This window comes from Kitasatospora sp. NPDC040550, from assembly GCF_055594965.1.
Genome location: NZ_JBVIWC010000032.1, coordinates 13,480 through 70,495 on the forward strand (window position 1 = coordinate 13,480; position 57,016 = coordinate 70,495).

At 72.8% G+C, this 57,016-nt stretch carries 51 protein-coding genes and 1 CRISPR repeat array (1 of these 52 cut by a window edge); of the genes, 31 read left to right on the forward strand and 20 right to left on the reverse strand.

The genetic code is table 11. The features are described from left to right. Positions 1 to 93: 93 nt before the first annotated feature. From ACZ58X_RS34375 to ACZ58X_RS34395, 5 genes are all read right to left on the reverse strand, one after another. Positions 94 to 1,209 (reverse strand): BTAD domain-containing putative transcriptional regulator, encoded by a 1,116-nt coding sequence (locus ACZ58X_RS34375; protein ID WP_470337493.1) that lies wholly within the window; start codon positions 1,207 to 1,209, stop codon positions 94 to 96. Positions 1,210 to 1,338: 129 nt separating this feature from the next. Beyond that, positions 1,339 to 2,742, reverse strand: a complete 1,404-nt coding sequence (locus ACZ58X_RS34380) for a serine/threonine-protein kinase (RefSeq protein ID WP_470337494.1) — start codon at positions 2,740 to 2,742, stop codon at positions 1,339 to 1,341. A gap of 15 nt (positions 2,743 to 2,757) precedes the next feature. After that, positions 2,758 to 3,531 carry a serine/threonine protein kinase gene (locus ACZ58X_RS34385; protein WP_470337495.1) on the reverse strand — a complete coding sequence of 258 codons (774 nt, stop codon included), beginning with the start codon at positions 3,529 to 3,531 and terminating at the stop codon, positions 2,758 to 2,760. Positions 3,532 to 3,738: 207 nt separating this feature from the next. Further along, a complete protein-coding gene (locus ACZ58X_RS34390; protein ID WP_470337496.1) occupies positions 3,739 to 5,208 on the reverse strand; it encodes a DUF8189 domain-containing protein in 1,470 nt (489 codons plus the stop codon). Between the two features lie 11 nt (positions 5,209 to 5,219). Further along, positions 5,220 to 6,725: a DUF8189 domain-containing protein gene (locus tag ACZ58X_RS34395; RefSeq protein ID WP_470337497.1), complete on the reverse strand. Its 1,506-nt coding sequence runs from the start codon at positions 6,723 to 6,725 to the stop codon at positions 5,220 to 5,222. 587 nt (positions 6,726 to 7,312) lie between these two features. Here ACZ58X_RS34395 and ACZ58X_RS34400 point away from each other — a divergent pair. Next, entirely contained in the window at positions 7,313 to 7,669 is a 357-nt protein-coding gene (locus tag ACZ58X_RS34400) for a beta/gamma crystallin domain-containing protein (protein ID WP_470337498.1), read from the forward strand. 307 nt (positions 7,670 to 7,976) lie between these two features. Here the strand turns inward: ACZ58X_RS34400 and ACZ58X_RS34405 are convergent, their stop codons facing one another. Further along, positions 7,977 to 8,594, reverse strand: coding sequence for a MarR family winged helix-turn-helix transcriptional regulator (locus tag ACZ58X_RS34405; protein WP_470337499.1), 618 nt, complete (start codon positions 8,592 to 8,594; stop codon positions 7,977 to 7,979). 63 nt (positions 8,595 to 8,657) lie between these two features. Between ACZ58X_RS34405 and ACZ58X_RS34410 the strand changes: the two genes are divergently transcribed. Then, positions 8,658 to 10,781, forward strand: coding sequence for an MMPL family transporter (locus tag ACZ58X_RS34410; RefSeq protein ID WP_470337500.1), 2,124 nt, complete (start codon positions 8,658 to 8,660; stop codon positions 10,779 to 10,781). A gap of 87 nt (positions 10,782 to 10,868) precedes the next feature. Here the strand turns inward: ACZ58X_RS34410 and ACZ58X_RS34415 are convergent, their stop codons facing one another. The 6 genes from ACZ58X_RS34415 to ACZ58X_RS34440 form a co-directional block, all read right to left on the reverse strand. Then, entirely contained in the window at positions 10,869 to 11,606 is a 738-nt protein-coding gene (locus ACZ58X_RS34415; protein WP_470337549.1) for an SDR family NAD(P)-dependent oxidoreductase, read from the reverse strand. A gap of 83 nt (positions 11,607 to 11,689) precedes the next feature. Beyond that, positions 11,690 to 12,121 carry an SRPBCC family protein gene (locus ACZ58X_RS34420; RefSeq protein WP_470337501.1) on the reverse strand — a complete coding sequence of 144 codons (432 nt, stop codon included), beginning with the start codon at positions 12,119 to 12,121 and terminating at the stop codon, positions 11,690 to 11,692. Between the two features lie 245 nt (positions 12,122 to 12,366). Continuing rightward, positions 12,367 to 12,648, reverse strand: coding sequence for a hypothetical protein (locus tag ACZ58X_RS34425; protein ID WP_470337502.1), 282 nt, complete (start codon positions 12,646 to 12,648; stop codon positions 12,367 to 12,369). Positions 12,649 to 12,813: 165 nt separating this feature from the next. Then, positions 12,814 to 13,116 (reverse strand): DUF3040 domain-containing protein, encoded by a 303-nt coding sequence (locus ACZ58X_RS34430; RefSeq protein WP_470337503.1) that lies wholly within the window; start codon positions 13,114 to 13,116, stop codon positions 12,814 to 12,816. 111 nt (positions 13,117 to 13,227) lie between these two features. After that, a complete protein-coding gene (locus ACZ58X_RS34435; protein WP_470337504.1) occupies positions 13,228 to 14,742 on the reverse strand; it encodes a cryptochrome/photolyase family protein in 1,515 nt (504 codons plus the stop codon). Then, a complete protein-coding gene (locus tag ACZ58X_RS34440; protein ID WP_470337505.1) occupies positions 14,739 to 15,272 on the reverse strand; it encodes a DUF4383 domain-containing protein in 534 nt (177 codons plus the stop codon). The genes ACZ58X_RS34435 and ACZ58X_RS34440 overlap by 4 nt, the downstream gene beginning before the upstream one ends. A 282-nt stretch (positions 15,273 to 15,554) precedes the next feature. Here ACZ58X_RS34440 and ACZ58X_RS34445 point away from each other — a divergent pair, with 282 nt between their 5' ends. From ACZ58X_RS34445 to ACZ58X_RS34480, 8 genes are all read left to right on the forward strand, one after another. Next, positions 15,555 to 15,773 carry a DUF6480 family protein gene (locus tag ACZ58X_RS34445; protein ID WP_470337506.1) on the forward strand — a complete coding sequence of 73 codons (219 nt, stop codon included), beginning with the start codon at positions 15,555 to 15,557 and terminating at the stop codon, positions 15,771 to 15,773. 74 nt (positions 15,774 to 15,847) lie between these two features. Beyond that, positions 15,848 to 16,828, forward strand: a complete 981-nt coding sequence (locus ACZ58X_RS34450) for a MerR family transcriptional regulator (RefSeq protein ID WP_470337507.1) — start codon at positions 15,848 to 15,850, stop codon at positions 16,826 to 16,828. Between the two features lie 512 nt (positions 16,829 to 17,340). Continuing rightward, complete coding sequence (locus ACZ58X_RS34455) at positions 17,341 to 18,402, forward strand: LacI family DNA-binding transcriptional regulator (RefSeq protein WP_470337508.1); 1,062 nt, start codon at positions 17,341 to 17,343, stop codon at positions 18,400 to 18,402. Beyond that, positions 18,399 to 19,919, forward strand: coding sequence for a sugar ABC transporter ATP-binding protein (locus tag ACZ58X_RS34460; RefSeq protein ID WP_470337509.1), 1,521 nt, complete (start codon positions 18,399 to 18,401; stop codon positions 19,917 to 19,919). Before ACZ58X_RS34455 ends, ACZ58X_RS34460 begins: the two co-directional genes overlap by 4 nt. Next, positions 19,909 to 21,855 carry an ABC transporter permease/substrate-binding protein gene (locus tag ACZ58X_RS34465; protein WP_470337510.1) on the forward strand — a complete coding sequence of 649 codons (1,947 nt, stop codon included), beginning with the start codon at positions 19,909 to 19,911 and terminating at the stop codon, positions 21,853 to 21,855. Before ACZ58X_RS34460 ends, ACZ58X_RS34465 begins: the two co-directional genes overlap by 11 nt. Before the next feature lie 96 nt (positions 21,856 to 21,951). Continuing rightward, a complete protein-coding gene (locus ACZ58X_RS34470; RefSeq protein ID WP_470337511.1) occupies positions 21,952 to 22,881 on the forward strand; it encodes a ribokinase in 930 nt (309 codons plus the stop codon). Beyond that, entirely contained in the window at positions 22,878 to 23,267 is a 390-nt protein-coding gene (gene rbsD, locus ACZ58X_RS34475; RefSeq protein WP_470337512.1) for a D-ribose pyranase, read from the forward strand. The genes ACZ58X_RS34470 and rbsD overlap by 4 nt, the downstream gene beginning before the upstream one ends. 133 nt (positions 23,268 to 23,400) lie before the next feature. Further along, positions 23,401 to 24,099 carry a hypothetical protein gene (locus ACZ58X_RS34480; RefSeq protein WP_470337513.1) on the forward strand — a complete coding sequence of 233 codons (699 nt, stop codon included), beginning with the start codon at positions 23,401 to 23,403 and terminating at the stop codon, positions 24,097 to 24,099. A gap of 241 nt (positions 24,100 to 24,340) precedes the next feature. On the opposite strand, the gene ACZ58X_RS34485 is transcribed toward ACZ58X_RS34480, so the two are convergent. Next, positions 24,341 to 24,922 (reverse strand): TetR/AcrR family transcriptional regulator, encoded by a 582-nt coding sequence (locus ACZ58X_RS34485; protein WP_470337550.1) that lies wholly within the window; start codon positions 24,920 to 24,922, stop codon positions 24,341 to 24,343. A 136-nt stretch (positions 24,923 to 25,058) separates the two neighbouring features. Between ACZ58X_RS34485 and ACZ58X_RS34490 the strand changes: the two genes are divergently transcribed. The 9 genes from ACZ58X_RS34490 (at position 25,059) to cas2e (ending at position 36,282) form a co-directional block, all read left to right on the forward strand. After that, on the forward strand, positions 25,059 to 26,165 hold the full coding sequence (locus ACZ58X_RS34490; RefSeq protein WP_470337514.1) for an FAD-dependent oxidoreductase: 1,107 nt from the start codon (positions 25,059 to 25,061) through the stop codon (positions 26,163 to 26,165). Positions 26,166 to 26,700: 535 nt separating this feature from the next. Continuing rightward, positions 26,701 to 29,592 carry a CRISPR-associated helicase Cas3' gene (cas3, locus tag ACZ58X_RS34495; RefSeq protein ID WP_470337515.1) on the forward strand — a complete coding sequence of 964 codons (2,892 nt, stop codon included), beginning with the start codon at positions 26,701 to 26,703 and terminating at the stop codon, positions 29,590 to 29,592. A gap of 235 nt (positions 29,593 to 29,827) precedes the next feature. Continuing rightward, positions 29,828 to 31,564, forward strand: a complete 1,737-nt coding sequence (gene casA, locus ACZ58X_RS34500) for a type I-E CRISPR-associated protein Cse1/CasA (RefSeq protein WP_470337516.1) — start codon at positions 29,828 to 29,830, stop codon at positions 31,562 to 31,564. Continuing rightward, positions 31,554 to 32,156, forward strand: a complete 603-nt coding sequence (gene casB / locus ACZ58X_RS34505) for a type I-E CRISPR-associated protein Cse2/CasB (RefSeq protein ID WP_470337517.1) — start codon at positions 31,554 to 31,556, stop codon at positions 32,154 to 32,156. The genes casA and casB overlap by 11 nt, the downstream gene beginning before the upstream one ends. Positions 32,157 to 32,212: 56 nt before the next feature. Continuing rightward, positions 32,213 to 33,358: a type I-E CRISPR-associated protein Cas7/Cse4/CasC gene (cas7e, locus tag ACZ58X_RS34510; protein WP_470337518.1), complete on the forward strand. Its 1,146-nt coding sequence runs from the start codon at positions 32,213 to 32,215 to the stop codon at positions 33,356 to 33,358. Continuing rightward, positions 33,358 to 34,203 carry a type I-E CRISPR-associated protein Cas5/CasD gene (gene cas5e / locus ACZ58X_RS34515; protein ID WP_465656053.1) on the forward strand — a complete coding sequence of 282 codons (846 nt, stop codon included), beginning with the start codon at positions 33,358 to 33,360 and terminating at the stop codon, positions 34,201 to 34,203. Before cas7e ends, cas5e begins: the two co-directional genes overlap by 1 nt. 4 nt (positions 34,204 to 34,207) lie before the next feature. Then, entirely contained in the window at positions 34,208 to 34,981 is a 774-nt protein-coding gene (gene cas6e / locus ACZ58X_RS34520; RefSeq protein WP_465656054.1) for a type I-E CRISPR-associated protein Cas6/Cse3/CasE, read from the forward strand. Positions 34,982 to 34,984: 3 nt separating this feature from the next. Beyond that, on the forward strand, positions 34,985 to 36,007 hold the full coding sequence (gene cas1e, locus ACZ58X_RS34525; protein WP_470337519.1) for a type I-E CRISPR-associated endonuclease Cas1e: 1,023 nt from the start codon (positions 34,985 to 34,987) through the stop codon (positions 36,005 to 36,007). After that, positions 36,004 to 36,282, forward strand: a complete 279-nt coding sequence (gene cas2e / locus ACZ58X_RS34530; protein WP_465656057.1) for a type I-E CRISPR-associated endoribonuclease Cas2e — start codon at positions 36,004 to 36,006, stop codon at positions 36,280 to 36,282. The genes cas1e and cas2e overlap by 4 nt, the downstream gene beginning before the upstream one ends. Positions 36,283 to 36,754: 472 nt before the next feature. Continuing rightward, a CRISPR array of direct repeats spans positions 36,755 to 37,700; the repeat unit is 30 nt; unit sequence GGAGCAACCCCCGCGAGCGCGGGGTCGATC. A 464-nt stretch (positions 37,701 to 38,164) separates the two neighbouring features. Here cas2e and ACZ58X_RS34535 read toward each other — a convergent pair. After that, positions 38,165 to 38,959: an exodeoxyribonuclease III gene (locus ACZ58X_RS34535; protein ID WP_470337551.1), complete on the reverse strand. Its 795-nt coding sequence runs from the start codon at positions 38,957 to 38,959 to the stop codon at positions 38,165 to 38,167. A 363-nt stretch (positions 38,960 to 39,322) separates the two neighbouring features. Between ACZ58X_RS34535 and ACZ58X_RS34540 the strand changes: the two genes are divergently transcribed. Further along, positions 39,323 to 40,096: a GntR family transcriptional regulator gene (locus tag ACZ58X_RS34540; protein ID WP_470337520.1), complete on the forward strand. Its 774-nt coding sequence runs from the start codon at positions 39,323 to 39,325 to the stop codon at positions 40,094 to 40,096. A gap of 108 nt (positions 40,097 to 40,204) precedes the next feature. Here ACZ58X_RS34540 and ACZ58X_RS34545 read toward each other — a convergent pair whose 3' ends face one another. The 3 genes from ACZ58X_RS34545 to ACZ58X_RS34555 all read right to left on the reverse strand — a co-directional run bounded on the left by ACZ58X_RS34545 (position 40,205) and on the right by ACZ58X_RS34555 (position 43,759). Next, positions 40,205 to 41,368, reverse strand: coding sequence for an ROK family protein (locus tag ACZ58X_RS34545; protein WP_470337521.1), 1,164 nt, complete (start codon positions 41,366 to 41,368; stop codon positions 40,205 to 40,207). Positions 41,369 to 41,730: 362 nt separating this feature from the next. After that, the gene (locus tag ACZ58X_RS34550; RefSeq protein WP_470337522.1) at positions 41,731 to 42,039 is read right to left on the reverse strand and encodes a hypothetical protein; all 309 of its coding nucleotides are present in this window, start codon (positions 42,037 to 42,039) and stop codon (positions 41,731 to 41,733) included. A gap of 25 nt (positions 42,040 to 42,064) precedes the next feature. Beyond that, a complete protein-coding gene (locus tag ACZ58X_RS34555) occupies positions 42,065 to 43,759 on the reverse strand; it encodes a class I SAM-dependent methyltransferase (RefSeq protein ID WP_470337523.1) in 1,695 nt (564 codons plus the stop codon). A gap of 277 nt (positions 43,760 to 44,036) precedes the next feature. Here ACZ58X_RS34555 and paaK point away from each other — a divergent pair, with 277 nt between their 5' ends. Continuing rightward, positions 44,037 to 45,371, forward strand: a complete 1,335-nt coding sequence (gene paaK, locus ACZ58X_RS34560) for a phenylacetate--CoA ligase PaaK (protein ID WP_470337524.1) — start codon at positions 44,037 to 44,039, stop codon at positions 45,369 to 45,371. Positions 45,372 to 45,549: 178 nt separating this feature from the next. On the opposite strand, the gene ACZ58X_RS34565 is transcribed toward paaK, so the two are convergent. Next, positions 45,550 to 46,377: a COG4705 family protein gene (locus tag ACZ58X_RS34565; protein ID WP_470337525.1), complete on the reverse strand. Its 828-nt coding sequence runs from the start codon at positions 46,375 to 46,377 to the stop codon at positions 45,550 to 45,552. 1 nt (position 46,378) lies between these two features. Further along, positions 46,379 to 47,053, reverse strand: coding sequence for a PepSY domain-containing protein (locus ACZ58X_RS34570; protein WP_470337526.1), 675 nt, complete (start codon positions 47,051 to 47,053; stop codon positions 46,379 to 46,381). A 125-nt stretch (positions 47,054 to 47,178) separates the two neighbouring features. Between ACZ58X_RS34570 and ACZ58X_RS34575 the strand changes: the two genes are divergently transcribed. From ACZ58X_RS34575 to ACZ58X_RS34605, 7 genes are all read left to right on the forward strand, one after another. After that, entirely contained in the window at positions 47,179 to 47,856 is a 678-nt protein-coding gene (locus tag ACZ58X_RS34575) for a response regulator transcription factor (RefSeq protein ID WP_360236637.1), read from the forward strand. Position 47,857: 1 nt separating this feature from the next. Beyond that, the gene (locus ACZ58X_RS34580; RefSeq protein ID WP_470337527.1) at positions 47,858 to 49,243 is read left to right on the forward strand and encodes a sensor histidine kinase; all 1,386 of its coding nucleotides are present in this window, start codon (positions 47,858 to 47,860) and stop codon (positions 49,241 to 49,243) included. 136 nt (positions 49,244 to 49,379) lie between these two features. Then, positions 49,380 to 50,510 carry a sugar ABC transporter substrate-binding protein gene (locus ACZ58X_RS34585; RefSeq protein ID WP_470337528.1) on the forward strand — a complete coding sequence of 377 codons (1,131 nt, stop codon included), beginning with the start codon at positions 49,380 to 49,382 and terminating at the stop codon, positions 50,508 to 50,510. A gap of 65 nt (positions 50,511 to 50,575) precedes the next feature. After that, positions 50,576 to 51,355 carry an ATP-binding cassette domain-containing protein gene (locus ACZ58X_RS34590; RefSeq protein ID WP_470337529.1) on the forward strand — a complete coding sequence of 260 codons (780 nt, stop codon included), beginning with the start codon at positions 50,576 to 50,578 and terminating at the stop codon, positions 51,353 to 51,355. 71 nt (positions 51,356 to 51,426) lie between these two features. Further along, positions 51,427 to 52,695: a sugar ABC transporter permease gene (locus ACZ58X_RS34595; protein WP_470337552.1), complete on the forward strand. Its 1,269-nt coding sequence runs from the start codon at positions 51,427 to 51,429 to the stop codon at positions 52,693 to 52,695. A 30-nt stretch (positions 52,696 to 52,725) separates the two neighbouring features. Next, positions 52,726 to 53,397: a class I SAM-dependent methyltransferase gene (locus ACZ58X_RS34600; RefSeq protein WP_470337530.1), complete on the forward strand. Its 672-nt coding sequence runs from the start codon at positions 52,726 to 52,728 to the stop codon at positions 53,395 to 53,397. Between the two features lie 254 nt (positions 53,398 to 53,651). Next, positions 53,652 to 54,098 (forward strand): GNAT family N-acetyltransferase, encoded by a 447-nt coding sequence (locus tag ACZ58X_RS34605; protein WP_470337531.1) that lies wholly within the window; start codon positions 53,652 to 53,654, stop codon positions 54,096 to 54,098. A gap of 88 nt (positions 54,099 to 54,186) precedes the next feature. Here the strand turns inward: ACZ58X_RS34605 and ACZ58X_RS34610 are convergent, their stop codons facing one another. Then, positions 54,187 to 55,641, reverse strand: coding sequence for an aminopeptidase P family protein (locus ACZ58X_RS34610; RefSeq protein WP_470337532.1), 1,455 nt, complete (start codon positions 55,639 to 55,641; stop codon positions 54,187 to 54,189). Between the two features lie 192 nt (positions 55,642 to 55,833). Here ACZ58X_RS34610 and ACZ58X_RS34615 point away from each other — a divergent pair, with 192 nt between their 5' ends. From ACZ58X_RS34615 to ACZ58X_RS34625, 3 genes are all read left to right on the forward strand, one after another. Next, positions 55,834 to 56,085 carry a hypothetical protein gene (locus tag ACZ58X_RS34615; protein ID WP_470337533.1) on the forward strand — a complete coding sequence of 84 codons (252 nt, stop codon included), beginning with the start codon at positions 55,834 to 55,836 and terminating at the stop codon, positions 56,083 to 56,085. Between the two features lie 120 nt (positions 56,086 to 56,205). Beyond that, a complete protein-coding gene (locus tag ACZ58X_RS34620; RefSeq protein WP_470337534.1) occupies positions 56,206 to 56,595 on the forward strand; it encodes a hypothetical protein in 390 nt (129 codons plus the stop codon). A gap of 256 nt (positions 56,596 to 56,851) precedes the next feature. Continuing rightward, positions 56,852 to 57,016, forward strand: partial view of a hypothetical protein gene (locus tag ACZ58X_RS34625; protein ID WP_470337535.1) — the 5' portion only. Its footprint extends 45 nt past the window's final position; 165 of the gene's 210 nt are visible here — the first part of the coding sequence; its start codon is at positions 56,852 to 56,854; its stop codon lies off the right edge, out of view.

A 57,016-nucleotide genomic window follows, 5' to 3' on the forward strand; every position in this document is an offset into this window, starting at 1 on the left:
TCACCCCCCCCCTCCCCCCCCCTCTCCCCCCCCCCCCCCCCCCCCCTCCCCCCCCCCCCTCCCCCCCCCCCCCCCCCCCCGCCCGGGTCAGCCTCAGGCCCCGCGCAGGATCAACCGCCGCGTCCGCCGCAGCACCGGGCTCGGCGGGACCCCCAACTCGTCGGCGAGCCTGCGGCGGGTGCGGTCGAACACGGCCAGCGCGTCGGCCTGCCGACCGCCACGGAACAGCGCGCCCATCAGCATCGCCGCCACCGGCTCGTTCAACGGGTGCTCCGCGGACAGCGCCATCAGCTCCGCGATCGCCCCGGTGTACTGCCCCAGCTGGAGCCGCCACTGCGAGCGCCGCTGGGCGACGGTGATCCTGCGCTCGGCCAGCCGCAGCCGCTCCAGTTCGGCGAGCGGGCCCGGCAGCCCGGCCAGCGGCTCCCCGCGGAACAGGTCCAGCGCCCGGGAACAGAGCCGGACCGCCTCGGGCAGGTCGCCCGCCCGGTGCGCCGTCCCGGCGGCGGTGACCAGGTCCTCCATCCGGGCCAGGTCCACCTCGGTCGCCGCGGCGGCCAGGCGGTAGCCGTACCGGTCGTGCTCGATCACCGAGTCCGGACAGGCCCCGCGGCGCAGGGCCTTGCGCAGCCGGTACACGTGCACCGGCACCACGTTGGTGACCGGCGGCTCCGACCCCCACACGCCGTCCAGCAGCTCCTGCCGGCTGACGGTCCGTCCCCGGCGCAGCGCCAGCGCCGCCAGCACGGCCTGCTGCCGCAGGTGCCCCAGGTCCAGGTCCCTCCCGTCGTGCTGCGCCCGGAGCGGCCCGAGCACCGAGATCCGCACCTTCGGAGCGCTCGTCGGAGCGCCCGTCCCGGCCCCGGCACCGCGCGGCACCGAGCCGGACACCGGCCCCGACCCGGGCCCCGACCCGGGCCCCGACCCGGGCCCCGCCCCGGGCCCCGTCCCTGGCCCCGGCGTACGGGGGCCGCGGCCGGGCGCGACCAGTCCGCAGTCGAAGGCGTGCACGATGGCGGCGGCCCGGTCGCGCAGCCCGAGCTTCCCGAGGACCCGCGCCAGGGCCCCGGCCACCACCTCCTCGGGGACGGCGAGGGCGGCCGCGATCTCGTCGTCTCTCAGGCCCCAGCCCACCGCCCGGAGCACCGCGCGCTCCTGGTCCCCGAGTTCGGCGCTGCTCGGCCGGGTGGTGGCGGCGGTCGTCGACATCCCTGCTCCCTGCACTCCGCGCCGGCCGGGCGGGCCGGCGCCGTCGACAAGGTAGTGGCGGGCCCGCCGGGCCCGGAATCCGGAACGATCCGGAGTGGCCGGCCGGACGCCGCCGGTGCGCCGTGGTGCTCAGGGGCAGTCGAGGAGGGTCGGGCGGTCCTTGGTGCGGACGGCCGGGAGCCAGGCGGTGGCGGCGCCGGGGAGGTGGACCCGGTACCAGAGGGTGGAGGTGCGGTCCTCCTCGTCCACGATGGGCAGGCCGGTGGCGAGCCGGCAGTCGGCCTCCAGGGTGTCGCCGTGCCAGACGCGGGTGGGAACGACGTTGCCGGCCGTGTACGGGCGCCGCGGGTCGACGGCCAGGCCGAGGCTGCACCCGGGATCGCGGTCGGCGCGGTCCTGACAGCTGCGCTCGGCGTTGAACACCCGGATCCGGCCGGGGTGCCCGGGCGGCTCGGAGCGCGGCCAGAGCGCCGCGGCGGAACCGGCGGCCGTCGCGGCCGCGACCAGCGCGAGCAGGGCCGCGCGCAGCCGCGGGCGGCGGCCGACCCGGCGCGGCCGGCGGCCGGACCGGTGGTCATGGATCCGGGCCAGCAGGCTCTCCGCCGTGTGCGGGGCGCGGGCGGCGTGGGTCGGGGCGAGGCAGTCGGCGGCCAACTCGCGCCAGAACGGCGGGACGTCGGAGGCCAGGCGCAGCGCGGCCCGGCCCTCGGCGTACTGCTGGGCGGCGGCGCTGCGCGCGGTCGGGGTGGCGCCGGGGAAGGGCGGGACGCCCGCGGCGAACACCTCGTGGATCACGATGCCGAGCGCCCAGATGTCGGCGGTGGTACGGATCTTGACACCCTGCTCGCCGAGCGGCTCCTTCCACCGCTCCGGCGGGAGGTAGTCGGGGGTGCCCATCGGGGCGCAGTGGCCGTGGGTGCCGGTGAGCTCGATGGCGAGGCCGAAGTCGGAGAGGCGGACCTCGCCGTCCCGGCCGATCAGGACGTTCTCGGGCTTGAGATCGGTGTGCACCCAGCCGGAGCGGTGCAGATGGGCCAGGCCCTCGCAGATGCCCGCCACGATCCGGCCGCCCCGGTCCTCGTCGACACCGGTGGCGAGCAGTTCGCGCAGGGTGCACCGGGCGCGCTCCATCACCAGGACGATCGCGCCGTCCAGTGCGGGGTGCTCGGGGGCGGTCAGGGTGAGGGTGTCGAGCAGCGGGACCAGCCGCGGGTGCGGTGCGGTCCGGGCCAACTCGACCTCGCGGCGGGCGGCCTCGGCGACGCTGCGGGCCTGCCGGGGCGCGAGCCCGGCGGTCGGCAGCACCTTGAGCGCGACGGTGTCCTCCGCGTCCGTGACCTCGTCCGGTCCGCCCGTCCTGTCCGTCCCGCCCGTCCCATCCGTCCTGCCCGTTCCATCCGTTCCGCTCCGGCGCGCGGCGTAGACGGTCGCCCAACCGCCCTCGCCGATGAGCCCCGTCACGGTCCACCCGCCGACCCGGTGACCGGGTGGCAGCAGGTCCTCGCCGTCCCCGCAGAAGGCCGGATCGTGCATGCTCGCTGCCCCTCCCTACCGTTCCCTACCGTCCGGGCCCGGCGCCTCGGGGCGCGGCAGCAGCGCGAGGTGCTCCTCGCGGACGATGCCGAACTTCAACGCCAGCCCGACGACGGCCTCGCGCTTGCCGCTGCGGCGGTCCGGGCGCCCCGCGCCGTCGGGCAGCTCGACGCGGAGCTTCTCGTCGGCGAGGTAGTCGAGGTGGGAGCTGACCGCACGCGCGGTGAGCCGGGCGCAGGCGGGATGGCTGCGCAGCCGCGCGACCACCTGCGGGGTGGTGGGCACGGCGGCGGGGGAGAGGTCGCGCAGCCACGGCTCGCAGAGCGCGACCAGCACCAGGAAGTAGGTGGCCGTCTCGTCCAGTGAGTACGCCGTCATGGTGCGGCTCTCCCAGGAGCCGCCGCGGGCGTGCGGGTCGAGGTACACGTGATCGGGCGCGAACACCTGGAAGGACAGCGGGGTTTCCCGCCGCGAGGGCAGCACCACCCGGGCGAACTCGAACGGGATCGGCGCGCCGATCCGCCGCGGCGGCACCCGCAGGTACTCGCCGGCGCCCTCCGGGTTCTCCACCAGGTAGGCGTGGGTGTTGCTGAGGTTGCTCAACTGCCAGTGGTCGTCGGTCGCGTGGATCTCCCCGGCCAGCCGGGACACCGTCTCGTCACCGAGCCGGAGCTCCACCGGCGTACCGACCGAGCCCCGCCCGAAACGCGCCCGCTCCCCCGGCCCGAGCCGCAGGGTCACCGCCTCGTCGCCGTTTCCCTCCGGCAGGTGGACGAGAATCCCACTCACCGTTCCCCCGTCCCGCACACTGCTGTCCCGTACCGCACACCGACCGTTGCCCTGACGGACGGAACGTTACCTCTTTGAGCATGACAATAAACCGTATAGTGGTGCAGGCCACGTGACGGCGAGGTCGGGGCGTTCGATGAGCGGAACGGTCGGCGCGGATCGGCAGGCCGTGGCTGCCGATCCGCGGTCGGGGGACAGCCGGTGGTGTCAGCCCACGGCGGGGCCGGCGGTGGTGTTGAGCCAGGCCCAGTCGGACCAGGTGGAGAAGCCGGTCTGCCACTTGTGGTAGACGCCGGCGCTGCTGGTCCCGAAGACCTCGATCCGGCCGTCGGCGTTGGCGGCGGCGAAGATCTCGGTGCCGCCGCCGCCGAAGGTGTCCCACTGGCCGTACGGGGCGTTCACGCCGGTCTGCCAGATGTGCTGCGCGGTACTGCCGTTGATGGCGAACGCCTCCACCCGGCCGTCCGGGGAGCGCTCACTGGTGATCCGGGAGTCGGCCGGTCCACCGGCGGCCTCCCAACCGGACCAGGTGGTGGGGTTGGTCTGGTACTTGTGGAAGACGCCGGCCGGGCCGGAGGCGAGGACTTCGAGGCGGCCGTCCTCGTTGTGGTCGACGGTGAGGGCGCGTCCGCCGCCGCCGAAGGTCTCCCAGGTGGACCAGGCGCCGCTGGGGGTGGTCTGCCACTGGTGCTGGAAGGTGCTGGCGTTGAGCGCGAAGACCTCCAGGCGGCCGTCGGGGGCCTTGCCGAGCCGGACTTCGCTGTCGGCCGGTCCGCCGCCCGCCGATTCCCAGTCCGACCAGCCGCTGTTGGGCGCGGTCTGGTACTTGTGGAAGAGCCCGACCGGGCCGGAGGCGAAGACCTCCAGCCGTCCGTCCTGGTTGGCACCGACGGCGAGGTCGTGCCCGCCGCCGCCGAAGGTCTCCCAGTTCGACCAGGCGCCGGACGGGGCGAGCTGGTAACGGTGCTGGAGGGTGCTGCCGTTGAGGGCGAACATCTCCAGGCGGCCGTCCGCGTTCGGCCCGATCGCGAGTTCGGCGCCGCCCGGGCCGCCGAGGGACTCCCAGTCCGACCAGGCCCCGTTCACTGCCGTCTGCCAGGCGTGCGAGACGCCGTTGGCCCCGGCCGCGAAGACCTCCAGCCGGCCGTCCGCCCCGCGCGCCGACACCACCTTCCCGGACTTCGCCGGGTACACCAACGGCGCCGGGCCCGGGTCGTGGTGGCCGAGCCGGTCCGCGGCGGCCTGCGCCGCACCCAGGTAGCGCTCGTGCGCGCGCTGGTTGTAGGTCGACCAGGGCTGCCAGTTGGTGCCGCCGTTGGAGATCCGGTACGCCGCGTTGGCGTTGCACTGGGCGTCGAAGGCGCAGGCGTCGCTGACCTCGGGGTGCCAGTAGTCGTTGATCTCCCACAGGCCGCGGTCGCGGGACGGCGGGGTGTTGTTCTGGACGTTGGACGCCGAGGGGTTGCAGCTGGACTCGGCCATGCCGACGGCGATCGCGGTCACCAGGGCGTCGCCCCGGAAGCCCGCGTTGTAGCCGACCTCGGCGCACAGGTCGATGCCGGTGGCGGCCGGCGCGGGCGTGGCGCCCGCCGTCAGGCCCGCTGCCACGCCCAGCGCGGCGAGCGCGGACAGCAGGACCCGGTGGGGCGCCCGTCGGGCGCGTGGTGTGCTGGTCATGTGAGGTCTCCTCAGTTGACGGCGGGGCCGGCGGTGGTGTTGAGCCAGGCCCAGTCGGACCAGGTGGAGAAGCCGGTCTGCCACTTGTGGTAGACGCCGGCGCTGCTGGTCCCGAAGACCTCGATCCGGCCGTCGGCGTTGGTCGCGGCGGTGATCCCGGTGCCGCCGCCGCCGAAGGTGTCCCACTGGCCGTACGGGGCGTTCAGCCCGGTCTGCCAGATGTGCTGCGCGGTACTGCCGTTGATGCCGAAGACCTCGACACGGCCGTCCGCCGTCGGCTGGCTGGTCAGCCGGGAGTCGGCCGGTCCGCCGGTGGGCTCCCAGCCGGACCAGGTGGTGGGGTTGGTCTGGTACTTGTGGAAGACGCCGGCCGGGCCGGAGGCGAGGACTTCGAGGCGGCCGTCCTCGTTGTGGTCGACGGTGAGGGCGCGTCCGCCGCCGCCGAAGGTCTCCCAGGCGGACCAAGCGCCGCTGGGGGCGGTCTGCCACTGGTGCTGGAAGGTGCTGGCGTTGAGCGCGAAGACCTCAAGGCGGCCGTCGGGGGCCTTGCCGAGCCGGACTTCGCTGTCGGCCGGTCCGCCGCCCGCCGATTCCCAGTCCGACCAGCCGCTGTTGGGCGCGGTCTGGTACTTGTGGAAGAGCCCGACCGGGCCGGAGGCGAAGACCTCCAGTCGTCCGTCCTGGTTGGTACCGACGGCGAGGTCGTGCCCGCCGCCGCCGAAGGCCTCCCAACCCGACCAGGCGCCGGACGGAGCGAGCTGGTAACGGTGCTGGAGCGTAGCGCCGTTGAGCGCGAACAGCTCCAACCGCCCGTCCGAGTCCGGCCCGATCGCCAACTCGCCGCTGCCCGGGCCGCCCAGGGACTCCCAGTCCGACCAGGCCCCGTTCGCCACCGTCTGCCAGGCGTGCGAGACGCCGTTGGCCCCGGCCGCGAACACCTCCAGCCGGCCGTCCGCCGAACGCGCCGACACCACCTTCCCGGACTGCGCCGGATACACCAACGGCACCGGACGCGGACCGGTCCCCGGCCGACAGGGCATGGTGACGCCCCGGTCCGCGAGGTAGGGGACGGGGTCGGTGCGCACGGTCGCGTTGGCGTCGGCCCAGACCCGCAGGTGCAGGTGCGGCCCGCTGGACTCGCCCTCGCTGCCCATCAACGCGATCTGCTGACCTGCCGTCACGTGCTCGCCGACGGCCACGTCCCGCTCGCGCATGTGCCCGTACTCGGTGATGGTCCCGTCCGGGTGCAGGATGCGGATCCACTGGCCGTAACCCTGCGCCGGTCCGGAGGCCGTCACCTCGCCGTCGCCCACCGCGTAGATCGGGGTGCCGTAGTCGTTGGCGATGTCGATGCCGTTGTGCTCCGGGGTGTAGCCCTGGGAGATCTGGCCACGGGCCGGGCAGGACGCCGCGAACCCGGCGACCGCCACCGGCGCGGCCCCGGCGGGCACGGCCGGTACGGCCACCGGCAGCAGCAGCGCGGCCGCGACCAGCGCCAGCCGGGGAAGGGACCCCATCACCGGTCCGCCCCTCACGCCGTGCCCCGGCGGCGAGCCCTACGACTGGGGTGGTGCGCGGTCATCCCGACCTCCTGAAGACGCGTGACAGCGGCCCCTCCGGACCGCCCGGGGCACGCTAACCACCCACCACCCACCCCGGAACCCGGAACCATCCGGACTGACACCACGGCCCCATCCCACCGACACTGCCCTCGGGCGCGAGGACGCCACCCGAGCTCTCCCGGCAGCGCGCGACACGACATCGCGCGAACCCGCCAGCCCCACCCCCCTCTCCCGGCCACGTGCCCCCGGCACCCGCAGGGTGCGGTCGGCGGTCCGGTCGTCCTCCCACGTCAGAGCGGCCACCGGGTGATCTCGGGCCGACGGCCTGTCAGTCCGGCCCCGGAGCCCCTCGCGACACACCGGAACAACCGCGTCCCACGCCTCGCGGAAAATCTTTGGGGAAATGACCGAGAACGCGTTGGGTCGAGGCCTGTTCGATTGACCCTCATAAACGCGGTCCGGATACTGATCGAGTACGACGCAACGGGAACTCGTTGCGCAGCGGACTCCGATTCGTCATTTCATCCGACTGAGGAGAATCCATGTTCACGAAAGCGAAGAAGGTCGCGAGCTCGATGGCCCTGGCCTTCGCCGCGGCGGCCACCCTCACCGTGGCCGTGCCGTCCGGCAACGCCTTCGCCATCGACCACATCCCGTGCGACGGGAACCGCAATGACTTCCTGAAGATCTGGTCGCACCTCGACGGCCGTGACAGCGTGGACTGCTACGCGAACGCGGGGTCGATCAACTTCGGCGGGTGGTGGGTCGACCGCATCTCCACCGGGAACAACGACCTGATCTACTCCGACGCCAACGGAGACTCGGTGCGGGTCAACCGCTGGACCGACATCTCGTACCCGAACCGCCCGCCGAAGGTGAACTCCATCCGGATCCTCTGACGAGACCGCCGGAGCGGGCCCCGAACGGCAATTCCCCGGCCGCAGCACCGCAACTCCCCGCAGCAATCGGGACTTGGATCGCCATCGAATCTTCCGTGAGGTAAATCCGCTCCACCCCGGCTCACCGGTGCCGGCCACGCCCTCCAGGCGCGGCCGGCACCGGCCTTTGGTGCGAGAGGGCTGCGCGGGGCGTCGTCGGGGCCGGTACCGACCGAGGCGGTGCCGCCTTCGGCGGGGCCGAGGCCGGCGCACAGGCACCACGGCGGTGCCTGGTTCGACCGCAGGGTCCAGCACTGGCTGAGGGGCGTCATCCACGGTGCCCGTCCGGCGGGCGGTGAGGGGTTCCCCTTTCGCCCGGGCCGGAACGTTGAGCGCCAGGTCCGGACTGCTCCCCGCCGGGCCCTTCCGGCTTGAGGTAGCGGCGGCAGGCGGACGCCACCTGCTCCAGGTACCGCTTCGCGCCGGCCCGTTCCTCGGCGGTGAGGTCCTCCGCTGCGGCGAACACCAGGCCGAGGAGCGGTGCGAGTTCGCCCATGACGTGCTCGAAGCCGGACGGCGTGACATCCAGGATCTGGCGGCGGCGATCGTCGGGATGGGGGCCGCGGGCCATGTGGCCTTCCGACACGAGCCGGTTGACCGACTGGGTCCCGGCCGCGCTGGTGAGCCCGAGCCTTCGTGAGAGCTCGACCGGGCCGATCGGTGCTCCTGCCTTCTTGGCAAGCAGTACGTGCTCGACCGCCTCCACGTTCGTCAGCGGCATGCCGAGCCGCTCGGCGAGGGCGGTACGCGCCAACTGGGTGAGGGACAGGACCTCACGCAATGCCGCGGAGAGGTCGTCACCTTCCGGTGCGCCGCCGCGCGGGGTCGAGCGCCCGGCGGGCCAATCCGAATCGGCTCCGGCTCCGAACGAGTGCTGTTGCGGCATGCCGTCAATTCTGACACGGTAGAAATCGCTAAGCTACTTAACGACTTTGGAGGATGCGTTCCCGTGTCCCGAACCATGACGGGCCGTCCGGGCCGGTCCGCCTCCGCCTCCGGCCCCACCTCTGGTCCCAGGCGTCCTCGCGTCCTCGCCTGGCTGGTCCTCCTGCTGACCGTCGCCGGCCTGGGTGCCGCCTTCGCCCTGGGCCCCTCGGGCTCCACCACCACCGAGGCCACCGGTGCCTCCCTCCCCGCGTCCTCCCAGTCCGCCGAGGTCGCCGACATCGTCAAGACCTTGCCCGCCGGCGCCGTCGCACCGGCGATCGTCGTCTACAGCAACACCGACGGCAGTCCGCTCACCGCCGACCAGCAGGCGCTCGTCGCCGAGCGCTCCGCAAGCCTTGCCGCACTCGGAGTGGCACCCTCAGCCGCCCGCCCGCAGATCGTCGAGAGCAAGGTCGCCAGCGTCGCGGTCCTGCTGCCCACCGGGGCGGGCGACGACGAGAACACCGCCGCCATCGACCGCATCCGCCACAGTGCCTCCGAGAACCTCCCCGCGCCGCTGCAGGCCCAGGTCACCGGCGGACCGGCCTTCCGCGCCGACATCACCAAGGTCTTCGCCGGCGCCGACATCACCCTCCTCATTGCCACCGCGTCCGTCGTAGCGGTCCTCCTGCTGATCACCTACCGCAGTCCCGTGCTCTGGCTGGTGCCGCTGCTGGTCGTCGGCGCCGGCGACCGCTTGGCCGGCATCCTGGTCGGCGTCCTCGCCCCGCACGCCGGAGTCCAGGTCGACGCCTCAGCCGCCGGCATCCTCTCCGTCCTGGTCTTCGGCGCCGGAACGGACTACGCCCTGCTCCTGGTCTCCCGCTACCGAGACGAACTCCACCTCACCGACAACCGCTTCACCGCCATGGCACGGGCGTGGCGCGGCACCGTCCCCGCCGTCGTCGCCAGCGGCACCACCGTCGTCCTGAGCCTCCTCACGCTCCTCGCCGCCGAACTGACCGGCAACCGCGGCCTCGGCTTCGCAGGCGCGGTCGGCATCCTCATTGCGATGCTCTTCGGCCTCGTCGTCCTGCCGGCCGCCCTCGTCCTGCCCGGCCGTTGGCTCTTCTGGCCACTGATCCCCGAAGTCGGCGCCCCGGTGACCGCCGACCGCCGGGGCCTGTGGTCCCGCATCGGCCAGGGAGTCGCCAAGCGGCCCGCCCGGGTCGCCGTCGCGGGAACTGCCGTCCTGCTCGTCCTCGCCTCCGGGACGCTCGGCCTCAAGACCGGTCTTCCCCAGGCCGACTCCTTCCGCAAGGCCCCCGAAGCCGTCCTCGGACAGCGCACCCTCGCCGCCGTCCAACCCGCCGGAGCCGTCGGCCCCCTGACCGTGCTGTCCAGCACCGCCACGGGCGACCAGGTCATCGCGGCCGCCCGCGAGGTGCCCGGCGTCGTCGCCGTCGCCCCCGCAGAGCACACCGACCGCTGGGCCCGCGCCGACGTCGTCCTCGACTCCGCCCCCGGAACCGACGGCTCGGATCAGGCCATCGAACGACTGCGCCGGCGGATCGCAGAGGTTCCCGGCTCGCACGCCATGGTCGGCGGCGCCACGGCAGAGGCGTACGACATCTCCCGCGCCAACGCACACGACACCCGCGTCGTCGTCCCCCTGGTCCTCGCCATCGTCCTCGTCGTCCTGATCGCCCTCCTGCGCGCCCTCGTCGCGCCGATCCTGCTCGTCGTGACCGTGGTCCTCTCCTACTTCGCAGCCCTCGGAGCGAGCTGGACGGTCTTCCGGACGCTCTACGACTTCCCGGCCATGGACACCAACGTCCCCCTCCTGTCGTTCCTCTTCCTGGCCGCGCTGGGGGTGGACTACAACATCTTCCTCATCGCCCGCACCCGCGAGGACACTCTCGCCGGACACGACACCCGCCGCGCCGTCCTGCGCGCCCTCGCCTCCACCGGCGGCGTGATCACCAGCGCCGGGATCCTCCTCGCCGCCGTCTTCGCCGTCCTCGGAGTCCTGCCGCTCATCACGCTGACCCAGATCGGTGTCATCGTCGGCATCGGCGTCCTCCTCGACACCCTGCTGGTACGCACCGTCCTCGTCCCCGCGCTCGTCCTGCTCACCGGCCGCCGCTTCTGGTGGCCCGGTCGACCCGAGAGCGCCCGCACGGCCGACCGGCGTCCGGTCATCTGATCCGGCCGCCGGCGCGTCGATGCGGGCCACCGCCCAGCAGATCGGGCCACCAGACGGGGGAGTCCCGCGGCCGGGAGTGGGTGGCACTCATAGGATGCCTTCCTGGCGGTTCGCCGGACCAGGAGCGGCCGCCAGGCTCACCGGGTTCACGTGCGTGCCGTCGGGCTTGAGGACGCCGGCCCCGTGGAGGAGGCCGTCGAGCACCGCCGAGACCCACCTGCCCAGGTTCGCGCCGGCCGGCAGGGGCGGTGGAGTTCCGGTCAGGGAGCGCTCCGCGAAGCCGGTGTCCAGGTGCGGCAGGCGTGCGTCGAGTACCGTGAGCCCGTCGCGGCGGTGTTCGGCCCGCACCGAATCCAGCCAGGCGGCAAGGGCGACCTTGGACGCCCGGTAGGCGGCGGTCCCCGGAACGGGGCGTTCGACGATGACGCCGGTCAGCGCCCCGATCGCGCCGCCCGGGGCGATGACGCCGAGCGCCCCTTCGAGCACGGCCATGGGGGCCGACGCGTTCACCGCCATCAGGTGCTCCTGCACCGCCAGGGGCACCTCCCCGGCCCGGCCGAACGCGACCGCGCCGATTGCGACCAGCACCGCGTCCAGCCCGCCCAGGCCGTGTGCGGCCCGCGCCGGGAGGTCACGGCAGCATTCGAGGTCGTAGGCGTCGAACACCTGCCCAGGGCCGGCCCCCGCGCGCCGTTCCACCCGGTCCAGGCGGACTGGATCCCGCCCGGCCACGGCCACCCGGGCCCCTCGGGCAGCCGCAGTGGCCGCGACCTCGGCTCCGATGACGCCGGTGGCCCCGACCACGAGCAGCCGCCATCCGTCCATCTCCACGACTACCTCCCAACTGACCGGCGAAGCTGGGTGTTTGACGAAACGAGCGGGAGGCGACCCGGTCGCCGTACCGCCGGTCACCGGCCTGCCAGCACCCGGGGAAGCCGCTCGGCGACCGCATCCGCGAGACGCTCGAACTCCCCGCGCAGGAACGGCGCGGCAAGACGTGCCAGGCCGTTGAACCGGAGCGAAGCCCGGTAGACCAGCAGTGTGTGGCCCTCCGACGCACGGACCGAGATGTCGTCGGTCGCGGTGACGGTGCGGTTGTGTCCGACGAAGACCAGCCGATCGGGCCGGTAGTCCGCAAGGCGGTAGACCAGATCGGTCTGCCTCCCCCTGAAACGCGAGGTGTTGCGCCAGCACGCACCCGCCACCACGGGACCGGAGTCCAGGCGCACACAGCTCACGGTGCCCGGGTCCCACTCCGCGGTGTTCCCGAAGTCCGCCAGGTACCGCAGAACCTCCTCGGCCGGGTTCTCGACGATCATCCTTCGTTCCACGCTGATCATCGGATCTCCTTCCCGTCGCCCGTCGCCCGTCGCCCGTCGCCGTCCGCCCCGGCTGGTGGACGGCGCCCTACTCGTTCGTCGCGGACGCGTTCCTGGATGGCATTCCTGGGAGGCCTTTTCGCACAAGGACGGCACCGCGACGGCCCTGCCGGTCGACCGAGCAGAGCCGGACGTCGACCTGGCAGCGGCCGCCTGGGCGAGAACCCGCATCGTTCTGCGGTAGGGGAGGACCGGAGGTGGGCCGGTCACGCGGGCCGGCCGCCCGGGTGGTCGAGCCAGGCGCTGCGCGAGCCCTTGGCGGCGGGCGCTTCGCGTTCGTAGCCGGCGAGTGCCAGTCCCAGTCCGAAGAAGGTGGGAGCCCACTCGCCCACGAAGATACCCCACCGGTCGGCGCGTTCGACTCCGGCCTGTTCGGCCTTCATCGACGCGATCCAGCTCAGCAGGGACAGGCCGACGGACCCGAACGCCGCCGCGTAGGCGTGCTCGCTGGTGATTCCGGCTTCGTGGATCCTGCGCACGATGGTCATGACGACCCTCCAAAGGGACTGTGCCGTGATCGTTCCTGTTCCTCTACTGTCGGACCGCCGCCCGCAACGCGTCAGTCGCATCGTTGGTGCATCGCCCTGGTCGGTCAGGGGACCGGCGGGATGCGCTCCCGGCCCGGCCGATGGGCTGTCTCGCGGGCGTCCGTTTCAGACCGCTCGGAGCGCCGCGAGGCGGCGGAAGACGAGTGCGAGCAGGAACGCCGAGGCGGCCGCCGTGGTGGCGGCCGCCGGAGCGGCCGGTGTGCCCGCGGCCGCGTACAGGGCGCACGCGGCGGTCAGGGCGGCCAGTGCCGAGGCCAGGGCGGCGAGGATCCGGGGCCGGTGCCAGAGCCGCGCCAGGGGGGTGGGGCGGGCCCCGAGCAGGCGGTCGAGCGCCGGGTCGTCCCGCCGCAGGTGGGACTCGATGTCGTCCAGCAGACGTTGCTCCCGGCCGGTCAGGTGTCCGTCCACGGCGGTGCCGCCCTTCGTTCGCCCGTCGCGTGTCAGCGTGTTACCGCCTCCCCCCGCCCGACGTCACGGGAAGCGGCTGAGCGTGCGGGGGGGGGCGGTCCTTTCCTGCCGTCACGGGGGTGACTGGCCGCGGGCGCGTTCGGCGGCCAGCACCTCGGGCAGGCCGGTGAGCCGGCGCAGTCCCGCGGCTGCCTGGGCGGTGCGGGGGTTGGTGGCGAGCAGGTCCCGGTGGCGGTGGACGAAGGCCCAGTAGCCGGTCGTGAACGGGCAGGCCCGGTCACCGAGGCGTTCGGTGGGCCGGTAGCGGCACGGGCCGCAGTGGTTGCCCATACGGTTCAGGTAGGCGCCGCCCGCCGCGTAGGGCTTGGTGGTGATCAGTCCGCCGTCGGCGAACTGGGACATCCCGACGACGTTGGCGGTCATCACCCAGTCGTAGCCGTCCACGAAGCAGCGGTGGAACCAGTCGGTGAGTTCGCGCGGGTCCCAGCCGTGCTGGAGCGCCCAGTTGCCGAGCACCATCAGCCGGGGGATGTGGTGGACCCACCCGTGGTCGCGGACCTCGGCGAGAACGCGGGCCAGGCAGCGGGCGGTGACGGCGTCGGCGTCCAGGTCGCGGAACCAGGCGGGCAGCGGCTCGTGGTGGCCGAGGCGGTTGGCGTCGCGGTAGTCCTCGCCCAGGTGCCAGTAGAGCTGCCAGACGTACTCGCGCCAGCCGGCGACCTGCCGTACGAAGCCCTCGGCGCTGTTGAGCGGTACCCGCCCGGCCCGGTAGGCGGCCTCGGCGGCGCGCACGCACTCGCCCGGGTCGAGCAGACCGAGGTTGAGCGGGACGGACAGCGCGCTGTGGGCCATCCACGGGTCGGCGTGGAGCATGGCGTCCTCGTACCGGCCGAAGTCGGTGAGGCGGTGGGCGATGAAGTGGGCGAGCGCCCGCTCGGCCTCCGGGCGGGTCGCGGCGAAGCGGCGCGGGCCGTCCCGGCCGACGAAGGCGACGTCCCCGGCGCGCTCCCAGCGGTCGAGGTCGGCCCGGACGCGCTCGTCGATGCCGTCCTCCTCGGGCTCGAAGGGCGGTGGCAGCGGCAGGGTGGCGGCGCCTCTGGGCGGGGGTTCGCGGTTGTCCCGGTCGAGGTTCCAGCGGCCGCCGGCCGGGCTGCCGTCGGGTTCGAGCAGCAGGTGCTCGGCGCGGCGCACCCGGTGGTAGAAGTCCTCCAGCAGCAGGCGCCGTTCACCGGGTTCCCCCGCCCAGCGGCGGAAGTCGGCGAAGGGGACGAGGAAGCCGCGCGGCGGCAGCACGGTGACGTGGGGGAGGGAGTTCGCCAGGCCGAGGGCCGCGCGCGAGGTCGGGTGGCACACGGTGACCTCTTGTCGGCCCACCGCCCGGGCCAGGCCCTCGCGGTAGGTGTCGGCCCGGACGTAGCGCACCCGGTCGCCCAGGGCGTCCGCGGCGTGGCGCATCGCCGACAGGACCAGGTGGGCCTTCGCCCGGTGGAACCGCCGCCGGCGCAGCACCGAACGGGCCTCGATCATGACGAGCGGCGCGTCCGGGTCGGGCCCGTCCTCGGCGGGGGCGAGGAACTGCGGCCCGAGTTGGTCGCCGAAGAGCCAGTGCGGGCGCGGCCCGCTCACACCGCCCGCCCGGGACGGCCGGCCGGTCGGGAGCCGAGGGGGAGTGCCGGAACATCCTGGCGGTCGGCGGGCCGTGGGTGGCGGTGACGCCAGTACGGGTTGTCGAGCGGGAGCTTGCCGCTCACCCGCCCGTACATGCCGAAGGTCGCGATCATCAGGCCCATGACGAAGCTGAAGAGCACGTTCTGGATGCGGAAGGCCAGGATGTTGGCCGACGAGTCCAGCAGAGCGAGGTTGACGAAGCCGCTGAGGACGAACAGGGCGCCCACCGCGATGTTGATCGTGGAAGCGGTGTTTCCGCCGACCACCGCACCGCCGACGAGCACGACGGCCGTTGCCACCGACACGAGGCTGAGCAGACCGTTGCTGGACAAACCGGCGACTTTCTCCCCGGAGGTGCTGAAGAAGGACAGCCCGTCCGCGAAGCCGAGACAGCCGAACACGAAGAGGGCCGCGCCGCACAGCCCGGCCCCGACGCGGTAGACCTGCGAAAGCCGGTGGCCGACCGGCAGTTCCTCGTTGAGTTTCATGATCCGCTCCGTTCCTCGGTGATCCTCTCGGGCGCGCGGTGCGCGATCCTTCCCGGAGCATCGGCCGCGGTGGCCGGCTGGAACAGTCGCAGCGGTGCCGCATCGTTTGCGGATCGGACAGCGGCCTCCATGGCCCGCTCAGCGCGCTCCTGAACAAGCTCTGCGAAAACGCTGCGATTGGGAACGACGGCATCGACGGGACGACCATGACGTGACGGATCCACCAGGCAGCCCGGTTGTCCGGGCGGCCTTTGGCAGACTTCCCAGCAGCCGGAGGGCGTCATGACCGTCGATCACAGGATCCCCACCCATGAGAGCCCCGTGCCCGCGAGCCCTCCCACCGAGACGCCCGAGTGCGAGTCGTCGACGTGCTCGGGCATCTCGACCCCGGAGTCGGTCGAACTGCACACGGCCTGGCCCGGCTGGATTCCCCTGCTGATCATCGCCGTCATGGTGGTGTCCTGCGTGGGGTTCGCCGTGGGGAGGATCGCGGGCTGGTGACGACCTTCCCAGGACGTGATGATGCCGGGCCACGGGACGGCGAATCCACGGGTGCCGCCGGTCCCGGCGACAGCGTGGGCCTGCCCACGGGGGCGGTGGCTCAACTGCTCGGTGTCTCCCCCACCACGGTCCGCTCCTGGGAGCGCCGCTACGGCATCGGCCCTGCCAATCGGGCGGCCGGACACCACCGCCGCTGGGCCCGGCAGGACATCGCCGTCCTGGAGAGCATGTGCCGTCTGACCGCCCGTGGGGTACCCCCCGGCGAGGCGGCCCGCGCGGCCCTGGCCGAGAAGGGATCCGCCACTGACATCAACGAAGCGAGCCCCGTCCTCCGCCGGCCGGAACCGCTCGCTCAGGACGATCTCCAGGCCTTCCGCCGCCCCAGCCCGGGGGGAAGCCGAGCTCTGGGCGTCGGAACGGTACGCCCCGAGTGCCGCGGCCTGGCGCGTGCGGCGGTGCGCCTCGACGCGCCGCAGATCGTCGCGATCCTGAGCGAAGCGGTCGCCACCCTCGGGGTGATCGACGCGTGGACGGAGGTCATGATGCCCGCGCTGCGCGCCGCCGGCCGTAAATGGGCGGCGGACGGCGAGCAGTACGTCGAGGTCGAGCACTTGCTGTCCTGGCACGTCTCCACCGTTCTGCGTGGCGTCGCGGTGGCAACGGCTGCCGCCCGGCCCGTATCGCCCGTCCTGCTGGCCGCGACGCCCACCGAACTGCACACGCTCCCGTTGGAGGCCACGTCCGCCGCGCTGGCCGAGCGCGGCCTGCCCTTCCGCATGCTGGGCGCTGCCGTCCCACCCCGGGCACTGCTCGACGCCGTCCAGCGCCTCGGCCCGGCAGCCGTGATGATCTGGTCCCAGGACCGGCGCAGCGCGGACCACGAGCTGGCACACAGAGTCAGTGCCAGTGCCTGGGGGCCGCGGGGCTCGCGCGGCGGGGCGGCCGTCGTCGCCGCGGGCCCCGGCTGGGCCCGCTCCCGGCTGCCCGTCGGCGCCGCCTGTCCCCGCAGCCTGGCGGATGCCGTCGACCTCCTGGAACAGACGGTCACGGGCTGAATCCCCCTCGTCGCGAGGCGGTCCTCCCACAGACCCGCTGCCTCTGCGGCCCCCACGGACACTCTTCCGGTACGCCACCTCGGCTTCCCCGAAGTCCCCCGCCTGGGCGTGCAAGTCGCCCTGGAGCTGCGGGATCCGGCTGCGGTCGGCCTGCGGCGAGCACGGGACCCGACGCCGGATCGACGAACCGCCACAGGTGGTCGCTGGTGCCGTTGTCGTCCCACTGGATGGCGAGGCCGCCGTCGGCGGTGGACCTGTTCTGGATGCCGGGGAGGAGTCCGCCGGCCGCGTTGACCAGACGGGAGCTCGCGCTGTCGGTCCACCGGTAGACGGTGCGCAGCGGCCGTAGTCCTTCGCACGAGCAAGCGCACGTCGCGGCCGCCTGAGCGCGGCCGGCGCTCATCACGATCAGATTTCGGTCACCGGCCGGGGGCTTGCCCCGTGGGCATGTAATCGATTCCAATCGTCGGAACGCGTTGATGTAATCGATTCCACGAGGAGGTGGGGCGGCTGTGACGAGCATCAAGGACGTCGCCGCCGAGGCAGGCGTATCCGTCGCCACTGTCTCGCGTGTCCTGAATGAGCACCCTTCGGTGAGTGCGGACGCGCGGGCGCGGGTGCTGGCCGCCGTTGCATCGCTCGGGTACCGGCCCAACGCCGTGGCGCGGTCGCTGCGTACCGATCAGACCCACACTCTCGGCCTCGTGATCAGCGACGTGCTGAACCCGTACTTCACCGAGCTCGCGCGGTCCGTGGAGGAAGAGGCGCGGGCGCTGGGGTACAGCGTGATCATCGGGAACGCCGACGAGCGGCCGGAACTGCAGGACCACCACGTACGGACGCTGCTGGACCGCCGTATCGACGGGCTGCTGGTCTCGCCCACCGACGGCGGGTCGCCGCTCATGCTGGACGCCGCCCGGGCCGGGACACCGATGGTGTTCGTGGACCGGTGGATCCCCGGCGTCGACGTGCCGGTGGTGCGGGCGGACGGTCGGGGTGCCGTACGGGATCTCGTCGCGCACCTGCACCGGCTGGGGCACCGGCGGCTGGCGATCATCGCCGGGCCGGCGGCCACCACGACCGGGCAGGAGCGTGTGGAGGCGTTCCGCGAGGCGCTGGCGGAGTGCGGCCTCGACCTGCCGGACCGGTACATCGGCCAGGGTGACTTCCAGGCCGCCAGCGGCCGGCGGGCGACCGAGCGCTTCCTCGACCTCGCAGAGCCGCCGCAGGTCGTGTTCGCGGCGGACAACCTGATGGCGCTGGGCGCCCTGGACGCCGCACGCGCCCGTGGCCTGCGGGTACCGGACGACATCGCGCTCGCCGCGTTCGACGACATCCCCTGGTTCGTGCACACCGACCCGCCGATCACCGCGATCGCCCAGCCCACGGGCGAGCTGGGCCGGGCCGCCGTGCGCGCGCTCGTGGACCGCATCGAGGGGCGGGCGCCACGATCCGTGACGCTCCCCGCCCGTCTCGTCGTTCGCCGCTCGTGCGGCGAGACACCCGTGACCGGGACACCCGTGACCGCGACCACCGTGACCGGGACCCCCGTGACGAACAGGAGCCAGTCGTGAGCGACGCGGACGAGTTGCTGCGCATCGAGGGGGTTCGGAAGACCTTCCCCGGGGTGGTCGCGCTGGACCGCGTCGACTTCGACCTGCGGCGGGGCGAGGTCCATGTGCTGCTCGGTGAGAACGGCGCGGGCAAGAGCACCCTGATCAAGATGCTCTCCGGTGCCCACACGCCCGACGAGGGCCGCATCCTGGTCGGTGGTCAGGAGGTCCGCATCCATGGTGCGCAGGACTCCGAGCGACTCGGGATCGCCACCATCTACCAGGAGTTCAACCTCGTCCCCGATCTGACGGTCGCCGAGAACATCTTCCTGGGACGCCAGCCGCGCCGGTTCGGGGTGATCGACCGGAAGAGGATGGAGGCAGACGCTTCGGAGCTGCTGGAGCGCGTCGGCGTCAGCGTGTCGCCCCGCGCGCGGGTGCGCGAACTCGGCATCGCACGCCTGCAGATGGTCGAGATCGCCAAGGCGCTGAGCCTGGACGCGCGGGTTCTGATCATGGACGAGCCGACCGCTGTGCTGACCTCCGAGGAGGTCGAGAAGCTGTTCGTGATCGTGCGCACACTGCGCGAGGACGGCGTCGGGATCGTCTTCATCACGCACCACCTGGAGGAGATCGCCGCCCTCGGGGACCGGGTCACGGTCATCCGGGACGGCAGGTCGGTCGGACAGGTGCCCGCCTCCACGCCGGAGGAGGAGCTCGTACGGCTGATGGTGGGCCGGTCCATCGAGCAGCAGTACCCGCGCGAGCGGGCTGTCCCGGGCGCCGCGCTGCTGTCCGTGGAGGGACTGTCCCGGGACGGCGTCTTCCACGACGTCAGCTTCGAGGTGCGCGCCGGCGAGGTCGTCGGCGTCGCGGGGCTGGTCGGGGCGGGTCGTACCGAGGTGGTCCGGGCCGTCTTCGGAGCCGACCCGTACGACCGCGGTACGGTCCGCGTCGCCGGGGCTCCCCTGAAGCGGCACGACATCGGCGCCGCCATGACCGCGGGAATCGGGCTGGTGCCCGAGGACCGCAAGGGCCAGGGGCTGGTGCTCGACCAGTCGGTCGAGGAGAACCTCGGACTCGTCACCCTCAAGTCCGCCACCAGGGCCGGAATCGTCGACCTCAGGGGTCAGCACGACGCCGCCGCGCGGATCGCCGGGCAACTCGGCGTACGGATGGCCGGGCTCGGTCAGCAGGTGCGCACGCTGTCCGGCGGCAACCAGCAGAAGGTCGTCATCGGCAAGTGGCTCCTGGCCGACACCAGGGTGCTGATCCTCGACGAGCCCACGCGCGGCATCGACGTCGGCGCCAAGGTCGAGATCTACCAGCTCATCAACGAGCTGACGGCGGCCGGGGCCGCCGTCCTCATGATCTCCAGCGATCTGCCCGAGGTGCTGGGGATGAGCGACCGCGTGCTGGTGATGGCCCAGGGCCGGATCGCCGGCGAGCTGTCCGCCGCCGAGGCCACGCAGGACGCGGTCATGTCGCTGGCCGTGAGCAATCCCACTACCGAACTGGAGGCCCCCCGTGGCCGCTGAAACGCTCAAGGGCGGTACGGGCGCCGGTGGCGCCGCGGCGTTGCGCCGTCTGCTGCTCGACAACGGCGCGCTGACCGCGCTGATCGCCCTCGTCATCGCCATGTCGGCGCTGTCGGGCGACTTCCTCACCACCGACAACCTGCTCAACGTCGGCGTCCAGGCGGCCGTGACCGCCGTCCTCGCCTTCGGCGTCACCTTCGTGATCGTCTCGGCGGGCATCGACCTGTCGGTCGGGTCGGTGGCCGCGCTGTCGGCGACCGTACTGGCGTGGAGTGCCACGGCGCACGGAGTGCCGGTGGCCGTCGCGGTGCTGCTGGCACTGGTGACGGGTGTGGCCGCCGGCCTGGTGAACGGCTTCCTGGTCTCGTACGGCAAGCTGCCGCCGTTCATCGCGACGCTCGCGATGCTGTCGGTGGGGCGTGGCCTGGCACTGGTGATCTCGGACGGATCGCCGATCGCGTTCCCGGCCTCCGTCTCCCACCTGGGTGACACGCTCGGCGGGTGGCTGCCGGTGCCGGTGCTCGTCATGGTGGCCATGGGGCTCGTCACGGCGTTCGTCCTCGGTCGGACGTACATCGGCCGCTCGATGTACGCCATCGGCGGCAACGAGGAGGCGGCCCGGCTCTCGGGTCTGCGGGTGCCCAGGCAGAAGCTGGTGATCTACGCGCTGTCCGGGGTGTTCGCCGCGGTCGCCGGTGTCGTCCTGGCCTCCCGGCTCTCCTCCGCGCAGCCGCAGGCCGCCACCGGGTACGAGCTGGACGCCATCGCCTCCGTCGTCATCGGCGGCGCCTCCCTCGCCGGGGGTACCGGCAAGGCGTCGGGGACGCTGATCGGCGCGCTCATCCTCGCGGTGCTGCGCAACGGGCTGAACCTGCTGAACGTCTCCGCGTTCTGGCAGCAGGTCGTCATCGGTGTCGTCATCGCCCTGGCGGTGCTGCTCGACACGGCGCGGCGCAAGGCCGGGGCCACTCCCACGGCGAACGGGGCGCCCGGCGGCGGAAGGGGCAAGCAGGCCGCCACGTACGGGATCGCGGCTGTCGTGGCGGTGGCGGTCGTGGGTGCGACGTCGTTCCTGCACGGCGATCCGAAGGCCGGCACCCGGAAGATCGGCCTCTCGCTCTCCACGCTCAACAACCCGTTCTTCGTGCAGATCCGGTCGGGTGCGCAGGCCGAGGCGAAGCTGCTGGGGGTGGACCTGACCGTCACCGACGCGCAGAACGACGCCTCGCAGCAGGCCAACCAGCTGCAGAACTTCACCAGTTCGAAGCTCGCGGCGATCGTCGTCAACCCGGTGGACTCCGACGCGGCGAGCAACTCCGTGCAGGCCGCGGGCAAGGCGAAGATCCCGGTCATCGCCGTCGACCGCGGCGTCAACAACGCCGATGTGAACGCACTGGTCGCCTCCGACAACGTCGCCGGGGGTGAGCAGGCGGCGAAGGCCGTCGCCGAGAAGCTCGGTGGCAGCGGGAAGATCGTGATCCTCCAGGGGCTGGCCGGTACCTCCGCCGCGCGGGAGCGGGCCGAGGGCTTCGCCAAGGGGCTGGCGGCGTACCCGGGGATCGAGGTCGTCGCGCAGCAGCCGGCCGACTTCGACCGGACCAAGGGGCTCGACGTCATGTCGAACCTGCTCCAGGCGCACCCGGACGTCCAGGGCGTCATCGCCGCGAACGACGAGATGGCGCTCGGCGCGGTGAAGGCGCTCGGGTCCAAGGCCGGCGAATCCGTGCAGGTCGTCGGCTTCGACGGAACTCCCGACGGGCTGAAGGCGGTCGAGCAGGGGGCGCTGTACGCGTCCGTGGCCCAGCAGCCGTCGCAGCTCGGGAAGATCGCCGTGGACAACGCGGTCAAGGCGATCAAGGGGGAGAAGGTCGAGGAGACCATCAAGGTGCCGGTGAAGGTGGTCACGAAGGAGACCGTGGCCGGGTTCAGCGGCTGAGACGGGGAAAGGGGTGGCCGGGGGCCCGCGGAAGCGGGGCTCCGGCCGCCTCGTTTCGGATTTCCTGAGGTTCGGATGTCCTGATTGGGGAGTTTCATGGGTTTCACGTACGACTACGACGTGCTGGTCGTGGGGTCGGCCAACGTCGATCTCGTGATCGGTGTCGAGCGCAGGCCCGGGGCCGGGGAGACGGTGCTCGGGTCGGACCTCGCCGTCCATCCCGGCGGCAAGGGGGCCAACCAGACGGTTGCCGCCGCGCGGCTCGGGGCGCGCACAGCGCTGATCGCGCGGGTCGGCGACGACGCGAACGGGCGGCTGCTGCTGGAGTCGCAGCGCAGCGCGGGGGTCGACACGGAGGGCGTCCTGGTGGGCGGGGCCCCGACCGGCGTCGCGCTGATCACCGTCGACCCGTCCGGGGACAACAGCATCGTGGTGTCGCCCGGTGCGAACGGGCGGCTCACGCCGGAGGACGTCCGGGCCGCCGAGCCGCTGATCCGCGCCTCGCGGGTGGTCTCGACGCAGTTGGAGATCCCGTTGGAGTCGGTCGTGGAGGTCGTGCGGCAACTGCCGTCCGGCACGAGGTTCGTGTTGAACCCCTCCCCGCCGCAGGCGCTGCCGGCCGAGGTGCTGGCGGCCTGCGACCCGCTGATCGTCAACGAGCACGAGGCCCGGGTGATCCTGGGCGGCGGGACCATCGGCGACTCCCGCTGGGGCGACGACCCCGCCGCATGGGCGCGGGAGTTGCTCGCGAGCGGGCCCCGATCGGTCGTGGTGACGCTCGGCTCGGAGGGAGCGTTGGTCGCCTCCGCCGGGGAGGAGGTCGTACGGGTCGCGTCGGTGAAGGTCGACGCCGTCGACACGACCGGTGCCGGCGACTCCTTCACGGCCGCACTGGCCTGGAAGCTGGGCGCGGGCGCTTCGCTCGCGGAGGCCGCCGGGTACGCCGCCCGGGTGGGCGCCGTCGCCGTGACGCGGCGGGGGGCCCAGGAGTCCTTCCCCACCGCCGAGGAGGTCGAGGCGCTGTGAAGAAGGGCGGGATCCTGAATCGCCATCTCGCCGGAGCCGTCGCCGAGTTGGGGCACGGCGACCAGGTACTCGTCTGTGACGCGGGGATGCCGATTCCGGGCGGGCCCCGGGTGGTCGACCTCGCTTTCCGGGCGGGGATCCCGTCGTTCGAGGACGTACTGGCCGGGCTCCTCGACGAGTTGGTGATCGAGGGGGCGCTCGCGGCGCAGGAGGTACGGGAGGCGAACCCCGCCGCAGACGGGCTGCTGGCCGGCTCCTTCGCCGAACTGGGCTACGTACCGCACGAAACATTGAAGGAGCTGAGCGCGGGGGCGCGCCTGGTGGTGCGGACCGGGGAAGCCCGGCCGTACGCGAACGTGCTGCTGCGGTGCGGGGTGTTCTTCTGATCGACTTTCGACGACGGGCTGCTGGGCGGGCTGCGCGTTTTCTGAGAATCGGATGATCCGTGAGACGGTCGGCGAACTCCGATGGGATGCTGTGGCCTTGGTCCGTCACCGCAACGACCCCGGGGAACCACCCATGCCGCTGTTCGGCAGTCGCAAGAACCTACCGAAGCCGCTGTGCGACGAGCACGGCCCGTGCAAGGCGCTGGCCGGGATCTCGGTCTTCGAGGTCCGGAGCCGGCTTCGCCTCCTCGTCGCCCCGACCCGCACACTGGGCCCCGACCCCATGGCCCGGCAGATCGACGACGAGCTGTCGGTCGTCCTGTGCGTCAACGGCGGGAAGCGGGGCGGGACGACCGAGGCCCTGTCGATAGCCGAGCACGCCGCCGACCAGTGGAGCGTCAGCCGGGCCGAGCTCTGGGAAGGGGCCTTCGCCAATCTGGCCACCGAGCAGCTCAACCGGCAGTCCTTCAAGGCGACGAACGGCGACGTCCTCTACGCCGTCAACGGGATGGGCGCGTGGCCCGGCGCGGCCCAGGCCGTGCGGCTGGAGAACGCCCTGGGCGGGGTCGACCTGCCCCACGGCGCCCTGGTCACCCTGCCGACGAGCAACGCGTTCTGCGCGGCGCCGATCCGCAGCGGCTCGTCGCTGAACGCGATCCGCTTCATGATCGACCTGTCGAAGCAGCTCCAGGCCAACGATCCGGCGCCGCTGACCTCGTCGATCTTCTGGTACCGGGACGGCTGGCTGGAGAACCTGAACGTCGGCGACAACGGCATGATGCGCCCGTCCGCCCGCTTCCGGGAGATGGCGAACGGCCTCCCCGCCACCTGACCCCCCGCCGCCTGGCCCCCCGCCGCCTGGCCCCCCGCCGCCTGGCCCCCCGCCGCCTGGCCCCCGCCGCCTGGCCCCCGGCACCGCCGCCCGGCGGGAACGGGGCGGGGCTGCCGCCGCCGAAGTCCGACAGACTCTGCCCGACCTCGGGCAGGTAGCTGGAGATCATCACCAGGTGGCGGACCGACCCGATGCCCTGCGGCACCGCATGCGCGCGCACCGGGGCTCCTCGCAGACCGGGTCAGTTGCTCGGATGGGAGGCTGCCCAGCCTCGTTCGAGCAGGGCGAATGCCTCGTCGGCAGCCCGGCGCGGTTCGGGGTGCTGCAGGATCAGACTGCGGGCCGTCAGGGCGAACCGGGCCAGGGCGGCGCAGCTGACGTCGTCCTCGGGTGCGCCCACGGCCTCCGCGACGGCTCGCGCCAGGGCCGTTTCATGGCGGGTCCACATCCGTTGGGAGTAATCACGCAGCGCGGGGGTCTCCTGTACCAGGCGGGTGAAGGCGGCGAACCGCGGGTCGGCGGCGTGGACGGCGCACCGGGTCTGGTGCAGCAGCAGGTGCTCGCGCAGCGCCTGCGGGATCGACCGGCCCGGGGGCCGCTCGCGCACGGCCGCGACGAGGGCCGCTTCCAGGTCGTCGTCCTGGTCGAAGACCAGCGCCTCCTTGCCGGTGAAGTGCTTGAACAGGGTGGTCACCGAGACGTCTGCGGCATCGGCGACGTCCTTGACGCCGACCTGGTCGTAGCCGCGTTCGAGGAAGAGTTCGAGTGCGGCGTCGGCCAGGGCCTGGCGGGTCTGGGCCTTCTTGCGCTCGCGGCGCCCCATCGCTTCGGTCACTCGACCACCATAGCCCGAAGTGCATCCACTCCGAAAGTGTAGTCATTGCACTTATTTAGCGAGTGTGCTTTCTTGGTGGTGCCGGGCCGTCCGGTGACCCACCCACCACCGGAAGGACACACCCGTGCCCTCTGCCCGTGACCCTCGCATCGCCATCGTCGGCGCCGGCCTCGGCGGCTTGACCTGCGCCCGGGTCCTGCAGCAACACGGTCGAGCCGTCACGGTGTTCGAACGCGAAGCCGACGCCGCCGCCCGCCCGCAGGGCGGCTCCCTCGACATGCACGCCGACACCGGCCAGGCCGCCTTGCGGTCGGCGGGCCTGCTCGACCGGTTCCATGCCCTCGCCCGCCCCGAGGGCGACGAGTGGCGCGTGCTCGACCATGCCACCGGTGCCCTCCTCGCGCAGCGAGGGCCGACCGCAGGCGGGGGCCGTCCGGAGATCGACCGCGGCCAACTGCGCGGCCTGCTGCTGGACTCGCTCGCCCCGGGCACGGTGCGGTGGGACCGTGCCGTCACCGGGGTCACCCCGCTGGCGGGCGGCACCTGCCGGCTGGTCCTGGGTGACGGTACGGCCGAGGAGTTCGACCTGGTGGTCGGTGCCGACGGCGCCTGGTCACGGGTCCGCCCGGCCCTGTCGCCCGCGGTACCCCACTACACCGGTGTCACCTTCGTCGAGACCGGCTTCGACCAGTGCGACACCCGCCACCCCGAACTCGCCCGGCTGGTCGGCAACGGATCGCTGCTGGCGAAGGGCGTAGGCCGGACCATGGTCGCCCAGCGCAACAGCAACGGTCACATCCGCGGCTACCTCGCGCTGCGCGAGCCGCAGGACTGGCACGTGGCCGCCGGACTCGACCTCGGCGACCAACGGGCCGTGCAGGAGTACCTGTTGGAGATGTTCGACGGCTGGGACGAGAGCCTGCTGCGGATCCTGCGCGACAGCGACCACGGCTTCGTCAACCGGTCCCTGCACGTGCTGCCCGCCCCGCACGTCTGGTCGCACGTGCCCGGCGTGACGCTGCTCGGCGATGCCGCGCACCTGATGCCCCCGGTCGGGCTGGGCGCCAACCTCGCCATGCTCGACGGCGCCGACCTCGCCCACGCCCTCGTCACCGAATCCAGCGTCGGCGACGCCGTCCGCGCCTACGAGCGCATCATGCTGCCGCGCTCGACCGAGGCCGCGACGGGCAGCGCACGGGGCCTCGACCACCTCGTTCCCGCGGCCTGCTGAGTCGACGCCGCCGGCCCGAGCGACGCCGAAGGCGCCCGTGACGGGGCAGGCCGGGTGAACACCCGACGGACGGGCAGCCCCACGACCCTCCTCGTGATGGCCTGACCGCTGTTGACGGCATGGGCCAACTGGCGGACATCGGAGAAGGAGAGGTTGCGCGCGTACCCGGCGATGATCACCTCTGAGGGCGGCGGCGTCGGCGGCGAGTGCTTCGGAGCAACCCCCGCGAGCGCGGGGCCGACTTGGTCGGCGCGAAGATGTGCACGGGCCCGACGGAGCAACCCCCGCGAGCGCGGGGCCGACCCTTCCTCGAACCCGCGGAAGCCCCGCGCCCCGGAGCAACCCCCGCGAGCGCGGGGCCGACACTTGCTGACCTGCGGCGATTGGTGTCAGAGGGGGCCGGTTGATTCAGTTCGATCGGATGGCGGCCCGCCGGGGCAGCTGATGATTGCCGTCATCTCTCCTTGCTGTGAGGCGAGTTGTCAGTGCTGGGTTCTAGACTCCCGAAGCGTACTCGCACATGGAGGTCGGGACGATGGTCGAGGACCGTTGGCATTGGTACCCGCCCGAGGTCAGGGGCTGGTTGGGTGCCCTGTGGGGCAAGTCCGCGGGGCGGGCCGGGGGGACTGCCAACCTCCTGCTGTCGCACATGCTGGACACGGCCGCCGTGGCCGAGGTGCTCTGGGACCGCTACCTGCCGCAGGTGACGCGGCGGCGTCTGGACGCTCTGGCGGGTGGTGCGGGCAAGGGACGCCGTCTGTTCGCCTGGTTGTGTGGGATCCACGATTGTGGCAAGGCCACGCCGGTGTTTCAGCAGCTCGACCCTGCCGGTGCGGCCGTGGTCCGTCAAGCGGGGCTCACCTGGGACACGTATGCGGTGCAAGGGGTGCCTTGGCGGCATGACAAGGCAGGCGCCCGCGTGCTGCGGGCGCTGCTCACCGAGGCGAAGTGGTCGAAGGAGCAGGTCGGCTGGGTGTGGCCGTTGGTTGCCGGCCATCACGGGTTGATCCCGACGTTGGGGCAGCTGAGTCCGCCGAGGAAGAACGAGAAGTTGCAGAGATCCGGCCGGCCTTGGGAGCTCGCACAGGCGGCGCTGGTGGAGGTGTTCACCCGGGAGCTCGGCTACGAGGGCGAGTCGCCGCTTGCTGCCGTCGAACCCGCGTTGCTGCCCAGCCGCGCGGTGCAGCTCCAGCTGTCCGGGTACGTGGTGATGGCGGACTGGATCGCCAGCGACGAGCGGCACTTCACGGGCGAGTCCGATCTGGCGAGGGTGACGATGCCCCAGGCGCGCCAGCGGGCCGCGGTGGCGTGGTCGAGGCTGGAACTGCGCGGCGGGTGGGGAAAGTTGGCGGAGCCGGGCCTCGAGGCGTTCCGGGACCGGTTCGACCACGGACCCCGGCCGTCCCAGGAGTTGGTCCTGGACGTGGTGCGTCGGATGGGCGGGCCTGGCCTGGTGATCGTCGAGGCGCCGATGGGGGAGGGGAAGACGAAGGCGGCGTTGGCGGCTGCCGAGTCGATGGCCGCGCGTCACGGTGCGGACGGGGTGTTCCTGGGCATGCCGACCCAGGCGACCGCAGACCCGATGTTCACCCAGGTCCGTTCGTGGCTGCGCGAGGTCGGGGAAGGGCTGGAGGACCAGGTCGCGCTGCTGCACGGCAAGCGGATGTTCAACAAGGAGTGGCGCGCCCTGCTGGAGGGCGCGGGGGAGTGGGGACAGGACGCCGACGACCCTTTCGCGTCGGTGGGCGAGGACGAGTTCGGAATGCGGGCCGACTGCTTCGGCGGCTGCGAGGGCGGGGAGCGCAGGGCTCCCGCCGAGTGGTTCCTCGGTCGTCGCCGCGGCCTGCTGAGCCCGTTCGCGGTCGGTACCATCGACCAGCTCCTGTACGCCGCGACCCGCACCAAGCATGTGATGCTCCGGATGGCCGGCCTGGTGGGCAAGGTCGTGATTCTCGACGAGGTTCACGCCGCGGACGTCTACATGTCGCAGTTCCTGCTGGAGGGCCTGTGGTGGCTCGGGCAGGCCGGGGTTCCAGTGGTGCTGCTGTCAGCGACCTTGCCGCCGGACCAGCGGCGCCGTCTGGTCGCCGCCTACCTGGCGGGAACTCAGTCGGCGGAGGCTTCGGCGGAGCTGGAACTTCCGGAGCCACAGGGTTATCCGAGCGTGACGGCGGCCTGGTCGGCACACGGCGGGAGGCCGGCGCTGTTGGTCGAGAGTACCGAATCCTGGCGTGATGACCTCCACGTGCGGGTCGAGGTGCTCGATGAATCGTCGATGCTGACCGGTTCCCTGACCTCGGGGGACGATGCCGGGCCGGCGGATGCCGCAGTGGTTGACCACCTGAAGGAGTGCCTGGTCGACGGCGGATGCGTCCTGGTCATCCGCAACACCGTGGCCCGCGCCCAGTCCACGTTCGAGGCCCTCCGCGAGGAGTTCGGCGCTGATGTCCGGCTTCTGCACGGCCGCCTGCACGCGGGCCACCGGGCCGACCGTACGCAGGAGGTGCTGAGGCTCCTCGGACCGCCGACCGAAGGGGCCGAGCGCCCCTACCGACTGATCGTTGTCGCGACCCAGCTCGCGGAGCAGTCCTTCGATGTCGACGCCGATCTGCTGATCACCGACCTCGCACCGATGGACCTGCTGCTGCAGCGCATCGGACGCCTTCACCGCCATGACGGCGTGAGGCGCCCCCGCCTGCTGTCTCGGCCCACCGTTGTCGTCACCGGCATCCACCTCGGTGACGACGGTGCGCCGAACATCCTGCCCGCCTCCGAAGGGATCTACGGCCGCTACCTGCTGCTGCGCACGGCGGCCGAGGTCGAGCGGGCGGCGACGGCCGACGAAGGAACGTGGAAGATCCCCGGTGAGGTGCCGGATCTGGTCGCCCGCGTGTACGGCACCGACGCCCTCGTCCCTGCCTCCTGGATCGAGGCGGAGGATGATGCGCGGCAGGTATGGAAGGAACGGCAGAACGAGCGCCGCGCCGCGGCCGTCGAGTACCTGCTGACCCGCACCGGGGAACACGGATCGCAGACCCTGGCCGGCCTTCATTACGGAAGCCACGGCCGCCTGACGGAAAGTCAGTTCGAAGCGCTCGTCCGCGACGGGGACCGGAGCGTGGAGGTCGTCCTGGTAGGCCGCACCGCGGATGCTTTGCGTGCGATGACGGGCCGACAGCTCGGCCCCAACGGGACGGTCGCGGCCGAGCTGGTGGACGATGTGCTCTCCGGGGCGGTGCGTCTCCCCACCAAGCTGACCGTGGCGGCCGAGCAGGAGCTCGGTCCGTTGTCGGGCTGGCGCGACCATCCGTGGCTACGACACAGCCTGGCCCTCGAGCTCGACGAGCACGGCGCCGCGGTCATTGGCGACTTCCGGCTGCGCTACGACGACCTGCTCGGCCTCGTGGTGAGCGGAGGTCACCCGTAGCGGTAGAGCGCATGGGCGGAACGGACGCAGTGCCGTTCCGCCCACACGACCCCACCCCCGCGAACGCGGAGCCGACTTGCCGCCGAGACCGGCTGTCAAACACGGCCAGGGGCCATCCCCGCGTACCAACCCGCGGGACCGAGGGGCAATTCAAGCATTCACCCCACAACAGGCATCCGCCGGTGCCACGATGAACCAGCGACAAGCTAAACATGGCTAGTTGGGAGAACAGCGCGTGCCTGGGTACAACCTTGTCGACGAACCGTGGCTGACGGTACGCCCCGTCGGAGGCGGGCCTCCCGTGAAGCTGGGGATCGCCGAGGCCTTGGCCCGGGCCCACGAGCTCGAGGGCGTCGTGGTCGAGTTCTCCACCCAGCTCCCGGCCGTCCTGCGCCAGGTCCTGCTGCCCGTCGTCGCCCACGCCACCGGCGTACCTCAGGATCTCCAGGAGAAGGGCGAACGGCTGGCCCGGAAAGGCGGGTTCACGACGGACGAGCTGGACAAGAAGCTCCTGCCCTACCTCGCCGAGCATCACGCGAAGTTCGACCTCTTCGATCCCGAGGCGCCGTTCGGTCAGGTCGCCGGGCTGCACACTGCCAAAGGCGAGACGAAGGGCTCCGCCGCCCTCGTGGTGACCGCAGCGAGCGGCAACAACGTCCCGCTGTTCGCCAGCCGCACCGACGCGGACCCGCTCGATCTCACGGCGGCCCAGGCTGCCCACTGGCTCGTACACGCCCACTGCTGGGACACAGCGGCGATCAAGACCGGGGTCGTCGGCGACGACCAGGTCAAGGCGGGCAAGACGACCGGCAACCCCACCGGCCCGCTCGGCCAGCTCGGTGTCATCATCCCCACGGGGCGCACCCTGTACGAGACCCTCCTGCTGAACCTCCCGCTCACCCCGCCCGACAACCTCGGCGTCCCGCAGTGGCTGCAGGGCCCGCACCAACCCGCGTGGAAGCCCCGCAAGGCCAACGGCCTCCTCGACCTGTGGACGTGGCAGGCCCGGCGGATCAGGCTCATCCCGCACCGGGACGAGAGCGGGCAGCTGAGGGTCGCCCGGGTGGTGATCAGCGCCGGCGACCGCCTGACGTCCGTGCCCGAGAGGGAGCCTCACACCGCCTGGACCTTCGCCGCGCCGGCGAAGAAGCCCGTCAAGAAGTCCGCCTCAGCCCTTCCCGAGCGCAGGCCCCGCCGTCACAGCCAGGGCAAGGCTGCCTGGCGCGGCCTGGAAGCCCTCCTCGCACCCACCCGCCGGAGCTCCGACGGCGCCTTCGAGACCAGCATCCTGCTCGACGAGGTCAGCGCCCTGCAAGAGGACGACCAACTCCCCGCCGACTACCCGCTGCAGGTCGAGATCTTCGGGATGGTCTACGGCACCCAGTCCTCCGTCGTCGAGGACGTCATCCACGACGCCATCCCCCTGCCACTGCTCGCTCTCCACCAGGAAAGCGAAGCCCACCAGCTGCTCCTGGACGTCGCCGAGCAGGCGGAACGGCTCGCCCAGGCCGTCAACAACCTCTCCGCCGACCTGCGTCGGGCCGCCGGAACCGACCCCATCCCCTGGGACAAGGGCCAGCGCCCCGGCGAATTCCTCCTGCACGCCCTCGACCCCTTGGTGCGCCGCCTGCTCGCCGGCGTACGCGACGCCGGCACCGACGACGACGTCCTGGGGAAAGGCCGGCTCGCCTGGGAGCAACTCGCCCACCGCCACGCGTGGAACGTGGCGAACGCGCTCCTCCTGGCCGCACCCGCCACCACGTTCGGCGGCCGCACCCTCGACCAGCCTGGAAAGGCGGGCAAGACACAGACCTACCGGCTCGGCACGGCCGGCGCCAACTTCCGACGAACGGTCAAGGAGATCCTGCCCCGCCACGCCGACGCCGTACGGGAAGCCGCTGCCGCCCGGGCAGCCGAGACGGGACCCTCCAACGACTCCGACCCCGCCCTTGGAGCGGACTTTGACTACTGAACACTCCATCGCCGCCCAACCGCGCCGGTACTGGGACCAGTTCACCGCCCACGACCACACCTGGCGCATCGACCCCCGCACCAAGCAACCACGCCGACCGTCCGGAGAGGACCTCGCGGCGCTGCGCTCCGGCCTCGGGCGCCCCGTCATGGACAGTCCCAAGATGTGGCCGCTCTACAGCTGCGAGGTCAACGACTTCCTCGCGCTTCGCGACGAGGTCTCCGACGAGCAGAAGGCCGAGCACGCCGCCCTGGCCCTCTATGGCCTGCACCAGCAGAGCCAGTCCGCGCCGATGCACCGCCGCGGCGTCAAACTGGGTCAAGCGCTTCGAGCCCTGCGCCGCAGTGGCAAGTTCAGCGAGGAGGCACTCGACACCCGAGTCGCCCAACTCGCCAATGCCACCAGCGTGTCCGCGCTGCTGGTCCACCTGCGTGGCCTGATCACCCAACTCCGCTCCGTCGGGCAGCCGTTGGACTACAACCACCTGATGGCCGACATCCTGGCCTGGCACCACACCGACCGGCGCCCGCAGGTCCGCCTCAAGTGGGCGATCGGTTATCAGTCGTGGAAGGACCAGGCACCTGCCGTGTGATCCGCACTCCGGCACATCCATCACCACCGGCACCACCATCCTTCGAGGAGAAGCGCATGACCGACCGGCTCTATGTAGACGTGCACATCCTGCAGACCGTCCCCCCGGCCAACCTCAACCGCGACGACAGCGGCAACCCCAAGGAGGCCTACTTCGGCGGAAAGCGCCGCTCCCGCGTCTCGTCCCAGGCTTGGAAGCGCGCCACCCGCATCCACTTCGCCGAGAGCCGCGACCCGCAGGATCTCGCCACCCGAACCAAGCGGATCGCCGCCCAACTGGCCAAGGGCATCGCCGAGCGCACCGGCGTCGCGGTCGAGGACGCCCAGCGGATCGCCGACGCCCTGATCAAGTCGACCGGGATCTCCGCCGGCAAGAAGGATGGCGACACCGCCTACCTCCTCTTCTACGGGCGCCGCCAACTGGACGGCATCGTCGACCTGGTCGCCGACACCGCCACCGACCTCGCCACCCTCGACGTCAAGGCCCTCGACGAGGCCGTCAAGGCTTTGCCGGTCAAGGACCAGTTGCAGACCGGACACCCCGCCGATGTCGCGCTCTTCGGCCGCATGGTCGCCGACATCCCCGGCCTGAATGTCGACGCCGCCACCCAGGTTGCCCACGCCATCTCCACCCACGCCGCCGAACTCGAGTTCGACTACTACACGGCAGTCGACGACGAGAACACCGCCGAGGAGACCGGCGCCGGCATGATCGGCACCATCGGCTTCAACTCCGCCACGCTGTACCGCTACGCCACCGTCGGCCTGCACCAGCTGCGCAGCAACCTCGGCGACGACAAGGCCGCGGTCGACGCCGTCGACCTGTTCGTCGACTCCTTCGCCCGCTCCATGCCCACCGGCTACGGCAACTCCTTCGCCCACCGCACCCGCCCCAGCCTCGTGGCCGTCGTCGTCCGCGCCGACCAGCCCGTGAACCTCGTCTCCGCGTACGAGAACGCCGTCCCGGCCGGCCGGGGCATCGTCGCCGAGTCCGCGCGCCGCCTTGCCGTGGAGTTCGCCACCGCCACCGAGCAGTGGGGCGACACCCCGCTGTACGTCGGCATCTGCCACACCCTCGGCACCGACACGGACGCCGACCAGACCGGGCAGAAGCTGGCGGAGGCGTTCGGCACCAACCGCACCTTCACCGATCTGCGCGACGGCCTGCGAACCGTGCTCACCGAGCGGGTGAACGACAACTGATGTCCGCCGACCCCACCCACGCACCGGCCCCGGAGCAGGCGGTCCTCGTACTGCGCCTGGCCGCTCCGCTCCAGTCCTGGGGCGAGCGCAGCGCCTTCAACCGCCGTGACACGCCGCCCCAGCCGACCAAGTCCGGAGTTGTCGGACTGCTCGCCGCCGCGGCGGGATACCCGCGGGAGGCGGACCTCACCGACTTGGTCGGGCTGCGCCTGGGTGTGCGCATCGACCAGCCCGGAACGTTGCTGCGCGACTACCACACCGTCAGCGACTACCGGGGTCGGCCACTGCCGCAGGCCGGCGTCAACGCCAAGGGCGTCCAGAAGTCGACCTCCCCGGCCAAGGACACCCACGTCACCCACCGGTACTACCTGCAGGACGCGGTGTTCACCGCCGCGGTCCAGGGCCCAGCCGCTCTCGTCACGACGCTGGCCGAGGCGATCCGCCGCCCCGCCTTCCCGCTGGCCCTCGGCCGGAGATCCTGCGTCCCTACCCAGCCGATCGCCCTCGGCGAGGTGCGCGACGCCACCCTGGAGGACGTCCTGGCAGAGGAGCCGTGGCAGGCGGGCGAAGCCGCGAGGAACGCCTACCGCCGGCACGCGCAGCGGGGTCCGGAGCCGTTCTCCCCGCACCGGATCGACCTCGCCGCGACCTTCGACGACCCCTCGGGTGACGACACCCTGCAGGACGTCCCGCGCTCCTTCTCGCCCCGCGAACGCGCCTTCTCCACCCGGCGCATCCGCCACACCTGGCTCAACGTCCCCACCGGTCTCGACTCGTCCGCCGCAACTACGCAACCGGCCGCCGCAGCCGGCAGCCACGACCCGTTCGCCCTGCTGGGCTGGTGACCAGATGACCTACCTCTCACGTGTCCGCATCAACCCCCTGCGCGCCGCCAGCCGCAACCTGCTCGCCAACCCCCGGGCCCTGCACGGCGCCGTGATGGCGGGCATCCCTGACACCGCCCCCGGCGACCGGATCCTGTGGCGCCTGGACGCCGACCACCCGCGTCGCCCCATGCTGCTCGTTCTCACCCCCTCCAAGCCGGACTGGACCCACATCGTCGAACAGGCCGGGTGGCCCGACGCCGAAGGCGAGCACTACGCGATCCGCGACTACAGCCCGCTGATCGCCCAGCTCGCCGTCGGCCGCGAGTTCGCCTTCCGGCTCAAGGCCAGCCCCGTCCAGAACACCTCCAAGCCCGACAAGGCGAGCCCGCACCGCACCAAGACCGCTGCGGAGCTCCACCACCGCTCGTACCGCATGGCCCACCGCACTGCTGCCCAGCAGCTCACCTGGTTCCTGGACCGCACCGCCCGGTGGGGCTTCACCATCCCCGAGGCCCGGACCGACCACCCCGCACCGGGCCTCGAACCATCTACCGCAGATACCCCGGTCGGCGCGCCGCCCGCCCGGGAGGCGAGGATCACCGACCGCAGCCGCAGCACCTTCACCAAGCCCGGCACCCGCACCCCCGTCACCCTCACCACCGCCACCTTTGAAGGCCACCTGCGCATCACCGACCCCGGCCTCCTGCAGGCGGCACTCCTGGGCGGTATCGGCCCCTCCAAGGCCTACGGCTGCGGCCTGCTCACCCTCGCCCCGCTCCCGACCGGAGCCCGCTGACCGATGGCCGACATCTGGTGGAAGGCCCACCCGCACGACCTGCACCGCCTCGCAGACCGCGTCTCCAGCGTCTACGTCGAGCGCAGCCACATCGACCGCGACGAGAACGCCGTCGTCGTCATCAACAAACGCGAGACCGTCCGCGTCCCCGCTGCCATGGTCGCGGTCATGCTCCTCGGCCCCGGGACCCGCATCACCCACGGCGCCGTCAACCTCCTCGCCGACTCCGGCACCACCGTGTGCTGGGTCGGCGAGCAAGGCGTGCGTATGTACGCCGCCGGGCTCGGCCCAAGTCGCGGCGCGGGCCTCCTCAACCGTCAGGCGTGGCTGGTCAGCCGTACCAAGGAACGCCTGGCCGTCGCTCGGAACATGTACCGCATGCGGTTCCCCGGCGAGGACGTCGGCACCGCCACCATGCAACAGCTGCGTGGCCGTGAGGGTGCCCGTATCCGCAAGCTCTACCAGGCCGAATCACGGCGAACCGGCGTCCCCTGGAACGGCCGCGTCTACAAGGCCGGTGACGCCTACGCTGCGGGCGACGACCTCAACCGCCTTCTGTCGGCGGCCAACGCCGCGCTCTACGGGATCTGCCACGCGGTCATCACCGGCTTGGGGGTCAGCCCCGGCCTCGGCTTCGTCCACACCGGACTGGCGACGTCGTTCGTCCTCGACATCGCCGACCTCTACAAGGCCGAGTACACCATCCCCCTTGCCTTTGACCTCGCCCAGCAGGGCCACACCGAGGAACGCGACGCCCGTCTCGGCCTGCGCGACCGCATCGCCCAGGACAAGCTGCTCGGACGTATCGTCCACGACGTCAAGACCCTCCTCAGTCCGGACGGCACCGACATGCCCGACGTCGAGGTCAACGAACTCTGGGATGAACGCGTGGGCGCAGTACAAGGCGGTGTCAACTGGTCGGGCACCGAGGGCACACCGACGCCCTCCGTATCCGACCCCGGTATGGGCGACGAACACCTGGCCATCATCGGCCCGGAGTTCACCCAGGACACGAGCAACCCGTGACCGTCATCATCCTCATCGCAGCTCCCGAAGGCCTGCGCGGCCACCTCACCCGATGGATGGTCGAGGTCAACGCCGGCGTCTTCGTCGGCACCCCCAGCCGTCGCATCCGAGACCGCCTCTGGGACCTCCTCGCCACCCGAATCGGCGACGGCCAAGCCGTCCTCGTCGAACCTGCCACCAACGAACAAGGCTGGACCGTCCGCACCGCCGGCAAGGACCGCTGGAAGCCTGTCGACTTCGACGGACTGATTCTCTCGGCCCGCAATCGCCGCTAAACCCGGAGGTCACGAAGTGTCGGCCCCGCACGCGCGGGGATTGCTCCGGTAAGGGGACGCTGCGGGATGCCCTGATGTCGTCGGCCCCGCACGCGCGGGGATTGCTCCATCCGCGAGGCGGACGCCACCGGGGCCGACCGCTGCTGCAGGGCCTCGGTTCGTCAGGCTGGAGAGCAACCCGCGAGTGCGGGCCCGACCACATGGACACCACCCGGCGCTGGGGACCGCGGGAGCAACTCCCGCGAGCGCGGGGCCGATGGGCAGCCCGACGCGATAGCTTGCTGCACCGGGGAGCAACCCCTGCGAGCGCGGGGTCGATCCAACGTCCGGGCGGGCAAGGTGCACTTCGGTAGAGCAACCCCCGCGAGCGTGGGGTCGATCTGCCGCCGATGGGCCGCGACGAGAAGAAGGAGGAGCAACCCCGCGAGCGCGGGGTCGATAACTCGGTGTCCGGGTTCTTGAACTTGGGGAAGGAGCAACCCCCGCGAGCGCGGGGTCGATGTGCGGGACGGCACCACCATGAGCGCGGCCGAGGAGCAACCCCCGCGAGCGCGGGGTCGATCCCCCGGTACACCAACCTGGGCCGTCCCCGCCGGAGCAACCCCCGCGAGCGCGGGGTCGATGTGGTATGGCTCTTGTCGTCCATGGCCATGGGGGAGCAACCCCCCGCGAGCGCGGGGTCGATGCCCTGCTGCTGGACACCCGAGACCCGGAGAGCGAGCAACCCCCGCGAGCGCGGGGTCGATCAGATCCCAGGGTTGCGGTACGTCTCGTACATGGAGCAACCCCCGCGAGCGCGGGGTCGATGCATGATGACCTCCTGGGTCAGGCCGGGGTGCTGAGCAACCCCCGCGAGCGCGGGGTCGATTCTGCACCGGAACGTCGTCCGCCCACATCTTCCGAGCAACCCCCGCGAGCGCGGGGTCGATTCCTCGCGGCGGGCCCTCCGGCGCTCGCCGCCGGAGCAACCCCCGCGAGCGCGGGGTCGATTCGACTGGACAGCCCGACCTCGGCGCGAAGCAGGAGCAACCCCCGCGAGCGCGGGGTCGATCGCCGGGGCACCCCACGCCCATGACCAGCCAGGGAGCAACCCCCGCGAGCGCGGGGTCGATCTCAAGAAGTCCTGACGCACTCCACGCACATTGGAGCAACCCCCGCGAGCGCGGGGTCGATCTCATGGAGTCCAAGCACGAGCGGCACGGGGCGGAGCAACCCCCGCGAGCGCGGGGTCGATCGGCGCCCGACGGCCGCGGTGTGGCAGGTCTGGGAGCAACCCCCGCGAGCGCGGGGTCGATCCGGAGTGGGCCGACGAGCAGGTGGCGGACGGGGAGCAACCCCCGCGAGCGCGGGGTCGATTCCGGTGAGCGCCGTCCGGCCCGTCAGTACCGGGAGCAACCCCCGCGAGCGCGGGGTCGATGCTTGCTGACCTGCGGCGATTGGTGTCAGAGGGGGCGGGTTGATTCAGTTCGATCGTGTGGCAGCCTGTAGGGGAGGCGGCGCATTGTCGTCATCTCTCTATCCTCCGAGGCGAGTTGTCAATGCCGTGTCCTGCGCTCTCGAAGCGTAGCCGCACGTGGAGGTCGGGCGATGGATGAGGGCTGCGGGCAGTCGGCCGACCGCCCCCGGGTTGGCGGGGTTGCGCTGTGGCGCTCTACGCCTCGCCGGGCTAGGAGGGGCTGGCCAACGGAGACGACGAGCCAACTCGGCTGATCCCGAGTTGGTGGCACAAGGTCGTCCCGGTGGTGGACGGTCGCGGCGCCCGTGGGGAGGGGCGCCGCGACGGATCGGCTGGGCGGGATCGCGACCTCGTGCGGCTGGGCCGGGGGCAACGTAGGTTGGGGCTGCCTCTGAGGGTTGCAGATCAACTGCGGCCGCGTGCCGGTCAGTTGTCCAGGTCGTAGGCCACCGTGACCGGGGCGTGGTCGGACCAGCGTTCGGCGTGGGTGTCGGCGCGTTCCACGCGGCCGTCGGTGGCGCGGGCGGCGAGGCCCGGGGTGGCGACCTGGAGGTCGATGCGCCAGCCGGAGTCGTTGTCGAAGGCGCGGCCGCGGTAGGACCACCAGGAGTAGGGGCCGGTGCGGTCGGGGTGGAGGGCGCGGACGACGTCGACGTAGCCGGCCTCGTCGTAGACGCGGGAGAGCCAGGCGCGTTCCTCGGGGAGGAAGCCGGCGGACTTCTGGTTGGCCTTCCAGTTCTTGAGGTCCTCGGGGCGGTGGGCGATGTTCCAGTCGCCGCAGACCACGACCTCGCGGCCGTCGGCGGCGGCGCGGGTGCGCAGGGCGGTGAGGTGGACGAGGAATTCCGCCATGAAGCGTTCCTTCTCGTCCTGGCGCTCGGTGCCGACCTCGCCGGAGGGCAGGTAGAGGCTGGCGACGGTGAGGCCCGGGAGGTCGATTTCGACGTACCTGCCCGAATTGTCGAATTCCTCCGAGCCGAATCCGATCACGCTGCGCTGCGGCTCCCGGCGGGAGAGGATCGCCACGCCGGCCCGGCCCTTGGCGACCGACGGGGCCCAGATCGCGTGCCAGCCGTCCAGGTCGCGCAGTTCGACGGGCAGTTGCCCGGGTTCGGAGCGCACCTCCTGGAGGCAGATCACGTCCGCCTCCGTTCCGGCCAGCCATTCGACGAAGCCCTTCTTGGCCGCCGCCCGGATTCCGTTCACGTTCACACTCGTCACCACGATCACCCGGGCAGCCTACCCATTGGGCGCGCACGCACCGAAGCGTGACGCGCTGCCGCGGCCCGCTCGCGGCCCGCCGGGGGCTCGCTCGCGGTCCCTCGGGGGCCCGGTCGCGGCTCGGTCGCGGGCCGGTCGGGGCGGGCTGTCGTGAACGTGGCATGAATGTTCGCGACGGTCCCATCAAGCCCTGCCATTGGTCTTGACCATCTCCGGAGGGAGCACCTAGGGTCACTTACTGCAAGGACCTTTAATAAAGAAGGACGGATAAAGGCCCGCTCTCCCACCTGCCGCAACAGCGGGCAGCGGGCCCGGGATCCGCCCTCCTTGTCGTAGGGCGGACAAGACCAGGTGGAGGACACGGTGGGGACGACAGGACAGCTTTCGGCGGTGCCGGAACCGAAGTACTGGCACCTGCGCACGGTGCTGCTGCGGGCCATCGACTCGGAGTTCTCCACCGGCCAGGTCCTCCCGAACGAGCGCGAGCTCGCCGCCCGCTTCGGTGTGGCCCGCGCCACGCTGCGCCAGGCCCTGGACCAGCTGGAGCTGGAGGGCCGTCTGGTCCGCCGCCGGGGGATCGGCACGCTGATCGCCGCCCCGCGGGTCGGCGTCCCGGTGAACCGGCAGGAGGAGGGCTGGCCCAGTGCCGGCCGCAGCCAGTCCTGGCGCACGGTGGACTGCAGCACCGCCCCCGCCTCCGCGCAGTTGGCGAAGGACCTCGGCATCGCCGAGGGCGCCACCGTGCACACCGTCCGCCGGGTGCGCCTGGTCGAGGGCCGCGCGATGGCCACCGAGTCGCTGCACGTCCCGGCCTCCGCCCTGCCGCACCTGCCCGGCTTCCGCGCCGAGAGCGACCGCGCCCGTTCGGTGCTGCGCCAGTTGGAGCGGCTGGAGGTCGACGGCGAGTCCCGGGCCGTGGAGCTCGGTGTCGCCGAGGCCGACGAGGCCGCGCTGCTGGAGCGCCCCCCGGGCACCCCGGTGCTGGTCATGACCACCCAGTACGCGGCCGCCGGCCGCCTGGTGGCCCTCGCCGTCGCCACCTACCGCGCGGACACCTGCAAGCTGACCTTCGGCGAGACCGGCCTGGTCGAGGTCACCCCGGTCGGTGCGACCCCCGAGGTCCGCACCGCCTCCTGAACCACTCTCCGACACCCTCAGACCGCGACCCGGCCGCCGAACTGGCGCCCGGGTCGCGGCCGTTGGGGCCTACGCCGCCCCCTGAGTCCGGCCGGCGGTCCCTGACCGTCACACCCTCGGCGGGTCGACCGCGAAGAGCTGGTCCTCGACGTGGTCGAGGGCGACCCGGAGGGCGCCCATCGAGACGACCTCCGACCCGAGGGCGGCCAGGGCCACTTCCGGTGCGCGGAGGGTGAACTGGGCGAGGCGTTCGCGCAGCGGCTCCAGGACGCCGTCCAGGCCCGCGGCCCAGCCGCCGATGACGACCAGTTGCGGGTCGATGGCGAGCACCAGGGCGGCGACGCCCTGGACCAGTCTGGTGAGGAAGCGGTCCATGGCGACCTTGGCGACCTCGTCGCCCTCGCGGGCGAGCCGCAGGACGCGGGCGACGGCGGCCTCGTCCAGGGGGTTGAGGGGCTTGCCGGTGGTGGAGAGGAGCTTCTCGGGGGTGACCTCCTGGCCGAGCAGGTGGAGGGCGCCGATCTCGCCGGCGGCGCCGCCGTAGCCGCGGTGGAGTCTGCCGTTGATGAGGGAGCCGGCGCCGGGGCTGAGGCCGGCCATGACGAAGACGACGTCGTCGGCGCCGACGGCGGCGCCCTGCCAGTGTTCGGCGATGGCGGCGAGGTTGGCGTCGTTCTCGATCAGGACGGGGCAGCGGAAGGAGCGCCGGAGTCGGGCGCCGAGGTCGAGGCCGGTCCAGCCGGGCATGGCGGTGCCGAGCCGGATGGTGCCCTCGCGGTCGACGATGCCGGGGGTGCCGATGCCGACGGACCACAGGTTGTCGCGGGAGATGCCCGCCTTGCGCAGGACCTCGGCGACGGCGGTGCGGACGGCGGTGAGCCGTTCCTCGGCGTCGAGGGTCTCGTCGACGGGCTTGAAGTGACTGCCCACCACTTCGCCGGTGAGGTCGGCGAGGATGACCCGGATGTCGTGGACGCCGATCTCGATGCCGAGGATGTGTCCGGCCTCGGCCCGGAAGCGGAACCAGCGGGCGGGGCGGCCGCGGCGGCCGGTGCCGGACTGGCCGTCCTCCCGGGGTTGTTCGACCTCGGCGACCAGGCCGGTCTCGACCAGGCCCTCGATGACGCCCTCGACGGTGGGCCGGGAGAGCCCGGTCTCGCCGACGAGTTGGGTGAGGGTCACGGAGTGGCCGGTCCGCAGCGCCCGTAGCGTGACCGCGGCGTTGATCCGCCGCAGCAGCGAGGAGTCTCCTCCGGTGAGCCGATCCGCCAATGCGATGCCCTTCGCCGTTCGCGCGACTGCCCTGGCGCGCGGTGTCGAGTCCGCGGAGCCCACCGAACGGCCCACGGGGGTCTGCCCCCGGAACGCGGAACGGGCGGCGCGGCGCCGCCCGTACGGAGGCCCGGAGGGCTGGGACGTGTCCGACAGTTCCCGCCGGGCGCGCCCTGGCCGGAGCCTACCGGGGGAGCGCCCCGGGCGGCGAGGATTCCCGCAGCTCACCTGGGCTTCGGTATCGAAATGGTACGGATCGGGTGGCGGTACGTGACCCGTGCTTCACCGGTCGGCCACGGACGGTCCGTGCCCGGCCCCCGCCCGGCCCCCCGCCCCGGGCGCCGGACGGGCCCGTGCCCAGGTCAGTGTCCCGGTCCCCGCCCCGGGCGTCGGCCCCGCACGGACCACCGGGAGCGCACCGACAGCAGCGAGCCGACGCTCAGCCAGGAGCAGGCGGAGAACGCGCTGCCCACGGAACCGGCCGAGCCGATGGACAGCACGCTGCCGACGGAGCCGATGGAGAGCACGGACCCGACGGAGCCGATCGACAGCAGCGAGCCGATGGAACCGATGGAGCCGATCGAGCCGAGGGAGGCCCGGGAGCGGATCGAGCGCACGGAAGCGGAGACGGAAGCGGGAACCGGAGCGGAAACCGAAGCGGAAGCGGCCATGCGCCCGATCGTAACGGCCGTTGCGTCAGTCGACCCGGGCGACGAACAGCCCCTGCCCGAGCAGCCCCATCGGGTGCCCGGCCTCCGGGAGGGTGAGGACGGTGGGGCAGCCGGCGGCGGTGAGGGCGGACTGCCAGTGCTCGGCCGGGTGGGCGGTGAGGCCGCGCGGGTCGCCGGTGATCAGCAGGTCGAGCTGTTCGGCGACGGGGGCGAGCAGCAGCAGCCGGCCGCCGGGGGCGAGCAGGTCGACGAGGGCCGGGACCTCCTCCTCGGGCCGTCCGTCGGGGGTGGCGACGACGACGTCGTAGCGCCCGCCGTCGGGGGTGAGGTGGTGGTCGGCGTTCTGCCGGGGGCGGGCGGCGAGGGCGCGGGCGACGGCGGTCTCGGTGCCGTCGCGGTCGAGTTCGAGGACGCGCAGCGGCTGCGGCCCGGTGTGGGCCTCGGCGGTGGCGCGGACGAGGGCGCCGAGGGCGGTGCCGAGGTAGCCGCGGGCGGCGGCCCAGCGGACGGGGGTGGCGGCGGGGCGGGGGGCCTCGTCGCCGGTGAGGAGCTTGGGCAGGCGCAGCGCGCCGCGTCTGACCCGGTCGAGGACGGCGGCGCTGCCGAGGCCGTCGGCCCAGGTGTCGACAGCGGGCCGCCAGGCCTCCCGGACCGCGGCGGGGGCGAGTTCGGGGGCGCCGTGGTAGAGCGGGCCCTGGGCGCCGCCGTCCTGGTGGGTGATCAGGCCGTGCCGGGCGAGGGCGTCGAGCCAGCGGCCGACCCGGGGGCGCTGGGCGGGGATGACGAGGGCGGTGGCGAGGAGTTCGGCCTCGGAGCGGGCCGGCTCCGGGGCCGGGCCCGGGATGGAGCCTCGGTCCGGGGCCGGGATGGAGCCTCGGTCCGCGTCCGCGTCCGCGTCCGCGTCCGCGTCCAGGTCCAGGTCCGCGTCCGGGCCCGCGTCCGGGCCCAGGCCGGGCGCCGGGTCGGGCGCCGGCACGGGTGAGATGAGGATCCCGGCCTGCTGGAGGGTGTGCAGCAGGGTGGTGAGCACGGCCCGGTCGAGGTGGGCGCCGAAGGCGCCGACCTGTTCGGCGGTGACGCCGATGCTGTGCTTCCAGGCGGCGGCGGTGGCGGTCCGGGCGTCGGCGTGCAGGCGGCGGTCGGCGGCTTCGGCCTGGCTGTGCGGGGCGCGGACGTGGGCGAGGACGGCCCCGAGGGCGTCGACGGCGGCGTAGACGTCGTCCTGCCGGGGTTCGGGGCCGACGTGGAGGACGAGCCGGAGCGCGCCGAGGTCGTGGTCGGCGAGGCCGGGGTGCCGGCTGAGCCGCCAGAGCAGGGCGGAGGGCAGGCTGAGGTGGGTGGCGCCGCTGGCGGCGAGGGCGGTGAGCTGCTCCTCGGGGTGCAGGGCGGGGTCGGGGCAGTGCACGGTGCCGCCGGCCAGCAGGGTGGCGAGGGCGAGTTCGACGGCGAGGTCGGTGACCGGGTGCAGCACGGTGTGCCGGATGGGCGCCGGGCCGAGGACGCCGGCCCAGTGCCGGAGGCGTTCCTCGGCGGCGCGGGCGGTGGAGGGCGGCAGGGCGGCGTGTGCGGCGACGCGTTCGGCGAGGGCCCGGGGCAGGCCGCCGGGCGGGGAGACGCCGAGCAGCAGGCCGATGCCGCTGATCGCGCGTCCGTCGGCGACGACGGCGGGCCGGTCGCCGAGCTCGCGCAGCGCGCTGACCAGCGCAGGGGTCGAGGCCAAGGTGATCACTCCGGGGTGCGGGGGAGAAGCCGCACCACTGAACCATGGGTGCGGGCCGATGGGCGGGGCCGACGGGTAATAGTTCCGTAATGATTTTCATATCAGCCAATCAAGCGGCGGAGGCGAACCCGGGACGAACGCACCGGAACTGCACATTCCGGGAACGCCGTGCGATCCCTTGACAGGTGGTTCGGGTGCTGGATTACTTGGCCTGGGCTTGTCCTGACCGAACGATCGGTAGGGCTCCCCGTCCCGTCCGACCTGCGAAGGAGCGACGATGACCGGCCGTGCGTCCGACCCCGACCGACGCCTGGGGGAGCCGATTCCGCCAGGGCTCCTGGATGCCGGCGAGCGGATGGGCGTCGACGAACTGCGCGCCCACCAGCTCGACCGGCTCCGGGCCACCCTGCGGCACGCCTACGACCACGTCGAGCTCTACCGCCGCAAGTTCGACGCCGCCGGGGTGCGCCCCGAGGACTGCCGCACCCTGGACGACCTCGCCCGTTTCCCCTTCACCACCAAGGCCGACCTGCGCGAGGGCTACCCCTTCGGGATGTTCGCCGTCCCGATGGAGCAGGTCCGCCGGATCCACGCCTCCAGCGGCACCACCGGGCGCCCGACCGTCGTCGGCTACACCGAGCACGACCTCTCCGTGTGGGCCGACGTGGTGGCCCGCTCGATCCGCGCGGCCGGCGGCCGGCCCGGGCACAAGGTGCACATCGCGTACGGCTACGGGCTGTTCACCGGCGGCCTGGGCGCGCACTACGGCGCCGAGCGGGCCGGCTGCACCGTCATCCCGGCCTCCGGCGGGATGACCGCCCGGCAGGTCCAGCTGATCCAGGACTTCCGCCCCGAGATCATCATGGTGACCCCGTCCTACCTGCTCACCCTGCTGGACGAGTTCGACCGGCAGGGCCTGGACCCGCGCGCCAGCTCGCTGCGGGTGGGCATCTTCGGGGCCGAGCCCTGGACGGAGGAGATGCGGCGCGAGATCGAGGAGCGGCTCGACCTGCACGCCGTCGACATCTACGGCATCTCCGAGGTGATCGGCCCCGGGATCGCCCAGGAGTGCGTGGAGACCAAGGACGGCCTGCACATCTGGGAGGACCACTTCTACCCGGAGGTGGTGGACCCGCTCGGCGACGAGGTGCTCCCGCAGGGGGAGGGCGGCGAGCTGGTCTTCACCTCGCTCACCAAGGAGGCGCTGCCGATCGTCCGCTACCGCACCCGCGACCTCAGCCGGCTGCTGCCGGGCACCGCGCGGCCGGCCTTCCGGCGGATGGAGCGGGTCACCGGGCGCAGCGACGACATGATCATCCTGCGCGGGGTGAACCTCTTCCCGACCCAGATCGAGGAGATCCTGCTGCGCACCCCGGGCGTCGCGCCGCACTTCCAGCTGCGGCTGACCAGGCAGGAGCGGCTGGACCGGCTGACCGTCCGTGTGGAGGCCCGCCCGGAGGCGGATGCCGGGCTGCGGGAGGCGGCGCGGGCGGAGATCGTCCGGTCGGTCAAGGACGGCGTGGGCGTGACGGTCGCGGTCGAGGTGGTGGACCCGTACACGCTGGAACGCTCGGTCGGGAAGATCAAGCGGGTGGTCGACGAGCGCGGGTAGCGCGGGTGGCGGGGCGGGGGCCTGCGGGGTTCTTCGGCGCCCTGCGGGGTTCTGCGGGGTTCTGCGCGGCGCCCTGTGGAGCCCTGCGGGTCCTGCGGGTCCTGCGGGGAGGCCGGAGGCGCACGGCTGTCCGGGGGGTGATGCCGTGCGCCTCCGACGTCTACAGCAATGTAGACGCTCAGTGGGTGGAGAGTCCAGCCGCCGCCCGACGGTGCGCCCGCGCGGCGAGCGCCAGCGACACCGCCATCAGCACCGCCAGGGCGAGGCTGACCGGGCCGGTGCCCAGGCCGATGCCGCCGCGGTCGGCGCCCACGCCCAGCCAGTCCGCGAAGGAGGCACCCAGCGGACGGGTCAGCACGTACGCCCACCAGAACCCGGCCACCGGGCCCACCCAGCCGGACCGGGCCGCCACCGCCGGGATCGCGATCAGCAGCGCGAAGCCCAGCCCGGCCACCAGGTAGCCGAGGTGCAGGGTGGCGGCCGTCAGGTCGCCCAGCGCGGTGCCCAGGGCGAAGGTCACCAGCACGGCCGCCCAGTAGAACAGCTCCCGGCGCAGCCCGGTCACCCGGTCGATCGCCAGCGAGCCCTCCAGCCGGTGCCAGAGCAGGAACAGCACCGCCAGCGCCACCGCCAGCGAGCCAGCCGACAAGGCGTACGGGACGCCGAGCGCGACGTGCGCCACGTCGGCGACCATCGTGCCGAACACGCTGACCAGGACGACCACCGCCCAGTACAGCCCGGGCACGCAACGCCGGGTCCGCAGCTGCACCAGCAGGGCGACGGCGAGCAGCAGCCCGGCGGCGGCCACCGCCAGGACCGGGTCGAAGGTCTTGGCGAGGAAGTCGGAGAGCGTCTCGCCCATGCCGGTGGTCAGCACCTTCACCAGCCAGAACCAGCCGTCCACGGCGGGCACCTTGCTGGCGCCGGAGCGCGCGGGGCGGCCGGGGGCCGGGCGGCCCGGGGCGGGGCGGCCGGCGGCGGGTCGGGTCGTCGCGGTGTGGGCCATGTCAGCCCTCGGCGCCGTCGTCGGCGCCGGCGCGCCCGGCGACGGTGTTCCCGGCGGTGCCGCCGGTGGTGTTGGAGGTCAGCTCACCGCTGGTGCCGTCCACCGTCACCAGGTGGCGCACGCCGTCCTGGCCGACGACCGACACGGCCCAGGCGGCGCCGCCGCCCTGCTCGGTGATCCGGCGCAGCGACTCGGCGCGGCCGCCCGGCACCGCGGCCTGGGCCTTCTCCAGGGCGGCGGAGGCACCGACCGAGGGCAGTGGGGCGGGCGCCTGGCCCTGCGCCCGGCCCTGACCCTGCTCCCGGCCCGGCCCGCTCTCCCGGCCCTGGCCCTGCCCCTCGCCGCCGTGCTGCTTGCCGTGCCCGTGCCCACGGCCGCGCCCCTGCTCCTGCCCCTGCCCGGCCCCGTGCCCGGCGCCGTCCTCGGCCGAGGCCGCCGCCTCGTGGTGCCCGCGGCCACCCTCGCCGTGCCCCTCGTGGGCCGCCGCCGCGACCGCCAGCCCGCCCGCGCCGAGCAGCGCCACCGTCACCACCCCGGCGGCGAGCCGGCGCTCCTTGCCGCCCGCCCAGGCGCGCAGCCGCTGCGCGCGACGGCGCCGGGGCGACAGCGGCGGCAGTTCGGGGACCTCCGGCTCCTCGCCGGACGACGGGGTGAAGGACGACTGGGGATCGGTCATCGGGTGTGCTCCTTGCCTGGGAAGTGCGGCGCTGCGCTCCGCGCCCGGCGATCATGGCGGACCGTTCCTGAACCCACGCTTAAGCCGCCGCAAGATCGCTCCGGGCCGCCTGGCACCCTGAACGGATGCACATACTCGTCGTGGAGGACGAACAGCGGATGGCCACCGCGCTGCGGCGCGGCCTGGAGGCCGACGGCCACACCGTGGACACCGCCCACAACGGCCCCGAGGGCCTCGCCCTCGCCGAGCGCCACCCCTACGACGTGATCGTCCTCGACATCATGCTGCCCGGCCTCAACGGCTACCGGGTCTGCGCCCGGCTGCGCGCGGCCGGCTGCCGGGCCGGGATCCTGATGCTCACCGCCAAGGACGGCGAGTGGGACGAGGCCGAGGCCCTGGACACCGGTGCTGACGACTACCTCGCCAAGCCGTTCTCCTTCGTCGTCCTGCTCGCCCGGCTGCGCGCCCTGCACCGCCGGATCGACCAGCAGCGCCCCCGGCTGCACACCCTCGGCGACCTCGTACTGGACGCCAACGCCCGCACCTGCACCCGGGCCGGCACCCCGACCCACCTGACCGCCCGGGAGTTCGCCATCCTGGAGCACCTGGCCGCCCGGGCCGGCACGGTGGTCTCCAAGCGCGAGATCCTCGACCACGTCTGGGACGCCCACCACGACGCCGACCCGAGCATCGTCGAGGTGCACGTCCACGCCCTGCGGCGCAAGATCGACGCGCCCTTCGGCCGGGCCGCCCTGCAGACCATGCGCGGCGCCGGCTACCGGCTCGACCCGGCCGGCGGCTGAGGTGCGCAGGCTCCGCCGACTGCCTTCCCAGCTCCGCCGGTTCGTCCCCCGGACGGTGCGTGCCCGGGCCACCGCGGCCGCCGGTACGGTGCTGGCCGCGGCCCTCGTCCTGGCCGGGGCCGGACTGCTCGCCGCCGTCCGCGCCGACCTGGTCGCCTCCGCCACCTCCGCCACCCGGCAGCAGGCCGACTCGGTCGCCCAACTCGCCGCCCAGGGACGGCTGACACCCGTCCTGCACGCCGCGCACGGCACCGACTTCCTCCAGGTCGTCGACGCCCGCGGCGGCGTCCTCGCGGCCAGCCCCAACCTGGCCGGCCGCCCCGCCCTCCCCGCCGCCGGGCGGACCGGCTCGCACACCACCGACGACGTCGACCCGCTGTACGAGCACCACCGCCAGCGGCTCGCCGCCGTCACCGCCGACACCCCGACCGGCCCGGTCACCGTGTACGCGGGCGCCTCGCTGCGCGCCGCCGACGAGGCCATGGACATCACCCAGGCCGGCCTCGCCGTCGCCTGCCCGCTGCTGCTGCTCACCGGGGTGGTGGTCACCTGGAAGGTCACCGGGCAGGCGCTGCGGCCGGTGGAGGCGATCCGCGCCGAGGTCGACGCCATCACCGGCCAGGACCTGCACCGCCGCGTCCCCGAACCGGGCACCGCCGACGAGATCGCCCGACTCGCCGCCACCATGAACGCGATGCTCGACCGGCTGGAGGCCTCCGGCCGCCGCCAGCGCGAGTTCATCGCGGACGCCTCGCACGAACTGCGCAGCCCGCTCGCCGTGCTGCGCACCCAGCTGGAGGTCGCCGACACCCACCCGGACCCGGCGGTCCGCGCCGAGCTGGTGCACGGCGCCCTGGAGGACACCGACCGGCTGCAGAACCTCGCCACCGACCTGCTGCTGCTCGCCCGCCTCGACGCCGGCGGCACCGACGACCGCCCGCGCCGGCGGACCGACCTCACCGAACTGGTCGCCACCACCGTGCTGGCCCGCCCGCCCGGCCCGCACCGCCGCACCACCGACCTCGCCCCCGGGATCGCCGTCGACGGCATCCCGCTCTGGCTCGGCCGGCTGCTCACCAACCTGCTGGACAACGCCGAGCGCCACGCCTCCACCACCGTGCACGTCCGGCTGGCCGCCGACCCCGAGCGCGGCCTCGCCCTGCTGGACGTCGAGGACGACGGCCCCGGCATCCCGCCCGCCGACCGGGAGCGGGTCTTCGAACGCTTCACCCGCCTCGACGACGCCCGCTCCCGCGACCACGGCGGCAGCGGCCTGGGCCTGCCGATCGCCCGCGACATCGCCCGCCACCACCGGGGCACCCTCACCGTCACCCCGACGGAGGCCGGTGCCCGGCTCACCGCCGCGCTGCCGCTGGCGGGGGTGTAGCGACCGCGCCGGGCGCCGACGAGCCACGGCCCGACGGCCCCGGGCACGCCCGTTTGGCGCACCTGGGTCGTGGAGGAGCTGATGGCTTCCCAGACTCGGAGGGCAGGGGGGCGGATTCGATCGGAGAGGCTTCCCGATGAGCATCAGGCTCCGCCGCGTCCTCGCGGTGACCGCAGTGGTTTCCCTCGGCCTCGGCGCGGCGTCCTGCGGCAGCGCCAAGCAGTCCTCGTCGGGCGGCGGTTCGTCGGGCTCCGCCGCCGCGAGCGGAGGCGGTACGGTCGCGGTCGGCGCGGTGCGGATCGGTCTGCTGCTGCCGGAGACCAAGACCACCCGCTACGAGCAGTTCGACCGCCCGCTGATCGAGAAGAAGATCAAGGAACTGGCGCCGGACGCGCAGATCGACTACTACAACGCCAACCAGGACGCGACCCTCCAGCAGACCCAGGTGGACACCGCCCTCACCAAGGGCGACAAGGTGCTGATCCTGGACGCGGTGGACGCCAAGTCGATCCAGTCCTCCGTCCAGAAGGCCCACGACGCGGGCGTCAAGGTGCTCGCCTACGACCGGCTGGCCCAGGGCCCGGCCGACGCGTACGTGTCCTTCGACAACCACAAGGTCGGTGAGCTCCAGGGCCAGGCCCTGGTCGCGGCGGTCGGCGGCAAGGCGAACGCGGGCGAGATCTTCATGATCAACGGCTCGCCGACCGACCCCAACGCGGCCGACTTCAAGGCCGGCGCGCACAGCGCCATCGACGGCAAGCTCAAGGTCGGCAAGGAGTACGACACCCCCCAGTGGGACCCGAACACCGCCAACCAGGAGGCCGCCGCCGCGATCACCGCGATCGGCGGGCCGAACGTGGTCGGCGCCTACTCGGCCAACGACGGCATGGCCGCGGGTGTCGCGACCGCGCTCAAGGCGGCCGGCCTGAGCGTCCCGCTCACCGGGCAGGACGCCCAACTCGACGGCATCCAGCGGATCGTGGCCGGGTCCCAGACCATGACGATCTACAAGCCGTTCAAGCCGGAGACCGACATCGCCGGCCAGATGGCCGTCGCACTGGCCGCCGGCAAGGCGCTGGACGCCAGCCTCGTCCCGACCACCGTGACCAACGGCAGCGGCAACAAGGTGCCCGCCAACCTGATCACCCCGGTCGTCGTCACCAAGGACAACATCAAGACCACCGTGGTCCAGGACGGCCTCTACACCGTCGCCCAGATCTGCACCCCGGACTACGCCGACGCCTGCAAGAGCGCCGGCCTCCAGTAGTAGGCGGCCCGGAATCCGAACCGCCCCGCCTCCACCACGGAGGCGGGGCAAGGGAGTTGGTCACTGTGCCAGGTGAGACCGTACTGGCCCTGCGCGGGGTCTCCAAACGGTTCGGCGCCGTCCAGGCGCTCACCGACATCGAACTCGAGGTGCGCACCGGCGAGGTGCTGGCCCTGGTCGGCGACAACGGCGCCGGGAAGTCCACCCTGGTCAAGTCGATCGCCGGGGTGCACCAGCCCGACGACGGCGCCATCGAGTGGCAGGGCCGACCGGTGAGCATCCACCGGCCCCAGGACGCCCAGCAGTTGGGCATCGCCACGGTCTACCAGGACCTCGCTCTGTGCGACAACCTCGACGTGGTCGGGAACCTCTTCCTCGGCCGCGAGATCCGGCGCTTCGGCATCCTCGACGAGGTCGCCATGGAGAAGCGCTCCCGGACGCTGCTGGACACCCTCTCCATCCGCATCCCCAGCGTGCGGATCCCGGTCGCCTCGCTCTCCGGCGGCCAGCGCCAGGTCGTCGCCATCGCCCGCGCCCTGATCGGCTCGCCCAAGGTCGTGATGCTGGACGAGCCGACCGCCGCCCTCGGCGTCGAGCAGACCGCCCAGGTCCTCGACCTGGTCGAGCGGCTGCGCGAGCAGGACCACGGCGTCATCCTGATCAGCCACAACATGGCGGACGTGATGGCCGTCGCGGACACCGTCGCGGTGCTGCGCCTCGGCCGCAACAACGGCGTCTTCGACCGGCGCAGCACCAACCAGGAAGAGATCATCTCGGCCATCACCGGCGCCACGGACAACGCCGTGACCCGGCGCAGGGCCCGTGGCCAGGAGGGTTCCCAGTGAGCGACCACACCCCCGGGAACACCCCCGGCGACGAACCCGGACGCCACCGCCCCCGGCTGCCCGAGGATTCCATGCCCACCGGCGGCGTCAACGCACCCGTCCCGGTCGCCCCCGAGGCCACCCCGGCGGTCGACCCCCGGCTGATCGTCCGCCAGGAGGGCGTCAAGGGCTACCTGGGCGAGTTCCGCCGCCGGATGAGCAGCGGCGAACTGGGCTCGCTGCCCGTCGTGCTGGCCCTGATCGTGATCTGGGCGGTGTTCGGCAGCCTCAACAGCAGCTTCCTGTCCGCGCAGAACCTCTCCAACCTGTCCCAGCAGATCGTCGGCACCGGCATGATCGCGATCGGCGTGGTCTTCGTGCTGCTGCTCGGCGAGATCGACCTCTCGGTCGGCTCGGTCAGCGGCCTGTGTGCGGCGATCTTCGCCGTCCTGAACGTCAGCAACGGCGTCAACCAGTGGGTCGCCCTGATCACCGCGATCGTCGGCGGGGCGATCGTCGGCACGATCCACGGCTTCTTCTTCGCCAAGATCGGCGTGCCGGCCTTCGTCGTCACCCTGGCCGGCAACCTCGGCTGGAACGGCCTGATGCTCCAGGTGCTCGGCGCCAGCGGCACCGTCAACCTCTCCGGCAAGGACATCGTCTCCCGGCTCTACAGCACCATCTACGGCCAGCAGATCGCCGCGTACGGCGCGGCGGCCGTCGGCGTGCTGCTGTTCCTGTTCGCGTCGCTGGTCGACGCCCGACGACGGCAGGCCGCGGGCGTGCCGTCCCGGCCGGTCGCCGACATCGTGCTGCGGACCGTGCTGCTGGCGGTGATCGCCTTCCTCGCCGCCTACACCCTCAACCAGTACAAGGGGCTGCCGCTGGCCCTGCTGATCTTCCTGATCTTCATCGTGGTGCTGGACTTCGTGCTGCGCCGCACCACGTACGGCCGCCAGGTGTTCGCGCTCGGCGGCAACATCGAGGGCGCCCGCCGGGCCGGCATCAACGTCTCGTGGATCCGGATCAGCGTCTTCGCGATCTGCTCCACCATGGCCGGGATCGGCGGCCTGTTCCTGGCCGCGCAGATCCAGTCCGCCAGCCAGACCTCCGGCGGTGGCAACCTGCTGATGAACGCCATCGCGGCGGCCGTCATCGGCGGCACCAGCCTGTTCGGCGGGCGCGGCAAGACCTGGTCGGCACTGCTGGGCGCGCTGGTGATCGGCTCGATCCAGTCCGGGATGAACATCCAGGGCCTGAGCAACGCCATCCAGTTCATGATCACCGGCGCGGTGCTGCTGGCCGCCGTCGTGGTCGACTCGCTGGCCCGGCGTACCCAGCGGGCCGCCGGGCGGGCGTGAGCGGGGCCCGGCGGGCCCTATGCTGCGGGCATGCCGAGTGAGCTGCGAGTTCATCGACCGGACACCGATCAGGCGTTCATCCTGCGGGAGACCGAGCTGACGCCCGTCCCCTTCGTGCCCGAGATCCACCTGCACATGGCGCAGGACGCCATCGCGCTGTGGGAGACCACCGAGCGCGAGCGCGGCCGGGCCGGACTGCCGCCGCCGTTCTGGGCCTTCGCCTGGGCCGGCGGGGTCGCGGTCGCGCGCTACGTGCTGGACCACCCCGAACTGGTCCACGGGCGGGCCGTGCTGGACATCGCGGCCGGCTCCGGGCTGGTCGGCGTGGCGGCCGCGCTGCGCGGCGCGACACCGGTGCGGGCCGCCGAGATCGACGCCTACGCGGTCGCCGCCATCGGCCTGAACGGCGAGGCCAACGGCGTGCGGGTGGACGGCGCACTGGTCGACCTGGTGGACGGGGACGGCGCCCCGGCCGAGGTGGTGCTGGCCGGCGACGTGTTCTACGAACGGGAGATGGCCGCCCGCTTCCTGCCCTTCCTGGAACGCGCCGCCGCCCGCGGCGCCACCGTCATCGTCGGCGACCCGGGCCGGGCCTACCTGCCCCGGGACCGGTTCACCGCGGTGGCCGCCTACCAGGTGCCGGTGGTGGCGGACCTGGAGGACGCCTCGGTCAAGACCACCACGGTGTGGCGCCTCGGCTGACCGTCGGCCGCTCCCACGGGAGCCGTCCACGACCCGGAATTCCGGGCGGCCCGGCCGGACTCCCTGCTAGGGCCCGTCTTCAAACCCCCGCCTGCGGGCCGACGCCGGGGCACGCACCTCGCCGCGTTGTCGTCGGTCGCCGATGCTCCGCATGGACTCCCTCCTCCGCCTTGCGATGCACGCACCCCAACGCCGCCCCGCCCGCCCTCCGGGCGGACGACGGGGGTTTGAAGACGGGCCCTAGACAGACCGGCATGACCGAACAGATCCTGCTGCGCCCCGCCCTGCCCGAGGAGATCCCCGCCCTGCTCGCCCTCTGGGCCCGGGCCGCCAAGGGCGCCAGCATCACCGACGACGAGGCGGGCGTCGCCGCGCTGCTCGCCCGGGACCGGGAGTGCCTGATCGTCGCCGCCGCGGCCGACGACCCGGCCACCCCGCTCGGCACCGTCATCGCCGGCTGGGACGGCTGGCGGTGCCACCTGTACCGCCTCGCCGTCGACCCGGACCACCGCCGCCGGGGCATCGGCGCCGCCCTGCTGGCCGCCGCGGAGGAGCGCTTCGCCGCGCTCGGCGGCCGGCGCGCCGACGCGATGGTGCTGGACGACAACGCCCTCGGCCACCGCACCTGGCAGGCCGCCGGCTACCACCCCGAACCGCAGTGGAGCCGCTGGGTCAAGCCCCTGGCGGGCGCGGCGGGTTAGGGGCAGCGCCCGCCGCAGGGGTGGCCCGGTGGTGCCCCGGCCCGGGCCACCCCGGCCGTCGGTCGTGGAGCCGTCAGCCGCGGCGCCGTCAGCCGCGCAGGTCGGCCAGCCAGGCCTCGACCTCGGCGGAGCCGCGGGGGAGGTCGGCGGAAAGGTTCTCGTTGCCGCCCTCGGTGACCAGGATGTCGTCCTCGATCCGGACCCCGATGCCCCGGTACTCCTCCGGCACCGTCAGATCGTTCTGCTGGAAGTAGAGGCCCGGCTCGACGGTGAGCACCATGCCCGGCAGCAGCGTGCCGTCGACGTGCTCCTCGGTGCGGGAGTGGGCGCAGTCGTGGACGTCGAGGCCGAGCATGTGGCCCGTGCCGGCCAGGGTGAAGCGGCGGTGCAGGCCCAGCTCGTACACCTTGTCGGCGGTGAGGTCCCCGAACAGGCCCCAGGCGGTGAGGTGTTCGGCCAGTTCACGCTGGGCGGCGCGGTGGAAGTCGCGGAAGTCCGCGCCCGGCCGCACGGCGGCGATGCCGGCCTCCTGGGCGGCGTGCACCGCGTCGTAGACCTTGCGCTGGATGTCGGTGAAGCGGCCGGAGACCGGCAGGGTGCGGGTCACGTCGGCGGTGTAGAGCTCGTCGGTCTCCACGCCGGCGTCGAGCAGCAGCAGGTCGCCGGGGCGGGCCTGGCCGTTGTTGCGCACCCAGTGCAGGGTGGTGGCGTGCGGCCCGGCGGCGGCGATGGTGCTGTAGCCGACGTCGTTGCCCTCCAGGCGGGCGCGGACGAAGAAGGTGCCCTCGATCAGGCGCTCCGGCGTCGCGGCATCCGTGCCCAGGACGCGCACCACGTCCTCGAAGCCGCGGGCGGTGGCCCGGCAGGCGTGGCGCAGCTGGGCGATCTCGAACTCGTCCTTCACCAGCCGCATGCCGGAGAGGAAGACCTCGAACTCGGCGTCCCACTCGGGGTTCGCGCGGCCGCCGACGACGGCTTCGACCCCGGCGTCGTGCCGGCGCAGCACCCGGACCGGGGCGGTGGTCGCGGCCAGGTCGGCGTGCGCGGTGCGGACGTCCCGGCAGGGCAGGCCGAACAGCTTCTCGCTCTCGGCGAGGCTGTTGCGGCGGCCGTCCCACAGTTCGCCGTGGTTGTCGAGCCAGAACTCGCCGCTCTCGATGTCGGAGCGGTTGCGCAGGTAGAGCACCGCGCGGTGGCCGCTCGCGCCGGTGGGCTCCAGGACCAGGACGGCGTCCTGGGACTGGTCGCCGGTCAGGTAGACGTAGTCGGAGGAGGGGCGGAACGGGTAGTCGGTGTCGTTGGCCCGCACCTTGGGGTTGCCGGACGGGACCACCAGCAGCTCGCCGGGGAAGGCGGCGGACAGCGCGGCCCGGCGGCGCTCGGTGTGGGCGGCCTGCGGGATCGCTTCGAGGGCGTGGCGCTCGGTGTCGGCCCAGCCGCGCTTCATGCTCTCGGCGAGCTCCTCGGTCACCCCGCGTGTGAGGCCGTTCTTGCGGTACTTGATGGTCTCGGTGGCTTCGGTGGGCTCGGTGGGCTCGGTCACGGCGGACTCTCCAGAGGGGGCGGGGAGATGCGGCGCCTCGTCGCGCCGACCTGCCTGGTACGCGGGTGCGTAACAAGCGTTGTGTACCGTATATCGAACGGCGTCCGAAGAGAAGGGGCCGGTGCCGAATCCGGCAACCGGCCAAGGCCGTTCGCATACATCGCCTACCATCCCGGCGGGGGGAGGACCGCTGTGCGCGCACGCCCGGGCCGCTCGCCCCTGCGGCGGCCCGGACCCGGTGCCGACCGCTCCGGCACCTCCCCGCCGTTCACCGACCCGGACGACGTCCCGCTGACCGGCCACTGGAACGGCCCCGGCACCGACACCATCGGCGTCTACCACCGGGCGACGTCCACCTTCGTACTGTCCAAGGTCGACGGCACCACCAGCACATACCGCTTCGGCAACACCGGCGACCTCCCGGTGGTCGGCAACTGGGGCTGAGCGTTTGTAGGCTGGACGGCGGGCCCGGCCGGCCAGCACCGGCCAGGCCCGTACCGAGCAGCGCGACGAGAGAAGGGTGCCGGGGTGAGCGGAACGGCCGGGGTGAGCGGAAGGACCGGGGTGAGCGGAGGGTTCGGCTGCGCGGAGTGCTACGGCGAGGACCCGGAGGCGGTGTGGGCGCGTCAGCGGGAGGGCTTCGCGTACGAGGCGGCGGTGGTGGCCGACCCGCACTTCTCGGTGTCCATCCGCCGCTGCCTGGCCTGCGCGCAGCGGTTCGGCTGGATCCGCACCGAGTTCACCGACTGGTCGGGCGGTGACGACGCCTCCTACCTGACGGTCGTGCCGCTGACCGGCCAGGAGTCCACCGCCCTGGCCGTCGGCACCCTGGCCCCGCTCGACCTCGGCACGCTCGGCGAGGGCCGCCGCCACCTGCACCACGACCGGCCGAGCAGCGGACCGGCACGGCTGCACTGGGCCACCGGGGCGTTCCCGGTCGAGGAAGGCCACTGAGCGGAGGCCACTGAGCGGAGGTCGCTGGGCGGAGGCCGTCCAGAGCAGGCGGCTGGGAGCGGGCCGCTGAGGCGTCAGGGCGGGGAATCCCTGACGCCTCGGGTGCGGCCCGGTGCCGGGCTCAATGATCACGGCGGGCGGTAGACGGACTGCCAACGTCCGTCCGGAGGCCGTGGGGGCGGGGTGTTGACCGGCTGTCTACCGGTTGCTGCGAACGTGCGGGCGCTTGAGTCCCACGTGAGCAAGGAGCCGGGAAGTGTTGCGAACCATGGTGGCCCGTACCGCGGTTGTCGGTGTGGTGGTGTTGGCGGGGGTGTCCGGGCTGTTCGCCGTGACGGCGGGGGATCCCGTACGGCACGGCTCGCCGGCCGCACCGCCGTCGGCCTGCGGGGGGTCGGCGGACGTGCAGTGCCTGGCGAGC

Coding starts and splice junctions, on each gene's coding strand:
- ACZ58X_RS34375 (WP_470337493.1), bottom strand. CDS start 1,209: ATGTCGACGACCGCCGCCACCACCCGGCCGAGCAGCGCCGAACTCGGG.
- ACZ58X_RS34380 (WP_470337494.1), bottom strand. CDS start 2,742: ATGCACGATCCGGCCTTCTGCGGGGACGGCGAGGACCTGCTGCCACCC.
- ACZ58X_RS34390 (WP_470337496.1), bottom strand. CDS start 5,208: ATGACCAGCACACCACGCGCCCGACGGGCGCCCCACCGGGTCCTGCTG.
- ACZ58X_RS34395 (WP_470337497.1), bottom strand. CDS start 6,725: ATGGGGTCCCTTCCCCGGCTGGCGCTGGTCGCGGCCGCGCTGCTGCTG.
- ACZ58X_RS34400 (WP_470337498.1), top strand. CDS start 7,313: ATGTTCACGAAAGCGAAGAAGGTCGCGAGCTCGATGGCCCTGGCCTTC.
- ACZ58X_RS34405 (WP_470337499.1), bottom strand. CDS start 8,594: ATGCCGCAACAGCACTCGTTCGGAGCCGGAGCCGATTCGGATTGGCCC.
- ACZ58X_RS34415 (WP_470337549.1), bottom strand. CDS start 11,606: ATGGACGGATGGCGGCTGCTCGTGGTCGGGGCCACCGGCGTCATCGGA.
- ACZ58X_RS34420 (WP_470337501.1), bottom strand. CDS start 12,121: ATGATCAGCGTGGAACGAAGGATGATCGTCGAGAACCCGGCCGAGGAG.
- ACZ58X_RS34425 (WP_470337502.1), bottom strand. CDS start 12,648: ATGACCATCGTGCGCAGGATCCACGAAGCCGGAATCACCAGCGAGCAC.
- ACZ58X_RS34440 (WP_470337505.1), bottom strand. CDS start 15,272: ATGAAACTCAACGAGGAACTGCCGGTCGGCCACCGGCTTTCGCAGGTC.
- ACZ58X_RS34445 (WP_470337506.1), top strand. CDS start 15,555: ATGACCGTCGATCACAGGATCCCCACCCATGAGAGCCCCGTGCCCGCG.
- ACZ58X_RS34470 (WP_470337511.1), top strand. CDS start 21,952: ATGGGTTTCACGTACGACTACGACGTGCTGGTCGTGGGGTCGGCCAAC.
- ACZ58X_RS34480 (WP_470337513.1), top strand. CDS start 23,401: ATGCCGCTGTTCGGCAGTCGCAAGAACCTACCGAAGCCGCTGTGCGAC.
- ACZ58X_RS34485 (WP_470337550.1), bottom strand. CDS start 24,922: ATGGGGCGCCGCGAGCGCAAGAAGGCCCAGACCCGCCAGGCCCTGGCC.
- cas3 (WP_470337515.1), top strand. CDS start 26,701: ATGGTCGAGGACCGTTGGCATTGGTACCCGCCCGAGGTCAGGGGCTGG.
- cas7e (WP_470337518.1), top strand. CDS start 32,213: ATGACCGACCGGCTCTATGTAGACGTGCACATCCTGCAGACCGTCCCC.
- cas5e (WP_465656053.1), top strand. CDS start 33,358: ATGTCCGCCGACCCCACCCACGCACCGGCCCCGGAGCAGGCGGTCCTC.
- cas6e (WP_465656054.1), top strand. CDS start 34,208: ATGACCTACCTCTCACGTGTCCGCATCAACCCCCTGCGCGCCGCCAGC.
- cas1e (WP_470337519.1), top strand. CDS start 34,985: ATGGCCGACATCTGGTGGAAGGCCCACCCGCACGACCTGCACCGCCTC.
- ACZ58X_RS34550 (WP_470337522.1), bottom strand. CDS start 42,039: ATGGCCGCTTCCGCTTCGGTTTCCGCTCCGGTTCCCGCTTCCGTCTCC.
- paaK (WP_470337524.1), top strand. CDS start 44,037: ATGACCGGCCGTGCGTCCGACCCCGACCGACGCCTGGGGGAGCCGATT.
- ACZ58X_RS34565 (WP_470337525.1), bottom strand. CDS start 46,377: ATGGCCCACACCGCGACGACCCGACCCGCCGCCGGCCGCCCCGCCCCG.
- ACZ58X_RS34570 (WP_470337526.1), bottom strand. CDS start 47,053: ATGACCGATCCCCAGTCGTCCTTCACCCCGTCGTCCGGCGAGGAGCCG.
- ACZ58X_RS34575 (WP_360236637.1), top strand. CDS start 47,179: ATGCACATACTCGTCGTGGAGGACGAACAGCGGATGGCCACCGCGCTG.
- ACZ58X_RS34585 (WP_470337528.1), top strand. CDS start 49,380: ATGAGCATCAGGCTCCGCCGCGTCCTCGCGGTGACCGCAGTGGTTTCC.
- ACZ58X_RS34595 (WP_470337552.1), top strand. CDS start 51,427: ATGCCCACCGGCGGCGTCAACGCACCCGTCCCGGTCGCCCCCGAGGCC.
- ACZ58X_RS34600 (WP_470337530.1), top strand. CDS start 52,726: ATGCCGAGTGAGCTGCGAGTTCATCGACCGGACACCGATCAGGCGTTC.
- ACZ58X_RS34605 (WP_470337531.1), top strand. CDS start 53,652: ATGACCGAACAGATCCTGCTGCGCCCCGCCCTGCCCGAGGAGATCCCC.